This is a genomic window from Arthrobacter sp. E1SS-5 (assembly GCF_057073715.1).
The window spans coordinates 1,185,528-1,242,446 of the sequence record NZ_CP172703.1 but is presented as its reverse complement, the minus strand read 5'-3'; the positions used below and the strand labels follow the sequence as shown (position 1 = coordinate 1,242,446).

General features: G+C 65.6%; 52 protein-coding genes, 1 tRNA gene and 1 riboswitch (2 of these 54 running past the window's edge). Of the genes, 14 read left to right on the top strand and 39 right to left on the bottom strand.

The window, feature by feature from the left end; translation table 11 throughout:
* The 25 genes from ACIGJD_RS05850 to ACIGJD_RS05730 form a co-directional block, all read right to left on the bottom strand.
* Positions 1-22 carry the 5' portion of a branched-chain amino acid ABC transporter permease gene (locus ACIGJD_RS05850; RefSeq protein WP_483688709.1) on the bottom strand. The gene continues 1,226 nt to the left of window position 1, outside the view, so the window shows 22 of its 1,248 coding nt (coding positions 1-22); the start codon lies at positions 20-22; its stop codon lies beyond the left edge, outside the window.
* Positions 19-1,026, bottom strand: a complete 1,008-nt coding sequence (locus tag ACIGJD_RS05845; RefSeq protein ID WP_142130688.1) for a branched-chain amino acid ABC transporter permease — start codon at positions 1,024-1,026, stop codon at positions 19-21. The genes ACIGJD_RS05850 and ACIGJD_RS05845 overlap by 4 nt, the downstream gene beginning before the upstream one ends.
* A gap of 152 nt (positions 1,027-1,178) precedes the next feature.
* A complete protein-coding gene (locus ACIGJD_RS05840; protein WP_142130689.1) occupies positions 1,179-2,411 on the bottom strand; it encodes a branched-chain amino acid ABC transporter substrate-binding protein in 1,233 nt (410 codons plus the stop codon).
* Between the two features lie 246 nt (positions 2,412-2,657).
* A tRNA-Leu gene (locus ACIGJD_RS05835) sits at positions 2,658-2,731 on the bottom strand.
* A gap of 117 nt (positions 2,732-2,848) precedes the next feature.
* Positions 2,849-4,312 (bottom strand): NAD(P)/FAD-dependent oxidoreductase, encoded by a 1,464-nt coding sequence (locus tag ACIGJD_RS05830; RefSeq protein WP_142130690.1) that lies wholly within the window; start codon positions 4,310-4,312, stop codon positions 2,849-2,851.
* 34 nt (positions 4,313-4,346) lie between these two features.
* Positions 4,347-5,750, bottom strand: a complete 1,404-nt coding sequence (locus tag ACIGJD_RS05825; protein ID WP_483688708.1) for a S8 family serine peptidase — start codon at positions 5,748-5,750, stop codon at positions 4,347-4,349.
* A gap of 4 nt (positions 5,751-5,754) precedes the next feature.
* The gene (locus ACIGJD_RS05820) at positions 5,755-6,702 is read right to left on the bottom strand and encodes a Ppx/GppA phosphatase family protein (RefSeq protein ID WP_483688707.1); all 948 of its coding nucleotides are present in this window, start codon (positions 6,700-6,702) and stop codon (positions 5,755-5,757) included.
* Positions 6,699-7,370: a DUF501 domain-containing protein gene (locus tag ACIGJD_RS05815; protein ID WP_483688706.1), complete on the bottom strand. Its 672-nt coding sequence runs from the start codon at positions 7,368-7,370 to the stop codon at positions 6,699-6,701. The genes ACIGJD_RS05820 and ACIGJD_RS05815 overlap by 4 nt, the downstream gene beginning before the upstream one ends.
* A 28-nt stretch (positions 7,371-7,398) precedes the next feature.
* Positions 7,399-8,085: an FtsB family cell division protein gene (locus ACIGJD_RS05810; RefSeq protein ID WP_483688705.1), complete on the bottom strand. Its 687-nt coding sequence runs from the start codon at positions 8,083-8,085 to the stop codon at positions 7,399-7,401.
* Positions 8,086-8,221: 136 nt separating this feature from the next.
* Complete coding sequence (gene eno, locus ACIGJD_RS05805; RefSeq protein WP_142130695.1) at positions 8,222-9,502, bottom strand: phosphopyruvate hydratase; 1,281 nt, start codon at positions 9,500-9,502, stop codon at positions 8,222-8,224.
* 118 nt (positions 9,503-9,620) lie between these two features.
* On the bottom strand, positions 9,621-10,211 hold the full coding sequence (locus ACIGJD_RS05800) for a MazG nucleotide pyrophosphohydrolase domain-containing protein (protein WP_483688704.1): 591 nt from the start codon (positions 10,209-10,211) through the stop codon (positions 9,621-9,623).
* A 61-nt stretch (positions 10,212-10,272) separates the two neighbouring features.
* Positions 10,273-11,409: an adenosine deaminase gene (locus ACIGJD_RS05795; protein WP_142130696.1), complete on the bottom strand. Its 1,137-nt coding sequence runs from the start codon at positions 11,407-11,409 to the stop codon at positions 10,273-10,275.
* A gap of 53 nt (positions 11,410-11,462) precedes the next feature.
* Positions 11,463-12,188, bottom strand: coding sequence for a DedA family protein (locus ACIGJD_RS05790; RefSeq protein ID WP_483688703.1), 726 nt, complete (start codon positions 12,186-12,188; stop codon positions 11,463-11,465).
* Positions 12,189-12,322: 134 nt separating this feature from the next.
* A complete protein-coding gene (locus tag ACIGJD_RS05785; RefSeq protein WP_483688702.1) occupies positions 12,323-12,952 on the bottom strand; it encodes a DedA family protein in 630 nt (209 codons plus the stop codon).
* A gap of 6 nt (positions 12,953-12,958) precedes the next feature.
* Positions 12,959-14,290 (bottom strand): thymidine phosphorylase, encoded by a 1,332-nt coding sequence (locus tag ACIGJD_RS05780; protein WP_483688701.1) that lies wholly within the window; start codon positions 14,288-14,290, stop codon positions 12,959-12,961.
* Positions 14,287-14,712, bottom strand: a complete 426-nt coding sequence (locus ACIGJD_RS05775; protein ID WP_483688700.1) for a cytidine deaminase — start codon at positions 14,710-14,712, stop codon at positions 14,287-14,289. The genes ACIGJD_RS05780 and ACIGJD_RS05775 overlap by 4 nt, the downstream gene beginning before the upstream one ends.
* A 5-nt stretch (positions 14,713-14,717) precedes the next feature.
* Positions 14,718-16,043 carry an ABC transporter permease gene (locus ACIGJD_RS05770; protein ID WP_483688699.1) on the bottom strand — a complete coding sequence of 442 codons (1,326 nt, stop codon included), beginning with the start codon at positions 16,041-16,043 and terminating at the stop codon, positions 14,718-14,720.
* Positions 16,040-17,422 (bottom strand): ABC transporter permease, encoded by a 1,383-nt coding sequence (locus ACIGJD_RS05765; RefSeq protein ID WP_483688698.1) that lies wholly within the window; start codon positions 17,420-17,422, stop codon positions 16,040-16,042. Before ACIGJD_RS05765 ends, ACIGJD_RS05770 begins: the two co-directional genes overlap by 4 nt.
* Positions 17,415-18,986 carry an ABC transporter ATP-binding protein gene (locus ACIGJD_RS05760; RefSeq protein WP_483688697.1) on the bottom strand — a complete coding sequence of 524 codons (1,572 nt, stop codon included), beginning with the start codon at positions 18,984-18,986 and terminating at the stop codon, positions 17,415-17,417. The genes ACIGJD_RS05765 and ACIGJD_RS05760 overlap by 8 nt, the downstream gene beginning before the upstream one ends.
* 180 nt (positions 18,987-19,166) lie before the next feature.
* Complete coding sequence (locus ACIGJD_RS05755) at positions 19,167-20,276, bottom strand: BMP family lipoprotein (protein WP_483688696.1); 1,110 nt, start codon at positions 20,274-20,276, stop codon at positions 19,167-19,169.
* Between the two features lie 256 nt (positions 20,277-20,532).
* A complete protein-coding gene (locus ACIGJD_RS05750) occupies positions 20,533-21,549 on the bottom strand; it encodes an NADP-dependent oxidoreductase (protein WP_483688695.1) in 1,017 nt (338 codons plus the stop codon).
* The gene (locus tag ACIGJD_RS05745) at positions 21,546-21,977 is read right to left on the bottom strand and encodes an organic hydroperoxide resistance protein (RefSeq protein ID WP_142130706.1); all 432 of its coding nucleotides are present in this window, start codon (positions 21,975-21,977) and stop codon (positions 21,546-21,548) included. Before ACIGJD_RS05745 ends, ACIGJD_RS05750 begins: the two co-directional genes overlap by 4 nt.
* 58 nt (positions 21,978-22,035) lie before the next feature.
* Positions 22,036-22,470 carry a MarR family winged helix-turn-helix transcriptional regulator gene (locus tag ACIGJD_RS05740; protein WP_483688694.1) on the bottom strand — a complete coding sequence of 145 codons (435 nt, stop codon included), beginning with the start codon at positions 22,468-22,470 and terminating at the stop codon, positions 22,036-22,038.
* 132 nt (positions 22,471-22,602) lie between these two features.
* Positions 22,603-23,820 (bottom strand): amidohydrolase, encoded by a 1,218-nt coding sequence (locus tag ACIGJD_RS05735; RefSeq protein WP_483688693.1) that lies wholly within the window; start codon positions 23,818-23,820, stop codon positions 22,603-22,605.
* A 100-nt stretch (positions 23,821-23,920) separates the two neighbouring features.
* Positions 23,921-25,054: a mannose-1-phosphate guanylyltransferase gene (locus tag ACIGJD_RS05730; RefSeq protein ID WP_483688692.1), complete on the bottom strand. Its 1,134-nt coding sequence runs from the start codon at positions 25,052-25,054 to the stop codon at positions 23,921-23,923.
* A gap of 332 nt (positions 25,055-25,386) precedes the next feature.
* On the opposite strand from ACIGJD_RS05730, the gene sdhC reads away from it, so the two are divergent.
* From sdhC to ACIGJD_RS05705, 5 genes are all read left to right on the top strand, one after another.
* Positions 25,387-25,722, top strand: a complete 336-nt coding sequence (gene sdhC, locus ACIGJD_RS05725) for a succinate dehydrogenase, cytochrome b556 subunit (RefSeq protein WP_026265921.1) — start codon at positions 25,387-25,389, stop codon at positions 25,720-25,722.
* Positions 25,723-25,725: 3 nt separating this feature from the next.
* Entirely contained in the window at positions 25,726-26,187 is a 462-nt protein-coding gene (locus ACIGJD_RS05720; RefSeq protein ID WP_142130710.1) for a succinate dehydrogenase hydrophobic membrane anchor subunit, read from the top strand.
* Between the two features lie 108 nt (positions 26,188-26,295).
* The gene (sdhA, locus tag ACIGJD_RS05715) at positions 26,296-28,095 is read left to right on the top strand and encodes a succinate dehydrogenase flavoprotein subunit (protein ID WP_483688691.1); all 1,800 of its coding nucleotides are present in this window, start codon (positions 26,296-26,298) and stop codon (positions 28,093-28,095) included.
* Position 28,096: 1 nt separating this feature from the next.
* Entirely contained in the window at positions 28,097-28,879 is a 783-nt protein-coding gene (locus tag ACIGJD_RS05710) for a succinate dehydrogenase iron-sulfur subunit (RefSeq protein WP_142130712.1), read from the top strand.
* 91 nt (positions 28,880-28,970) lie between these two features.
* The gene (locus tag ACIGJD_RS05705; protein WP_483688690.1) at positions 28,971-29,744 is read left to right on the top strand and encodes an alpha/beta hydrolase; all 774 of its coding nucleotides are present in this window, start codon (positions 28,971-28,973) and stop codon (positions 29,742-29,744) included.
* A gap of 26 nt (positions 29,745-29,770) precedes the next feature.
* On the opposite strand, the gene ACIGJD_RS05700 is transcribed toward ACIGJD_RS05705, so the two are convergent.
* The gene (locus ACIGJD_RS05700; protein WP_483688689.1) at positions 29,771-31,072 is read right to left on the bottom strand and encodes an ABC transporter substrate-binding protein; all 1,302 of its coding nucleotides are present in this window, start codon (positions 31,070-31,072) and stop codon (positions 29,771-29,773) included.
* A gap of 311 nt (positions 31,073-31,383) precedes the next feature.
* On the opposite strand from ACIGJD_RS05700, the gene ACIGJD_RS05695 reads away from it, so the two are divergent.
* A complete protein-coding gene (locus tag ACIGJD_RS05695; protein WP_483688688.1) occupies positions 31,384-33,672 on the top strand; it encodes a hypothetical protein in 2,289 nt (762 codons plus the stop codon).
* A gap of 42 nt (positions 33,673-33,714) precedes the next feature.
* Here ACIGJD_RS05695 and ACIGJD_RS05690 read toward each other — a convergent pair whose 3' ends face one another.
* From ACIGJD_RS05690 to glyA, 10 genes are all read right to left on the bottom strand, one after another.
* A complete protein-coding gene (locus ACIGJD_RS05690; RefSeq protein ID WP_483689435.1) occupies positions 33,715-34,686 on the bottom strand; it encodes a YihY/virulence factor BrkB family protein in 972 nt (323 codons plus the stop codon).
* 58 nt (positions 34,687-34,744) lie between these two features.
* Positions 34,745-35,446 (bottom strand): 2'-5' RNA ligase family protein, encoded by a 702-nt coding sequence (locus ACIGJD_RS05685; RefSeq protein ID WP_483688687.1) that lies wholly within the window; start codon positions 35,444-35,446, stop codon positions 34,745-34,747.
* A 4-nt stretch (positions 35,447-35,450) separates the two neighbouring features.
* The gene (trpS, locus tag ACIGJD_RS05680; protein ID WP_286402748.1) at positions 35,451-36,494 is read right to left on the bottom strand and encodes a tryptophan--tRNA ligase; all 1,044 of its coding nucleotides are present in this window, start codon (positions 36,492-36,494) and stop codon (positions 35,451-35,453) included.
* Positions 36,495-36,510: 16 nt separating this feature from the next.
* Positions 36,511-37,344 (bottom strand): exodeoxyribonuclease III, encoded by an 834-nt coding sequence (locus ACIGJD_RS05675; RefSeq protein ID WP_483688686.1) that lies wholly within the window; start codon positions 37,342-37,344, stop codon positions 36,511-36,513.
* 10 nt (positions 37,345-37,354) lie between these two features.
* On the bottom strand, positions 37,355-37,918 hold the full coding sequence (locus ACIGJD_RS05670; protein WP_483688685.1) for a hypothetical protein: 564 nt from the start codon (positions 37,916-37,918) through the stop codon (positions 37,355-37,357).
* A gap of 83 nt (positions 37,919-38,001) precedes the next feature.
* Complete coding sequence (locus ACIGJD_RS05665; protein WP_483688684.1) at positions 38,002-38,856, bottom strand: ABC transporter permease; 855 nt, start codon at positions 38,854-38,856, stop codon at positions 38,002-38,004.
* Entirely contained in the window at positions 38,811-39,665 is an 855-nt protein-coding gene (locus ACIGJD_RS05660) for an ABC transporter permease (protein WP_483688683.1), read from the bottom strand. The genes ACIGJD_RS05665 and ACIGJD_RS05660 overlap by 46 nt, the downstream gene beginning before the upstream one ends.
* Complete coding sequence (locus tag ACIGJD_RS05655) at positions 39,658-40,632, bottom strand: ABC transporter ATP-binding protein (protein ID WP_483688682.1); 975 nt, start codon at positions 40,630-40,632, stop codon at positions 39,658-39,660. Before ACIGJD_RS05655 ends, ACIGJD_RS05660 begins: the two co-directional genes overlap by 8 nt.
* Before the next feature lie 144 nt (positions 40,633-40,776).
* Positions 40,777-41,679: a bifunctional methylenetetrahydrofolate dehydrogenase/methenyltetrahydrofolate cyclohydrolase gene (locus ACIGJD_RS05650; protein WP_483688681.1), complete on the bottom strand. Its 903-nt coding sequence runs from the start codon at positions 41,677-41,679 to the stop codon at positions 40,777-40,779.
* A 3-nt stretch (positions 41,680-41,682) separates the two neighbouring features.
* The gene (gene glyA / locus ACIGJD_RS05645; RefSeq protein WP_483688680.1) at positions 41,683-42,981 is read right to left on the bottom strand and encodes a serine hydroxymethyltransferase; all 1,299 of its coding nucleotides are present in this window, start codon (positions 42,979-42,981) and stop codon (positions 41,683-41,685) included.
* 147 nt (positions 42,982-43,128) lie between these two features.
* Positions 43,129-43,214, bottom strand: a riboswitch (ZMP/ZTP riboswitch).
* A gap of 43 nt (positions 43,215-43,257) precedes the next feature.
* Here glyA and purU point away from each other — a divergent pair.
* Together purU and ACIGJD_RS05635 are read left to right on the top strand one after the other, a co-directional pair.
* Positions 43,258-44,118 carry a formyltetrahydrofolate deformylase gene (gene purU / locus ACIGJD_RS05640; protein ID WP_483688679.1) on the top strand — a complete coding sequence of 287 codons (861 nt, stop codon included), beginning with the start codon at positions 43,258-43,260 and terminating at the stop codon, positions 44,116-44,118.
* A 72-nt stretch (positions 44,119-44,190) separates the two neighbouring features.
* Positions 44,191-44,709 (top strand): gamma carbonic anhydrase family protein, encoded by a 519-nt coding sequence (locus ACIGJD_RS05635; RefSeq protein ID WP_483688678.1) that lies wholly within the window; start codon positions 44,191-44,193, stop codon positions 44,707-44,709.
* Here the strand turns inward: ACIGJD_RS05635 and ACIGJD_RS05630 are convergent.
* Positions 44,706-46,442, bottom strand: a complete 1,737-nt coding sequence (locus ACIGJD_RS05630; RefSeq protein ID WP_483688677.1) for a flavin monoamine oxidase family protein — start codon at positions 46,440-46,442, stop codon at positions 44,706-44,708. The genes ACIGJD_RS05635 and ACIGJD_RS05630 overlap by 4 nt on opposite strands.
* Complete coding sequence (locus tag ACIGJD_RS05625) at positions 46,439-47,869, bottom strand: amino acid permease (RefSeq protein ID WP_483689434.1); 1,431 nt, start codon at positions 47,867-47,869, stop codon at positions 46,439-46,441. The genes ACIGJD_RS05630 and ACIGJD_RS05625 overlap by 4 nt, the downstream gene beginning before the upstream one ends.
* 195 nt (positions 47,870-48,064) lie before the next feature.
* Here ACIGJD_RS05625 and alr point away from each other — a divergent pair, with 195 nt between their 5' ends.
* Both alr and ACIGJD_RS05615 read left to right on the top strand, forming a co-directional pair.
* Complete coding sequence (gene alr, locus ACIGJD_RS05620) at positions 48,065-49,300, top strand: alanine racemase (protein WP_483688676.1); 1,236 nt, start codon at positions 48,065-48,067, stop codon at positions 49,298-49,300.
* Positions 49,290-50,897, top strand: coding sequence for a PucR family transcriptional regulator (locus tag ACIGJD_RS05615; protein WP_483689433.1), 1,608 nt, complete (start codon positions 49,290-49,292; stop codon positions 50,895-50,897). Before alr ends, ACIGJD_RS05615 begins: the two co-directional genes overlap by 11 nt.
* Positions 50,898-50,901: 4 nt before the next feature.
* Here the strand turns inward: ACIGJD_RS05615 and ACIGJD_RS05610 are convergent, their stop codons facing one another.
* Positions 50,902-51,756 (bottom strand): nitrilase-related carbon-nitrogen hydrolase, encoded by an 855-nt coding sequence (locus ACIGJD_RS05610; protein WP_483688675.1) that lies wholly within the window; start codon positions 51,754-51,756, stop codon positions 50,902-50,904.
* 239 nt (positions 51,757-51,995) lie between these two features.
* Here ACIGJD_RS05610 and ACIGJD_RS05605 point away from each other — a divergent pair, with 239 nt between their 5' ends.
* From ACIGJD_RS05605 to ACIGJD_RS05590, 4 genes are all read left to right on the top strand, one after another.
* Positions 51,996-53,186, top strand: coding sequence for an ROK family transcriptional regulator (locus ACIGJD_RS05605; RefSeq protein WP_142130729.1), 1,191 nt, complete (start codon positions 51,996-51,998; stop codon positions 53,184-53,186).
* Positions 53,187-53,317: 131 nt separating this feature from the next.
* Positions 53,318-54,877: a multiple monosaccharide ABC transporter ATP-binding protein gene (mmsA, locus tag ACIGJD_RS05600; RefSeq protein ID WP_483688674.1), complete on the top strand. Its 1,560-nt coding sequence runs from the start codon at positions 53,318-53,320 to the stop codon at positions 54,875-54,877.
* 44 nt (positions 54,878-54,921) lie between these two features.
* Complete coding sequence (gene mmsB / locus ACIGJD_RS05595; protein WP_142130731.1) at positions 54,922-56,205, top strand: multiple monosaccharide ABC transporter permease; 1,284 nt, start codon at positions 54,922-54,924, stop codon at positions 56,203-56,205.
* 49 nt (positions 56,206-56,254) lie between these two features.
* Positions 56,255-56,919, top strand: the 5' portion of a protein-coding gene (locus ACIGJD_RS05590) for a substrate-binding domain-containing protein (protein WP_142130732.1). It continues 436 nt past the right edge of the window; 665 of the gene's 1,101 nt are visible here — the first part of the coding sequence; the start codon lies at positions 56,255-56,257; the stop codon falls past the right edge of the window.

Here is a 56,919-nt window from a genome sequence, read left to right as displayed (position 1 = left end):
TGGGGCCATCCGTCATACTCATGCTTTGCTCCTTCCAAGGGAGGTTCCCAGGATGCCTTCGGGCCGCAGCAGCAGCACGAGCACCAGCACCACGAACGCCACGACGTCGGTCCACTGAGAGTTGCCCAGCAGGATCTGGCCGTAGTTGCCGATCAAGCCAAGCAGCAGGCCGCCCAGCAGGGCGCCGCGGACGTTGCCGATGCCGCCGAGCACTGCGGCCGCAAAAGCCTTGATGCCAAGGACGAATCCGCCGCTGTACTGGACACCGGACGGAATCTTCATGACGTAGAACAAGGCGGCGGCTCCTGCGAGCAGGCCTCCGATGACGAAGGTGGTAATAATGATGCGCTCTTTGTTGACGCCCATCAATGTGGCGGTGTCAGGATCCTGCGCCACCGCACGGATGCCGCGGCCGGTGCGCGACTTGCTGATGAACCTGTCGATGCCCACCATCATGATCACCGCGGCAATGATGATCACCAGTTGCTGGGAGTCGATGATCGTGCCGAACACATCGAAGATCGGCGTGGGACGGAACATGGTCAAGGCAAGCTCAGGGCTGGGACCGCGCCACAGGTAGATCAGGTACTGGATGGTGAAGGAAGCGCCGATGGCAGTAATCAGGAAGACCAGGCGCGGCGCGTTCCGCTTGCGGAGCGGCTTATAGGCGATGCGTTCCAGCAGGAAGGCTGTTACTGCGGAGGCAAGCATGGCCAAAACCAGTGCCAGCAACAGGTTGAGGATGATGGCCCAGATATCCAGCCGGGGAACGGAAGGACCAAAGCCAAGGCTGCTAAGCGTGAAGAAGACTGCGTAGCAGCCAACGATGAACACTTCCGAGTGGGCGAAGTTGATCAGGTTGAGGACGCCGTAGACCAGGGTGTAACCCAGCGCTACGAGCGCGTAGATGGCTCCGAAGGTGAGGCCGTCAAAGGTGGCACTCCAGAAGTTCTCGGCCAGGGACGGTATGTCGAAGGTGATCCAGTCGTTTTCCGTCGGGAGTAGTGGGACAAGAGTGGAAAGCATGGGAACGTCCTGATCCAGTTGCACGCGGCCTTGTGGGCCCGGCCGTGGGACTTGTGTCTAGTGACCTGGGTTGGTCGTGGAATGCTGCCAAGCGAAGAAAAGGCTGTGGGGGCCGCATCTGCTGGCCCCCACAGCCGATTCCTGCTGGACTGCTACTCCCCGATGGGACCGACGGGGACGATCTTGCCGTTCTCCACCTTGTAGCCGTAGACGGTCGGGGCCTGGAGTTCACCCTTGGCGTCCCACTTGTAGTGCTTGCTCAGGCCGTCCTTGTCGTAGGCCTTGACCCAGGCCAGCAGGTCCGCGCGGCTTTGCTTGCCTGCGTCAATGCCGGACAGGAGGACAGTAGCGGCGTCGTAGCCTTCGATCGAGTACGTTCCGGGTTCTGCGCCCTTGGAGACGTCCTTGTAGGCCGTGGCGAAGTCGGTAATGAGCTCGCCGGGGATGCATGGGCAGGTGAAGTAGGCGTTGTTCGAGGCGTCGCCTGCCTGCTTGATGAACTGGTCGTCCTTGACGCCATCCGGTGCCACGAAGGTTCCGGTGAAGCCCTTGCCTACCAGCTGCTGGTCGAACGGTGCACCCTCGGCGTAGTAGCCGGCGTAGAACACGGCATCAGCCTTGGCGTTCATGATCTTGGAGATGACTGCCGAGAAGTCCTTCTGCCCGGTGGTCACCTTTTCCGTTCCGGCCAGCGCGCTGCCCAGGCCGGCGGAGGTGGAGGTGCCCAAACCGATGCCGTAGTCGGAGTCGTCCTGGACCAGGTAGACCTTCTTGGCGCCCAGCTTGCCGGTGAGGAACTTGGCCGCTGCCGGGCCCTGGACGGCGTCATTGCCGAGGCCCCGGAAGAAGGTGGTCCAGCCGTTCTCGGTAAGCGTGGGGTTGGTGGCCGAGGGCGTGATGTGGACCAGGCCCTTCTGCTCGAAGATGTTGCCCGTGGCCTTGGATTCACCCGAGAAGGGCAGGCCAACCACACCGACAATGTCCTGCTCGCTCACCAGCTGGGTGACAGGGCCGGTGGCCTTGTTGGGGTCACCTTCGGTGTCGAACTTCTTGAACTGGACCTGGCAGCCTGGGTTGGCTTTGTTGTGCTGGTCGATGGCCAGCTGGATGCCGTTGAAGATGTTGACGCCGAGCTGGGCGTTGGGACCGGTCTGCGCGCCTGCGTAGGCCAACGTGGTGGTTGCGGGGCAGGTGGCCTTGCCGTCACCGGCCGGTTTGACGGCACCGGAGGGGACATCCACTTTCGAAATGGCGGGGATATTCACCTTGCTGGACGAACCGGAGCTTTCGGTGGTGCCGGGGCCCGCCTGGTTGGCACAGGCCGACAGCAGCATGCTGAATGTGGCTGCTGCTGCCAACGAGGTGAGGACTTTCTTTCGGTACATTTGTCTGCCTTCCGAAACAGGGCCATGCGATGCGCGAACGGATCAATGGAGCGCCGAGGCGCCCAAAATTGGACCAGGTATTCCTGATTTAGGTTCAAGCTAATGCATAGACAGCAGCGAAGCTAAGTGACTGAGGTCACAGCCTTATAACAGTCGTTGCCTATGCGGAATTAAACGCAGGAAGCCGCCTGCAATTGCAGGCGGCTTCCTGATGGCCGGCGCTGATCGTGGCGGGCCTGGCAGTTGTACCCCAGGTGGGACTCGAACCCACAACACGCGGATTTTAAGTCCGCTGCCTCTGCCAATTGGGCTACTGGGGCGCCGGGTCAATGGTACGGCAACCTGCCACGGGTGCCTTGGCAGGAAACGCCGACGGCGGCCGGCCCCGGGAAGGGACGGCCGCCGTCGTACGCGTGAAGCGTGGTGGAACAGACGCGCTACTTCGCGTTGGCCGCCACGGTCTCCTTGGGAGCTGCGGCAGCGGTTGAACCGGAACCGGCAGGCACGGCTGCCGGAGCAGCTGCAGGCTTCGGGGCCGGGGTTGCTGCCGAGACAAAGGCGCCGCGGGGGTTGTCCAGGTCCATCAGCTGGGTGGTGTCGCGGCCGGCGAAGAAGCCGATGATCCAGTTGAGGATGACGCGGAACTTGCGCTCAAACGTGGGCATGGCCATGCCGTGGTAGCCGCGGTGGGCCAGCCAGGCCGGTGCTCCCTTGAGACCGATGCGGCCCAGGAGGTTGATGTTGGCGACGCCCTTCCACTCGCCGAAGCCGGCCACGGCACCAAGGTTCTTGTGCTTGTAGTCGGTCAGCGGCTTGTCCCAGCGCGAAGCCCACAGGTTCTTGGCGAGGCGCTTGGCCTGGCGCAGGGCGTGCTGGGCGTTGGGAACGCAGGTGCCGTCCGGCAGGCCCTTGCCGGTGAGGTCCGGAACAGCGGCGATGTCGCCGGCTGCCCAGGCGTTCTCCACGATGCCTTCGTCGCCGGAGATGCGCAGGTCCGGCAGGACGCGGACGCGGCCCCGGGGCTCGAGCGGGAAATCGGTGGAGCGGACCATGGGGTTGGCCTGCACGCCGGCGGTCCATACCAGGGTGTCCGCCTCGAATTCCTGGGCGGGGGTCTTGTCCGGAAGGTTGATGAGCTTGAGGGTGCCCTCGGCGCTGTCCAGGGAGGTGTTGAGGAGGACCTCGATGCCGCGGCTGCGCAGGTGTTCCACCACCCAGTCGGCCTGCTGTGCGGTGACCTCGGGCATGATGCGGCCCATGGCCTCGACCAGGACGAAGCGCACTTCCTCCTGCTTGATGCGCGGGTTGTTGCGCACTGCGGCGCGGGCGAGGTCTTCCATCTCGGTGATGCACTCGATGCCGGCGAAGCCGCCGCCGACCACCACGAAGGTGAGGGCGCGGGCGCGTGCGGCAGGGTCCGTCATGGTGGAGGCAACCTCGATGCGCTCGAGCAGCTTGTTGCGCAGCGCAACGGCTTCCTCGATGGTCTTCAGGCCAATGCCCTTGTCCGCCAGGCCCTTGATGGGGAACGTGCGGGTGATGGCGCCGGCCGCGAGCACGACGTCGAAGTAGGGAACCTCAAAGTTTTCGCCGCCGTCGGCGGGAGCCACCACAGCTTTGCGGTTGACGTGGTCGATCGAGGTGACGCGCCCCTGGATCAGTTCCGTCTGCTTGAGGTGCTGGCGGTGGGATACCACCGCGTGGCGGGCTTCAATGTTGCCGCCGGCAACCTCCGGAAGGAAGGGCTGGTAGGTCATGTAGGGCAGGGGATCAACGACGGTGACGATGCCACCGGCATTCGCGATCTTCTTCTGCAGTTTCAGTGCTACGTACAGGCCGACGTACCCGCCGCCGACGACGAGTACCCTGGGACGGTCCTGGAGCTGTGGGGTGGTTGCCATAGTTTAAGGATAGCGCAGTTTGTGAAAATCTTCACTAACTTCGGCGATGGTCTGTAACGTTGGAATTTTTGGCTGGATGCACCTTGTCCAGCACCCCTGTGTCGGGTTCTTCTGCGGTAAGGGCAGGGTTGCGGGCGGCCCTGCGAAGCTGGACGGCGGCTGCCGCGATGATCACAACAAACAGGACGGCAAAGCCGATCACGACGGCGGCGCCAATGGCACTGTCCCGGGGGGACGGCGCCTTGGCAGCGGGAACGGTTGCCTCGGGCAGCGTGGGTGCGGCGCTGGGCACCTGGGTGGCGGTTGGCAGTGGGGTTGCGGGAGCAGCGTTTCCCCGCCTGTGGACGCGGATCCACTCGGCGATGGTGCCCAGCGGGTTGACCGACACCTGCGGAACATCGGCCTTGAGTGCTGCCTCGGCGTTGAGGATGCCGTAGCCGTACAGCGGGTCCTTGCCCGGGGCTCCTGCGTCCTTGGCCGTGGTGATGATCCTGTTAATGACCTGTTCAGCACTCATATCCGGCCACTTGGACCGGATCAGGGCGGCCACGCCGGCGACGATTGGGGTGGAGCCGGAGGTTCCGGCCCACTCCGCGTAGCCGCCACCGGGCAGGCCGCCCAGGAGGTTCTCGGCGGGCGCGGCCACACCGATGCTGATCCCCTGCGACGAAGCGTCAACGCTGGCAACGTTCTTCCGGTCCAGACCGGCGACGGTCAGGACGCCCGGGATGGTGGCGGGGGCGCCCACCTGGGTGTTGCCGCCCACCCGGTTGCCGGCCGCGGCAACGATGACCACGTCCTTCTGTTCCGCGTACAGGAAGGCGGCGTCCCAGCTTTGCGGCCACTGCGGGGTGGTGCTGCCCAGCGAAATGTTGATCACCTTGGCGCCGTTGTCCACGGCCCACCGGACGGCCTCGGGAATCTGGTCCTGGTCGCTCTTGCCCGAGGGGTTGGGCGAGCCCAGCCAGGTGGAGACCGAAAGGAGCTGTGCTTCCGGCGCCACACCCATGATGCCGTCGGGCGGTGTACCCGGCGGTCCCGGGCTGGGGCTTGGGCTGGCCGGCTGGTGGCCCCGGCCGGCAAGCATCGTGGCCACCAGGGTGCCGTGTTCGGGCTTGGAGCCCACGCTCTTTTGGCCGTCGGGCTGGCCTGAGCCGGATGCATCGTAACCGCCAACGACGGCGCCTTTAAGGTCCGGGTGCTGGGCATCGATGCCGCTGTCGATGACGGCTACCTTGACGCCTGCGCCCTTTGACACTTCCCAGGCCTTGGTGATGCCGGAATCTGCCAGCCAGTACTCCTTGTCGCGCCACTCATCGGCCCGGGCGGAGGGTGCAGTGAAGAGACCGGCGCAAAGGCAGCACGCAGCCAGGAGGACGGACATCAGGGCCGCCGCCGCCCGCGGCAAAAAGCGGAGGGAAGCTGTTGTGGAATACATGGGCCTACCCGATGCTCAGTGCGATGCCGTCGAGGATGTCGTGCTCGCTGGCCGTGGCTGCGGTAATCCTCCCGCCGGTCAGCTCCCCCATCCGTTCCAGGATCCGGCGCCACACCAGTCCCCCGGCGCCGATGACATCGACCCGCCCTGGGTGCATGTACGGCAGGGCCGAGCGTTCGTCCCGGGTCATGGTCAAGAGGTCAGTGGCGGCGGCGCGGACCTCAGCGACAGGCAGTTCCGCGCCGTGGATGGCGTCCGGCGAATATTCCGGCAGGCGCAGCGCGTGGGCGGTGATAGTGGTGACGGACCCGGCAACACCGACGACGGCGGTGGCGCGTTCCAGCGGCACGTCGCTTCCGGCGCGGGCCATGGCGGCGTCAACGTCGGCTTCCGCGGCCGCAATCTGCGCAGGGGTGGGTGGATCGTCGTGAAGGTGCCGTTCGGTGAGGCGGACGCAGCCAATATCCACGGACTTTGCCGCGGTTACGCCGTCAACTGTGCCGAGGACGAACTCGGTACTTCCCCCGCCGAGATCCACCACCAGCACCTGGTGGCCGTCCAGGATGGGCAGGACGCTGCTGGCCCCGGCAAAAGACAGCGCCGCCTCCTCGTCCCCGGAGATGACTTCCGGTTCCACGCCCAGCAGGTCCCGGATCCCGTCCACGAAGACGTCCCGGTTGCGTGCGTCGCGGCTGGCAGAGGTAGCGACGAAGCGGATCCGCTCTGCGCCGTGTTCCTTGATCAGGCGCGCATAGTCGGCGGTTGCGGCGAAGGTCCGTTCCAGTGCCTCGGGTGCCAGCTCGCCGCTGGCGTCCACGCCCTGGCCCAGCCGGACCACGCGCATCTCGCGGACCACGTCGGTGAGGCCTGCGCTGCCGTTGCCGCGGTGGATGTCCGCGATCAGGAGCCGGATGGAGTTGGTGCCGCAGTCAATGGCGGCTACGCGGGTCATTCGGCGGCCCCTGCAGTGCCGGCGGACTTCCGCACGGGCGCAGGGCGGCCAACGATTTCCGGCAGGCCCTGGGGTCCGTGGCGGCTGAGGTCCCGGGACGGTGCCTCGCCCGTGGTGTCCCAGGCGCCGTCGCAGTAGCACTTGTCCGCCGTCCACCACTCGCTGATCATTCCGATCGCCTGGTCGCCGAGGGGGTTGACGCCGGTGCCCGCTGCCAGGGAGTGGCCCACCAGGACGTGCAGACACTTGACGCGGGTGGGCATCCCGCCGGCGGAGACGCCGTCGATCTCGGGAACCGGGCCGATGCCCGAACGGTGTCCGATGGCTTCGCGGGCGGCAAGGTATTCCTCATGGGCTGCCCGGTAGGCAGCAGCCAGGCCATCGTCAGAGGCCAGCTGTTCGTTCATGGTGTTCATGACCCCTGCCGCCTCAAGCCTGGAAACCGCGGACGTAATCACCGGGTGCGTCAGATAGAAGGTGGTGGGGAACGGAGTGCCGTTGCTGAGGCGGGGTGCGGTGGCCGCCACCAGGGGGTTGCCGCAGATGCAGCGTGCCGGAATTTCCACGACGTCGCGGACGGGACGTCCCAGCTGCCTGCTCAGTACTTCAAGGTCGTGTGCTGTCGGTTGGCGGGATTCGTCCCGGGCGGCTGCCGTGTTGTGTTCCACTGTCGCGGGCCGTCCTTCCTTGTGCGGTTCAGTCTGTGGCCGCGCGCCGGATGGACTCCCACAGGGAATCCACCCACGGCAGATCGGCGGGGTCTTGTGCTGCTGCGCCGGTGGGGCTACTGCTTTCTCCGGCCGGCTCATCGCTGCCAAAAACCCAGTAGCCGGTTTCGCCCGGCATAACCATGTTAATGCGGTCGCGGGCCTGCTGCTTGACGTAGTTGGGGTCCTGCCAGCGCGAAACCTGCTGGCGGAGGGCGTCGCCTTCGGCCTGGCGGGCTGCGATATCGGCGTGCAGCGCGTCGATTTCGGCCTTCTTGTCGAAGAAGATCTTCACCGTGGGTGCGAGCATGATGGTGATGGCAATCATCACCACGGCCAGCGCGAGCATGCGCCCGGAGAACGCCTTGGCGGGGACGGGGTGCTGCTGCCCGTCTTCGCTGGCCCGGGTGTCCTTGCTGTCCGTGGAACTGCTGCCCTTGCGTGCGGCGGCGGGCTTGGATTTGGCGGAATCCCCCGCCCTTCCGGCGCCGGACTGGCCGGAAGCTCCTTGCCCATGGTTACCCTTTGGCCGTGCCGTGTCCGTGGCGGCCGTTCCCTTGGCCGGCCGGAAATCCGCCCGTATGACGTCGGCACCGCCGGAGGGACCGTCGTCGGCCGTTTCCTTGGCTGGACGGGTGGGGGCGACCTTGGGAACTTTGGGGCGGCGGGTAGCCATGACACTCCTGAAACGCAGCCTGCCGGGGCCGCCACTATCTGTGCTGGACAACACTTCTGGGACAACTGCTGCTGGAAACAACAGCGGTGGCTATGGTCTTTCAACCATAGCCACCGCGGAAGGGTTTGGGCGGTTACTAGCCCTTGAAACGCGGGAAGGCGCTGCGTCCGGCGTAGCGTGCGGCGTCGTCCAGTTCCTCTTCGATGCGCAGCAGCTGGTTGTACTTGGCAACGCGCTCGGAGCGGGCAGGGGCGCCGGTCTTGATCTGGCCGGCGTTGGTGGCCACCGCAATGTCGGCGATGGTGGTGTCCTCGGTTTCGCCGGAGCGGTGCGAGGTGATGGTGGTGTAACCGGCGCGCTGTGCGAGGCTGACCGCATCCAGGGTCTCGGTCAGCGAGCCGATCTGGTTGACCTTGACCAGCAGGGAGTTGGCGGTCTTGGTGTCGATGCCGCGCTGCAGGATGGCGGGGTTGGTGACGAACAGGTCGTCGCCCACCAGCTGGACCTTGTCGCCGATGGTGTCGGTGAGGGTCTTCCAGCCTTCCCAGTCGTTCTCGTCCAGCGGGTCCTCGATGGAGACCAGCGGGTAGGCGTCCACGAGCTCGGCGTAGTAGGCGCTCATCTCGGTGGCGGACAGGGCCTTGCCTTCGAACTGGTAGGCACCGTCCTTGTAGAACTCGGAGGAGGCGACATCCAGGGCCAGGGCGATGTCCTTGCCCGGGGTGTAGCCGGCGTTCTTGATGGCTTCCTGGATCAGGTCCAGGGCGGCGCGGTTGGACGGCAGGTTGGGGGCGAAGCCGCCCTCGTCGCCGAGGCCGGTGGAGAGGCCCTTCTCCTTCAGGACGGACTTGAGGTTGTGGTAGACCTCCACGCCCCAGCGCAGGCCCTCGGAGAAGGTTTCGGCGCCGATGGGGGCGATCATGAATTCCTGGATGTCGACGTCGGAGTCGGCGTGGGAGCCACCGTTGAGGATGTTCATCAGCGGCACGGGCAGGACGTGCGCGTTGGGGCCGCCCAGGTACTTGTAGAGCGGCAGGTCAGCGGAGGCTGCGGCTGCGTTGGCGACTGCCAGGGAGACGCCCAGGATGGCGTTCGCGCCCAGCTTGCCCTTGTTGGGGGTGCCGTCCAGGTCCAGCATGGCCTGGTCGATGCTGCGCTGGTCCGTGGCGTCGAAGCCGGTCAGGGCGGGGGCAATCTGGTCGATCACAGCGTCGACGGCCTTCTGCACGCCCTTGCCCAGGTAGCGGCCCTTGTCGCCGTCGCGCAGTTCGACAGCCTCGTGCTCACCGGTGGAGGCACCGGAGGGAACCGCCGCGCGGCCGATCTGGCCGTCGGACAGCAGGACTTCAACTTCTACGGTGGGGTTGCCGCGGGAATCGAGGATCTCGCGGGCGTGGATGGCATCGATAAGCGCCATGAATTTGCTCCTTATGGGCGATTAACGGGGGGAATCAGGCAGAAAACTCGACGTACTCGTCACCGACTAGCGTAGTCGAGAGTGCTCCGGGTTACTCAAACCGGTCACGGGCCGGACGTCATGATGGCGCGTGGTCACTTTGGTCCCCCTGGCCACGCTGGTAGCGGCGGACGGCGGCCCGCAGGGCACGTTCGGCGTCCATGCCGTTGTCCCGGGCGGAGCGCACGACGGCGAGCAGCAGGGTTCCGAGCTCGTCCTCGCTTTCGGGGATTGGCGCCCCCGCCGGCAGCTCCAGGCCGGCACGGGCAGCGCGGTCCAGCGACTTTTGCGCTTTGGCAAGCGCAGGGAGGGCCTCCGGAATTCCTTCGAAGGCTCCGCGGCGCTCGGGGCGTTCGGCCCGCTTGACCGCATCCCACTTCTGCTCGATCTCCGCCACGGTGGCGGGAAAGCTGTCCTGCAGGGACCCGTCCGGCCTGAAGACGTGCGGGTTGCGGCGGACCATCTTGGCACCCAGGCCGCGCGCCACGTCGTCGAACGTGAACGCGCCGCGCTCCTCTGCCAAACGGGCGTGGAGCACTACCTGGAGCAGGACGTCACCCAGCTCGCCCTGAAGCTCGGCGTCCGGGTGGCCCTCCTCGATGGTTTCGGCCACCTCATAGGCCTCCTCAAGGAGGTACTCCACCAGCGATGCGTGGGTCAGTGCGCCCATCCAGGGACAGTGCTGGCGCAACTGCGCCAGCACTGTGACCAGGCGTTCAATGGGTGTTTGGTCAGCCAAGGTTGGCGTAGGCGTCGTTGATGTATTCCACCAGCGCTTCCTTTTCCTCCAGCGGCAGGAAGGACGCCTCGGCGGCGTTGAGGGTGAGCTCGAGCAGGTCGTCGAGGTCGTAGTCGAAGGTTTCCACCAGCAGGTTGAACTCGTCCGTCAGGGTGACACCGCTCATCAGGCGGTTGTCGGTGTTGATGGTGACGTTGAAGCCCAGCTGGTAGAGCATGTCCAGCGGGTGGCTTTCGATCCCTTCGCCGAATTCAGCGATCGCGCCGGTCTGGAGGTTGGAGGAGGGGCAGATTTCCAGGGCGATGCCGCGGTCACGGACCCAGCTGGAGAGATCGCCAAGGGTGACCAGGCCAACGGTGTCCCCCGCTTCCTCGTCGTCGTCGAACTCCACCATGATGTCCTCGGCGATGCGGACGCCGTGGCCCAGCCGCAGGGCGCGGCCGTCCACCAGGGCCGACTGGATGCTCTCCAGCCCGGCTGCTTCACCGGCGTGCACGGTGGCGGGGAAATTGTGCTGGGCAAGGTACGTGAAAGCGTCCTTGAAGCGGCTGGGCAGGAAGCCGTCCTCGGCGCCGGCGATGTCAAAGCCCACGGCGCCCTTGTTGCGGTGGCGGATGGCCAGTTCGGCGATCTCCTGGCCGCGGTCGGCGTGGCGCATGGCGGTGATCAGCTGGCCCACCTGGATCTCGCGGCCGGTCTCGGACACGGCCTCGACACCGGCCTCCAGTCCTTCCTGCACAGCTTCGACGACTTCATCCAGGCTGAGCCCCTTCTGGAGGTGCTGCTCAGGTGCCCACCTGACTTCGCCGTACACCACGCCGTCGTCTGCGAGGTCCTCCACGAATTCCTTCGCCACCCGGAACAGGCCGTCATAGGTCTGCATGACGGCTACCGTGTGGTCGAACGTCTCCAGGTAGCGGACCAGTGAGCCGGAGTCTGCTGATTCGCGGAACCACTGCCCCAGTGCCACCGGATCCGTTGAAGGCAGCGTGTGGCCAACGGCTTCTGCCAGCTCGATGATGGTGGCCGGGCGGAGTCCTCCGTCCAAGTGGTCGTGCAGGGAAACCTTGGGCAGGCTCTTCAGGTCAAAATCGATGGCAGGGGCGGCGTCAACAATGGGCTCAGTCACGTTCCCACCTTAGGGTGGGGCGGAGTTCAAAGCCAGCCGTCCAAAGCCGGCTGCTACTTGGCGGCGGGGCCCGCCTCTGCCGACGGCACCACGAAGGCCTGCGTGCCGGGCCGGCCCTCGTGGCCGGAGCCGGAGGATCCTTCGCTCCAGCCGTCCGCGTCCGGCGTATCGTCACGTCCCAGCCGTTTGTGCCACCAGCGCAGCAGGTGGTCGATGACGACGCCCAGGACGATGGCGAACACGACTGCGATGCCCGCGCTGAGCAGCGGGTTGTGGTGAAGCCACGGGAAGGAGCTGGCCAGCAGGCCGATGCCGAGGGAGTAGCCCACCCAGGTAAGGCAGGCGAAGGCGTCGAACACAAAGAACCTGCGGTGCGAGAAACCTGTGCTGCCGGCGACGTAGTTGACGGCCACCCGGCCCCAGGGGATGTAGCGGGCAGTGAAGATCAGCACAGCCCCGCGCTTTTCAAGCTCATAGCGGGCCCATGCGAAAACTTTCCGGACCTTGGGCTTGCGCATCCACCCCCACCGGTCCAGGCCGATCCTGCGGCCGAGCATGTAGGCCATGTTGTCCCCGGCGATGGCGCCGACCAGCGCCGTGACACCCAGGATCCAGAGGTTGGGTTCGCCGCTGTGCCGGGAGAACGCAGCAAGAGCGACGATGAGGGTCTCGCTGGGGACCACCATGGCGAAGCCGTCCACGAAGAAGAACACCAGCAGGACGGGGTAGATCCACCACTGGCCCGCTGCATGGAGCACGGCCTCATTAATAAACTCCACGCGGTGTTGCTCCTGTATGAAAAATGACACAGCCAATGTGCCGCAGCCAAAGCGGAAATCGTTCCTAAGTGTCCCACGCGCCGGGGCCTGTCCGCTACGCCCCAATGCCCGGAATTACCCCTTAAACGCGCCGGTCAGGCCCCGGGTTCCCGGATCCGTTCCACCACGTTGGGTTTGCCGCGGAATTTGTTGATCACCAGGTCCACCACAATGCCCAGCGCCACGGCGCAGACGATGGCGATTGCGGCACCCAGGAGGTGGTTGTCCTCAAACCACTGGCCGAAGAACAGTCCGATCGCCACCGAGTAGGTGGCCCACAGGCTGGCGGAAAGGACGGTCAGCCCCACGAACCGCAGATGGGGATAGTGGGTGACCCCGGCGGTGAGGTTGACGGCAACCCTGCCGATCGGGACGAAGCGCGCCACCAGGATCAGCGACGCCGGCCGCTTCCGCAGCTCACGGCCTGCCCAACGGAAAGCGGCCTGCATGCGCGGGCCGCGCATCCACGCCCATCGTGTGGTGCCCACACGGCGTCCCAGGAGGTAGGCGACGTTGTCCCCGGAGAAGGCCCCGGCTGCAGCCACCACGGCCAGGAGCAGCGGGTTGGGAACCTCTGCGGTGGCCGCTACCGCCGCGAGGCCCACCACCACGGACTCGCTGGGGACTGGCGGAAAAAAGCCGTCAATGATGCAGCAGGCCAGCACGAGGACCAGCACCCATGGCTGTCCTGCGGCGGCGAGGATGAAGTCATTGATGGCCTGCATGGGTCCCTACGCTATGCGGTCGATGATGAGCTGCTGGGCAGGCCGTGAACCTTCCGGAGCGATAACCACGGCGTGTTCCAGTGCCTCGCGTGCACGGGCGAACCGCTCCGGAGTATCGGTGAGCAGCGTCATCAGCGGCTCCCCTGCGCGGACTGTGGCACCCGGCTTGGCGTGCATGCGCACTCCCGCCCCGGCCTGCACCGGGTCCTCCTTCCGTGCGCGGCCGGCACCCAGGCGCCACGCGGCTACGCCAACGGCGAGCGCGTCCAGTTCCACCAGCACCCCATCGGCAGGGGCATACACAACTTCGGATTCCCTGGCCACCGGCAGGGATGCCCGCGGGTCGCCGCCCTGGGCCGAGATCATCCGGTTCCAGACGTCCATGGCCCTGCCGTCCTTCAGGGCGGTTGCGGGATCGGCGTCGTGCACTCCCGCTGCGGAGAGCATTTCTTCGGCGAGCCGCACTGTCAGCTCCACCACGTCATCAGGACCGCCGCCGGCCAGGACCTCCAGCGATTCCTCCACTTCGATGGCGTTGCCGGCAGTGAGGCCAAGCGGGGTGTCCATGTTGGTCAGCAGCGCAACGGTGTTGACTCCGGCGTCCTTGCCGAGAGCCACCATGGTTTCGGCGAGTTCGCGGGCCTTTGCTTCGTCCTTCATGAACGCGCCGCTGCCCACCTTGACGTCCAGGACCAGCGAACCGGTGCCCTCGGCGATCTTCTTGCTCATGATCGATGACGCGATCAGCGGGATGGCCTCCACCGTGCCGGTGACATCCCGCAGCGCGTACAGCTTCTTGTCCGCGGGGGCCAGGCCCGCACCGGCGGCACAAATCACCGCGCCCACATCCTGGAGCTGGGCAAGGATCTCATCGTTGCTGAGGTTGGCCCGCCAGCCGGGGATCGATTCCAACTTGTCCAGAGTGCCCCCGGTGTGGCCCAGGCCCCGTCCGGACAGCTGCGGCACTGCGACGCCGAACACCGCCACCAGCGGGGCCAGCGGCAGGGTGATCTTGTCCCCCACCCCACCCGTGGAGTGCTTGTCCGTGGTGTACTTCAGGCCGCCGTCGGGACGCCGGAGGCTGGAGAAATCCATCCGCTCACCGGAGGCGATCATGGCCGCCGTCCAGCGGGCAATTTCGGCCCGGTCCATGCCGTTGAGCAGGATGGCCATGTTCAGGGCCGCCATCTGCTCGTCAGCAATGGCCCCGCGGGTGTAGGCGTCGATGGTCCAGTCGATCTGCTCGGGGCTCAGCGTCCCCTTGTCCCGCTTGGTGCGGATGATGTCGACGGCGTCGAACGCTTCGGCGGTGCTGTTCGGTGTTCGGTTCTCGGTCACCGGGTCTCCTCCAGGTGTTCTGGACCAAAAGCGTCGGGCAGCACCTGGTCCATGGTTTTGATGCCTTGGGTAGTCATAAGCTGCATGTCCGGGGCACGGAATTCGTACAGCAGCTGGCGGCACCGGCCACAGGGCATAAGGACGTTTCCCTCCCCGTCCACGCAATAGAACGCCCGCAGCAGGCCGCCGCCGGTCATCTGCAGGTTCCCCACCAGGGCACATTCGGCGCAGAGGGTGAGCCCGTAGCTGGCGTTCTCCACGTTGCAGCCACTGACGATCCTGCCGTCCCCGGTGAGCGCCGCAGCGCCTACCGGGAACTTCGAGTACGGGGCGTAGGCATTCTTCATGGCGGCGACTGCCGCTGCCTCCAGGGCTGCCCAGTCCACAGCCTGTGCGTTGTTGTCCAGCTGTGCATTTTCCATAGCGGTCATCCCTTGACGTAGGGGATGCCGCTGGCGGCCGGTCCCCTGGATTTGCCCACCAGGCCGGCGACTGCGAGCACGGTGACCAGGTAGGGCAGCATGGCCATGAACTGGCTGGGCACGGGCGTGCCGATGATGGTGACGATGCTCTGCAGGTTATCGGCGAATCCGAACAGGAGGGCGGCGAAGAAGGCACCCACCGGGTTCCAGCGTCCGAAGATCAGGGCGGCCAAGGCAATGAAGCCGCGGCCTCCGGAAATTTCCTTGGTGAAGCTGTCGATGGCGACAAGGGTGAAGAACGAGCCGCCGATGCCGGCGACGGCACCGCCAAGGGTGACGTTCCAGAACCGGGTGGCGTTGACGTTGATGCCCAGGGTGTCCGCCGCCTGCGGGTGCTCCCCCACAGCGCGGACACGCAGGCCCCACCTGGTCTTGAACAGTCCCACCCAGACCACCGCGACGGCGACGTACATGAGGTATCCCACCAACGACTGCCGGAACAGGATTGGCCCGATGATCGGGATGCTGGAGAGGACCGGAATGTCGATGACGTCCAGGCCGGGCGGCGAGTTGAACTGGGCCTTGTTGGCCTGCATGACGGTGCTGAAGAGGAAGCCGGTCACGCCGGAGACCAGCACGTTCAGGACGACGCCGACAATGATCTGGTTAACCAGGTACTTGATGCTGAACAGCGCCAGGACCATGGACACCACCGCGCCGGCTATGGCGGCCGCCAGCAGCCCGACCAAAGCACTCTTGGTCATGCTGGCAACGATGGCCGCGGTGAAGGCCCCGCCCAGGAGTTGCCCTTCAATGGCGATGTTCACCACTCCAACGCGCTCGCACAGGACACCGGAGAGCGAACCGAACACGAGTGGGACGGCCAGCGTGACCGACCCGGCGATGAGGCCAGCCAACGAGATCGCGGGAGTGCGGGCGCCGCCCACCACCCAGATAAGGAACGCGGCCACAAAGATCACGATGAACGTGACGGGCAGCCATCCGGGAACAGGCTGGTTCCTCGTCTTCAAATAGAGTGCGTAACCAGCCAAGGCAACGAGGAGTACCGACAGCGTGATGCCGCCGGCAAAGGCGCTGATTTCCAGCGCCGGGAGCTGGAAGAAGTCACCCTCGGTGGAGATGCCGAAGCTTGCCGTCTGCTGGGGAGCCAGGAGTCCGAAAAACACCAGGGAGATCAACGCGAACACGGTGAGCAGGACGGGGGTCTTCCAGCTGACCGGTTTGCCCGCAGGCGCCGCGGAGCGGGTGTCCGCCGTGGAGCCACCGGGCTGGGGGTTGCCTGGCCTGGACGATGAAACTGCTGTGCTCATGCGGCACCTCCGGTTGTGGCTGCCTGCCCGGACTTGGCTGCGCGCGCGGGCTTCCTGCGCCGGGGATTCAGGCCGAAAACGGCCCGGACCAGCGGCGGTGCGGCGATGAAAAGGACAATTAGGGACTGGACCACCAGGACGATGTCGATGGGGGTGCCGGTCTGGATCTGCATCTGGACCGCCCCGGCGCGGAAGGCTCCGAACAGCAGGCCGGCAGCGAAGGTGCCCCACGGCGTCGAACGCCCCAGCAGGGCAACCGTGATGGCGTCAAACCCGTACGTGGCGGCCACGCCGTCGGTCAGCACCTTTTCGGTGCCGGCAACCTGCGCCACGCCGGACATGCCGGCCAAGCCGCCCGCGATGGCCATGACCAGGATGGTGGAGCGGGAGACGTTGATGCCGGCGGTCTGCGCAGCCTTGGGGTTGGCACCCACTGCCCGAAACTCGAAGCCCAGCGTGGACCGGTTCAGGAGCCACCAAACCAGGACGGTGGCGGCGATGGCCAGGAGGAAGCCCAGGTGCAGCCGGTACTGGCTGCCCAGGATCTGCGGGTACACAGCACTGGGATCCAGGATGGGTGAAATGGGGTTGGACTCCCCCGGACGCTGGAATGCCGGGGTGTTCAGCAGGTAGCGCAGGAAGTAGAGCGCAATGTAATTGAACATGATGGTCAGGATGACTTCATGGGCTCCGGTCCGGGCTTTCAGCAGGCCCACCAGTCCCGCCCAGAGGGCGCCACCGACGATTCCGGCCACGAGCACCAGCAGCAGGTGCAGGCCGAACGGCAGGTGCAGTGCGAAGCCCACCCAGGCCGCCAGGATGCCTGCCACGATGATCTGGCCCTGTGCACCGATGTTGAACAGGCCCGCCCGGAAGGCCAGCGCGACGCCCAGGCCGGCAGTGATCAGCGGCGTGGCGATGGTGAGGGTTTCCATGAAGGGGGCAAACTGCGCGGCCACGCCGTTGCCCCGGGGGTTGAACACCGATCCCTGGAACAGTGCGATGTAGGAGCGGGTGGCGGCGTTCCATACCGCAGTGAGCATGTCCGTGGGCCTGGCGAAGAAGTAGCCGGACGTGGTGGCCACTTGCTTGTCCGTGATTGCGATGAGCAGGCCGCCGATGATCAGCGCCAGCAGCACCGCCAGGACCGACACCATGCCGCTGCCGGTAAAGATCCGGCGCAGCACGGTCTCGGAGCCACCCGGCAATTGTCCGCTTTGGGCCGTGGCCGGAACCGCCGAGGGCTGCATGGCCCCGCCGGCAGTGTCCACCGCCACCACCGCGGCTGTTTCTTCGACGGCCGGAGCCGCGGCATCCCGCGTGGTGTCAGCACCCTGCTGGTTCTCTTGGGCATGCTTGGGGGAAGGCTGGTCAGGCATGGTCGGCTCCCTCGGCGTTGGAGGTGGGGGCCGGCGTACCGGCCTGCGGGGTGTGTGCGTGCTCTTCCGGCGGTATGCCTGCCATCATGAGGCCCAGGATGTCCCGGCTGGTCCCGGAGGGAACCGTGCCCACCAGCCTGCCCTTGTAGAGCACCGCGATGCGGTCAGCCAGTTCCATGACTTCGTCCAGCTCGGTGGAAATGATCATCACGGGGGTTCCCTGGTCACGCTCGGCAACGATCCGCCGGTGCAGGAACTCGATGGAGCCAACGTCCACGCCGCGGGTGGGCTGGGAGGCGATGAACAGGCGCAAGGGGCGGGACAGTTCCCGGGCCATCACGAGCTTTTGCTGGTTGCCGCCGGAAAGTGTTCCCGCGGCGGATGCGGCGGAGGGTGCGCGCACGTCGAATTCCCCGATGCGTGCCTTGGCGTTTTCCATGATTTTCGCCGGGCTCATGCTGATCCCCTTGGCGAACGGCGGCTTGTCATAAAGGTCCAGGATCAGGTTCTCGGCCACGGAGAAGGTGCCCACCAGCCCGTCCACGGTGCGGTCTTCGGGAACAAAGCCAACCCCCGCGTCCAGGACTTCCTTGACGGACCGGCCCACCAGTTCCTTGCCGTCCAGGACGATGGAGCCGGTAACGCGGTCCTGCAGGCCCAGGATGGCTTCGGTGAGTTCGGTCTGCCCGTTGCCCTGCACCCCGGCGATGGCCAGGATCTCACCGCGCTTGATGTGGAAGCTGAGGTGGTCCACCACGTGCTGGCCGTTGGGCGCCACGACGGTAAGGTCGCTGACTTCGAATGTGGTTTCCTTGGGCTGGGCAGGGGCTTTGTCCAGGTTCAGGCTGACGGCCCGGCCCACCATCATTGAGGCGAGTTCGGTGGTGGAAGCGGCAGGATCCGCGGTGCCTACCACCTTGCCACGCCGGATCACGGTGATGGTGTCCGAAACTTCCTTGACCTCGCGCAGCTTGTGCGAGATGAACACGATGGAGGTGCCGCGCGACTTGAGCTGGCGCATGATGTCCAGGAGTTCGTCGGTCTCCTGTGGCGTCAGTACGGCCGTGGGTTCGTCGAGGATGAGGACCTTGGCGTTGCGCACCAGGGCCTTGATGATTTCGACCCTTTGCTGCACGCCCACCGGCAGGTCCTCCACCAGGGCGTCCGGGTCCACGTCGAAGCCGTATTGGTCTGAAATTTCCTTGATGCGCTGCCTGGTTTGGTCCAGGTTGAGGAAGCCTGCGGCTTTGGTGGGCTCGGCACCGAGTGCAACGTTTTCCGCCACGGTGAACACCGGCACCAGCATGAAGTGCTGGTGCACCATGCCGATGCCCGCGGCCATGGCGTCGCCCGGGCCGCGGAAGCTGACGGGCTTGTCATCGACGAGGATTTCGCCCTCGGTGGGCTCGTAGAGCCCGTAGAGCACGTTCATCAGGGTGGACTTGCCCGCCCCGTTTTCTCCAAGGAGGCAGTGGATCTGTCCCGGCTCAACCACCACGTCGATGTGGTCGTTGGCCAGCAGCGTGCCAAAGCGTTTAGTGATCCCTCGAAGCTCAAGTTTCAAAACTCTGACCAATCTCGAAGCGCCCGGTGATCAGACCGGGCGGGATATGTGGCTGCAGCACCAGCCTAGTGGCTGCAGTCCCGGGAGGAGCCGGCCGTGCGCGGTAAACGTTCGGCCAGCAAAAAGCGCCACCGCCCGGCCAGTGGGTGACGGGCCGGCGGCGGCGCTTCCTGTAATGGATCAGGCCTTGGGGCTTGCTGCGGACTCAACCTTCAGCTTGCCGTCCACAATGTCCTTCTTGATCTTCTCGAGGTCGGACTTCAGTTCCGCGGGGACCTGGGAATCGAGGTCGTGGAAGGGTGCCAACTGCACGCCGTCGTTGGCAAGGGTGCCTACGTACGGAGTGTTGTTGAACTTGCCGTCCTTGTCCTCGGTAACCACGGTTTCCACGGCCTCGCCCATCTGCTTCATGACGGAGGAGAGCATGATGCCCTTGTAGTCCGGTGCGGTGAGGTAGCCGTCGGAGTCAACCCAGATGAGCTTGACGTCCTTGCCGGCAGCCTTGGCCTCGTTGAGCGCGGCTCCCGCACCCTTGCCAACCGGACCGGCCACGGGCATAACGATGTCCGCGCCCTGGTCCAGGAAGTTCTTGGTCAGCTGCTTGCCAACGTCCTGCTTTTCGAAGTCGCCCGTGAAGCTGCCGTCCTGGGAGTCCTTGTTCCAGCCGAGCAGCTTGACGTTCTTGCCCTTTTGCTGGTTGTAGTACTTCACGCCGTCGGCGTAGCCGTCCATGAAAATGGTCACGGTGGGGATCTTGATTCCGCCGAAGGTGGCCACGGTGCCGGTCTTGGTGGTTCCTGCTGCCAGGTAGCCGGCCAGGAATGCGGCCTGTGCGGTGTCGTAGATGATGGGCTTGACGTTGCTGATGGGCTGGTCGTAGCCGAAGTCGATAATGGCGAAGTGCTTGTCCGGGTTGGCGGTGGCCTGGGCCTTGGTGGCGTCACCGAGCAGGAAGCCCACGGTGATGGTCAGGTTGCAGCCGGCCGTGACCATGGCGCGCAGGTTTGGCTCGAAGTCGTTGTTGGTCTTGGACTCGATCTGGTTGACCTTGATGCCAAGGTCCTTCTCGGTCTTCTTCAGGCCCTCGTAGGAGGACTGGTTGAAGGACTGGTCGTCGAACCCACCGGAGTCGGACACGATGCAGCCGGTGTAGTCGCTGGCCCCTGCTGACGGGGTGCTTCCGGCCTCGGGGGCGGCACCGCAGGCGGTGAGCACAAGCGCGGACGCACCGAGGGTGGCCACGCCTGCCATTGAACCGCGCTTGAAGACGGCACGGAGTGTTTTCTTCAATTTTCCTCCAGGGGATGATGCGAGTGGCGCTACGGGCTGGAATTCAATGAGGGTGACGTTTCGGCGCTGAAATTTTGGTTTCACTGAAGGCACGCAGCATGCGCCGGAGCGCAGTGATGGCACCTACTTTAGTGGCCTGCGACACGTCCCAATAGCACGCCGGGAGTCCATCCGGAGGATTGTTTACAAGTTGTTACCAAGCAGTAGGGGCACCGCTGAATGTGGTGCCCCTACTGCTTGTGCGTCGGCCTGGCGGCTACAGTCGGACGAGCATTTTCCCGGTGTTTGCCCCATCCAGGAGGTCCATGAAGGCCTGCGGCGCGTTCTCCAGCCCGTCCACGATCGTCTCGTCGTAGCGCACGGTCCCGTCGGCCAGCCAACCGGCCATTTTCTCCGCGAACTCGGCGGCGTGCTGGCGCTGCCCGCCTACCAGGAAACCGCGCAGGGTGAGTTGCTTGCCGATTGCCTGCATCAGGTTGTGCGGCGCAGGGGTGGGTTCGGTGGAGTTGTACTGTGCGATGGCACCGCACATGGCCACACGGCCGCCCACATTGAGGACCGCCAGGGCGGCCTCCAGGTGCTCACCGCCCACATTGTCGAAGTAGACGTCGATGCCCGCCGGGCCTGCCGCCTTCTCCAGCTGCTCCACGACGGGACCGTCGTGGTAGTCGAAGGCGGCGTCGAAGCCGAGCTCCAGGAGGCGTGCCACCTTGGCGGGCGAGCCTGCGGAGCCGATGACCCGTGAGGCGCCCATGGCTTTGGCGATCTGCCCCACCAGGGAGCCCACCGCGCCCGCTGCGCCCGAGACGAAGACGGCGTCACCGGGCTTGAACTCCGCAACCTTCAACAGCCCGGTGTACGCCGTGAGCCCGGTCATGCCCAGGGCACCAAGGAAAGCGGAAGCGGGCGCCAGGTCGGTGCGTGCCGGGGTGGCAGCGCTGCCGTCCACCACGGCGTACTCGCGCCAACCAAGGGAATGGACGACGACGTCGCCCTCCTTGTGTGCCGACGAACGGGACGCGACCACCTCGCCCACCGCGCCGCCGTCGAGCGCTTTGCCCACGGCGAAGGGGGCGGAGTAGGACTTGACGTCATTCATGCGGCCGCGCATGTAGGGGTCCACGGACATGAAGAGGTTGCGCACCAGGATCTGGCCGTCTTCAAGCGCGGGCAGCGCGGACTCTGCCAGTTCGAAGTTGTCGCCGGTGGGACGCCCCACAGGACGGGAGGCGAGCCGGATTTCACGGGTGGTGGTTGCCAGGGCTGTGCTCATGCTGCGTACTCCAGAATCTTGAGGTCGACGTTGATGTTGCCGCGGGTGGCATTCGAATAGGGGCATACCTGATGTGCCTTGGCCACCAGGTCCTCTGCGGTGGCGAGATCCAGGGCGGGGAGGGCGATTTCCAGCTCGGCGGCCAGCCCAAAGCCTGCGCCGCCGTCCAACTGCCCCAGGTGGATCTTCGCTGCCACTGCAGAATCCGTCAGGTCCGCGCCGGCCTTGCGGCCCACCAGGCGAAGGGCTGAGTGGAAGCAGGCGGCGTATCCAGCGGCGAAGAGCTGTTCGGGGTTGGTGCCCTGGCCGTTGCCGCCCAGTTCGACGGGGCTGGCCAGGTCCACTGCCAGCCTGCCGTCGTTGCTGCGCGCGGTACCGTCGCGCCCTTCGCCGGAGGCAAGCGCCTCGGCGGTGTAGAGAGTCTTCACGAAAGATGTCCGTCCTGTTGTGGGATGGTGCAGGGTTTAGCGCCGGGGGTTACAGCGACTAAAGCGATTGATGCAGTGCGGCCGTGAGCTTGCCCAGGGTGGCCCTCAGTTGTTCGAGTTCGTCCAGGGAAAGCCCGGCGGCGTCAGCCAGCCGCTGCGGGATGGCACTGGCCGGGCCGCTCAGGCTTCGCCCGGCCGGAGTCAGGTGGATGGCGACGCGGCGCTCATCCTCGCCGGACCGCCGGCGCTCCACGAGCCCGAGTACTTCCAGGCGCTTGAGGAGCGGGGACAGGGTGCCTGAGTCCAGTCCGAGTTCCCCGCCGAGTTCCTTCACGCCGCGCGGCTCGCTTTCCCACAGCACCAGCATCACCAGGTACTGCGGGTAGGTAAGCCCCAGTTCGTCGAGGATGGGCCGGTAGACCGCCGTGGCGGCCCGGGAGGCTGAGTACAACGCAAAACAGACTTGCCGGTCCAGGCGGGGCGCTTCGGTCATGAATCAACCGTAGCGCACAACTAAATTGTGCACAACTTACCTGAGGCAAGGCAGCCAAGCTTAGGCCGCCGTCGTGCTGTCCCGACGACGGGCCGCGCCTTTTGGTGGCGGGCCCACCCACGGATGGCGGAGCTACGGGATGGAGGGCTGCTCGAGGTCCCGGATGGTCCGCAGGGCCGCGGCGGTGAGCACCCGGATGCCCAGGCCCAGGGAGCGCTCGTCCAGGATGTAGTCGCCCCGGTGGAGGTCGTAGTCCTCGCCGCCGGGTGTCTTGGTGCCCAGGCGCATCATTGCTCCGGGAAGCTCGGCCAGGAACCAGGCAAAGTCCTCGCCGCCCATGGACTGCGGGGTGAGCACCACTGCGCTTTCGCCGATTTCAGCGCGGGCAGCGGCCTCGATCAGTGCCGTCTCGTGTTCGGAGTTCACCACCGGCGGCACTCCCCTGGTGTGCTCCAGGTGCACATCCACGCCGTAAGGCGCGGCCACTTGGTGGACCACCTCGTCAAGGAGCTCGCCGGCGGCGTGCCAGGCTTCCCGGTCCAGGCAGCGCATGGTGCCTGCCATGTAGCCGGAGCCGGGAATGGCGTTGGGCGCGGAGCCTGCGGTGATCTGCCCCCACACCACGGACACGCCACTTCGGACGTCCACGCGGCGGGACAGAACGGCCGGCACATTGACCGCAATCTGGGCCAGGGCGAACACCAGGTCCTCGGTGAGGTGCGGCCGAGAGGTGTGGCCGCCCCGGCCGGAGAGTTCGATCCGGATGGTGTCGGAGGCGGACGTGATGGCGCCGATCCGGGTTCCCACCTTGCCCACCTCGATCCGGGGGTCGCAGTGCAATGCCAGAATCCGCGGAACGCCCTCCAGGACACCCTGCTCGATGCACGAGTGCGCGCCGCCGGGCATGGTCTCTTCCGCGGGCTGGAAGATGATCCGGACGGTGGCGCCGAGGGGCGACTCCTGGTGCATGCGGTTCAGGACCAGGGCGATGCCCAGCATGGTGGTGGTGTGCACGTCGTGGCCGCAGGCGTGCGTGACGCCATGGTTCTTCGACGCGAACGGCAGGCCCGTTTCCTCGATGATCGGCAGGGCATCGATGTCGCCCCGCAGCGCGGTGGCGATGGGGCCTTCACCCACGTCAACCGTCAGCCCGGTGCCTTCCAAGCGGCGGGGGCTCAGGCCGGCGGCTTCCAGCCGCTCGGCAAGCTTGTCGGTGGTGCGGAACTCCTTAAAGGACAGTTCCGGGTGCGCATGGAGGTCCCGGCGGAATTCGATCAGTTCCGGCAGGAGCGGTTCGAGCCACGGAGCCACCAGGGCGGTGGGCTCGGCTTCAGTCGTGTAATTGCGCACTGCTTCACTCTAGCGACGGTACGGGCATAAGCACCCATTCACTGACGCCGCATTACATCCGGAACCTGCCGGCACCCGAAGGGGCCGGCAGGTTCCAAGGTCAGAGGACGTCCGTGTCCCCGCTTGCCTTGAGGGCATCCACGGCGGCCTTTACGCGCTGCGAGTTGGCCATGGTGGTCACCAGCAGGGCATCGGGGGTATCGACGATGACAACGTCCTGGATGCCGATCAGGGCGATGACGCGCTTGGTGTCGGTGACCACCACGCCGCTTGAGTTCTCGGTGAAAACGCGGGCACCTTCGCCAAGGACAGTGACGTCGTCCACTTCCTTGGCGCTGTTCAGCCGGCCCACGGAGGCGAAGTCGCCGACGTCGTCCCAGCGGAAGGTTCCGGGCACGACGGCGACGTCCCCGGCTTCGGCGGCGGGCTCGGCCACTGCGTAGTCGATGGCGATCTTCGGCAGGGTGGGCCAGATGCGCGCGGTGACCTCGTCACGCTGCGGGGTGTCCCAGGCACGGGCGATTTCCTGCAGGCCCTGGAACAGCTCCGGCTGGTTGGCTTCGAGGTGCTTGAGCATCAAGGACACGGGCGCCACGAACATGCCGGCGTTCCATACGTAGTCACCGCTGTCCACGTACTGCTGGGCCACCACTTCGTCCGGCTTCTCGACGAACTCCACCACGTCGTGGGCACTGGGAGCGCCTTCGATGTTCAGCGCCTTGCCGGAACGGATGTAGCCGAAACCCGTGGACGGGTGGGTGGGCTTGATGCCGATGGTCACGATCTTGCCGGCGGCGGCCGTGTGGATCGCCTCGCGGACGGCCTGCTGGAACAGGTGGTCCGGGCTGATCACCTGGTCGGCAGCGAACGAACCCATGATGGTGTCGGGATCGCGTTCATGCAGGATTGCCGCAGCGAGGCCGATGGCTGCGCCCGAGTCCTTGGGTTCGGACTCAAGGACGAGGTCGGCGTCGTGGACTTCCGGAAGCTGCCGGCACACGGCTTCACGGTGCGCCTGGCCGGTAACCACCAGCATCCGGCTGCCCGCCAGTGGCTGCAGCCGGTCGTAGGTGGCGCGCAGCAAGGTGCTGCCCGATCCGGTGAGATCGTGAAGGAACTTGGGAGCTGCTGCTCGTGACAGGGGCCAGAGGCGGGTCCCCACTCCGCCTGCCGGAATCACCGCAATGAAGCGGTCAATGGGTGATGCCGGGCTTGTCACTTTGTCTGTACTCATCACGGCTACTTTAGCCGAAGGGCCGCATCCGGCTCCTGTGGCTGCGCAATGGTCCCGCATTTTGCGGCACTCCCCCGCCCGCTGGCTCCGAAAAAGCCCGCCGCCATGTGGCGTTGGTCTCATTTCCCCCGAAAATCCGCACCAGCACTGGGCACCAATAAACGCCTAAATTGAATAAGCTGTTAGCGGAGCCTAGATTTAGGCCTGAGCTACGAGTGCTCTCGCAGCAGGCGTTCCCCCCGCATGGATCTCATGCCAGCGCCGCTGTGTTGCAGGGAGGTTTATCAGTGCCGACAAAACCAGCTGGCACCTTGTACCGCGGCCGTGAAGGCATGTGGTCCTGGGTAGGACACCGCATTACCGGTGTAGTGATCTTTTTCTTCTTGTTGGTCCACGTCCTGGACACCTCCTTGGTGCGTGTGTCACCGGAGGCCTACACCGCCGTGATCGGCGCCTACAAGAACCCCCTGATGGCGCTGGGCGAGACCGGCCTCGTTGCCGCCATCGTCTTCCACGCCTTCAACGGCCTGCGCATCATTGCGGTCGACTTCTGGAAGAAGGGCGCCAAGTACCAGCGGCAGATGCTGTGGGCAGTATTGGCCCTCTGGGTCGTGACCATGGTTGCCTTCTCCATCCGCCACCTGTCCCTCGCCCTCGGAGGTCACTAAGCCATGACTGCAACCATCGAGAGCCCCCGCAGCGGGCGGATCGCCCCCCAGTACCGCCGCAGCGGCGGGTCCAAGGGCAACTTCGAGATGATCGCCTGGCTGTTCATGCGCCTTTCCGGCGTGGTGCTGGTGGTCCTCATCTTCGGCCACCTGTTCGTGAACCTCATGGTGGGCGAAGGCATCCACGCCATCGACTTCGGCTTCGTTGCCGGCAAGTGGGCGGACCCGTTCTGGCAGTTCTGGGACCTGGCCATGCTATGGCTGGCCATGCTGCACGGCACCAACGGCGTGCGGACCATCATCAACGACTACGCCGAGAAGACCTCCACCCGCCGCTGGCTGAAGACCGTGCTTTACGCGGCAGCCGTGGTCATCATTCTCCTGGGCACCCTGGTGATCTTCACCTTCAACCCGTGCCCCGTGGTGAACGGCGTTGCCCTTCCGGGCGGTTTCTGCCCTGCCTAGCACTGGCACAACCCCGGGCCCGCGGGCTTTCCCGCGGGCCCTGTTTTGCGGAGCAGGCAAAGCCGCCCCGTTGTTTCATAGCGAATTTTGAGAGAAAGAGCGTCTGGTATGCAGGTCCATAAGTACGACGTCGTCATCGTCGGTGCCGGTGGCGCTGGCATGCGCGCCGCGATCGAATCCGGTCAGCGCGCCCGCACAGCAGTACTGACCAAGCTCTACCCCACCCGCTCGCACACGGGTGCGGCACAGGGTGGCATGTGTGCTGCCCTTGCCAACGTCGAGGAAGACAACTGGGAATGGCACACGTTCGACACCGTCAAGGGCGGCGACTACCTGGTTGACCAGGACGCAGCCGAGGTCATGGCCAAGGAAGCCATCGACGCCGTGCTGGACCTGGAAAAGATGGGCCTGCCCTTCAACCGCACGCCCGAGGGCCGGATCGACCAGCGGCGTTTCGGCGGCCACACCCGCGACCACGGCAAGGCACCGGTCCGCCGAGCATGCTACGCCGCGGACCGCACCGGCCACATGATCCTGCAGACCCTGTACCAAAACTGCGTCAAGCACAACGTTGAGTTCTACAACGAGTACTACGTCCTGGACCTGCTGACCGTTGAAGAGGACGCTGTCCGCGCAGACGGCACGCCCTACAAGCAGAAGCGTGTTGCCGGCGTCGTCTCCTACGACCTCGCGTCCGGTGAACTGCACGTCTTCCAGGCCAAGTCCGTGGTGTTCGCCTCCGGCGGTGCGGGCAAGGTCTTCAAGACCACCTCCAACGCCCACACCCTGACCGGTGACGGCATGGGCATCGCCTTCCGCCGCGGCATCCCGCTGGAGGACATGGAGTTCTTCCAGTTCCACCCGACAGGCCTTGCGGGCCTGGGCATCCTCCTGTCCGAGGCCGCCCGCGGTGAAGGTGCCATCCTCCGCAATTCGGAGGGTGAGCGCTTCATGGAGCGCTACGCCCCCACCATCAAGGACCTGGCGCCGCGTGACATCGTGGCCCGCTCCATGGCCAACGAGGTGCGCGAAGGCCGCGGCTGCGGCCCGAACAAGGATTACGTCCTCCTGGACCTGACGCACCTGGAGCCGGCGCACATCGATGCGAAGCTTCCGGACATCACCGAGTTCGCCCGCACCTACCTGGGCGTGGAACCGTACACGGAGCCGGTGCCGGTGTTCCCCACCGCGCACTATGCCATGGGCGGCATCCCCACGAACATCGAGACCGAGGTCCTGCAGGACAACGACACCGTGATCCCCGGCCTGTACGCCGCGGGTGAAGTGGCGTGCGTGTCCGTCCACGGCTCCAACCGCCTGGGCACCAACTCGCTGCTGGACATCAACGTGTTCGGCAAGCGCGCCGGCATCGCCGCAGCCGAGTACGCCAAGACCGCACAGTTCGTGGAACTGCCGGAGAACCCGCTGGCCTACACCACCGAACTGCTGGACGTTGCCCGCAACGGCACCGGCGACGAAAAGGTGGCGCAGATCCGCAAGGAACTGCAGGACACCATGGACGCCAACATGCAGGTGTTCCGCACCGCGGACACCCTGAACCAGGTGCTGCGCGACATCGCCTCCTTCGAGGAGCGGTACAAGCGCATCAACGTCCAGGACAAGGGCAAGCGCTTCAACCTGGACCTGCTCGAGGCCGTTGAGCTCGGCTTCCTGCTGGAACTGGCCAAGGTGATGACCGTGGCCGCCCTGCACCGCGAGGAATCCCGCGGCGGACACTTCCGCGAGGACTTCCCCGAGCGTGACGACGAGAAATTCATGAAGCACTCCATGGCGTACAAGGATGACCACGCGCCGGCTGACGGATCGGCGGAATCAATCGCCGGCATCCGCCTCGCCACCAAGCCGGTTGTCTTTACCCGCTACGAGCCGATGGTGAGGAAGTACTAAGATGACCGCTGAAATCGCTGAGCCAGCCTCAAAGGTTGAACTTCCTGCCGGCGTTGGCGGAGGCGGGGAAATCCCCACGTTCGATGTCCACATGCGCGTGCGCCGGTACAACCCGGAGGTTTCCGAGGAAGCTACCTGGGATGACTTCCACCTGACCATGTACGGCACGGACCGTGTCCTGGATGCCCTCCACAAGGTGAAGTGGGAGATGGACGGCACCCTGTCCTTCCGCCGCTCCTGCGCCCACGGCGTGTGCGGCTCTGACGCCATGCGCATCAACGGCCGCAACCGCCTCGCCTGCAAGACGCTGCTGAAGGACTTGGACACGTCCAAGCCCATCACGGTGGAGCCCATCAAGGGCCTGCCGGTGGAGAAGGACCTGATCGTGGACATGGAACCTTTCTTCCAGTCGTACCGCGAAGTCATGCCCTTCCTGATCAACAAGGGCCACGAGCCCACCCGGGAACGCCTGCAGTCCGCCGAGGACCGTGAGCGCTTTGACGACACCACCAAGTGCATCCTGTGCGCCGCGTGCACGTCCTCCTGCCCGGTGTTCTGGACCGACGGCCAGTACTTCGGCCCCGCCGCGATCGTCAACGCGCACCGCTTCATTTTCGATTCCCGTGATGATGCCGGCGACATGCGCCTGGAGATCCTCAACGACAAGGAAGGCGTGTGGCGCTGCCGCACCACCTTCAACTGCTCCGAGGCGTGCCCCCGCGGCATCCAGGTCACCCAGGCCATCGCGGAGGTCAAGCAGGCAATCCTGGCCCGCCGGATCTAGGTTCGTTCACCAACAGCTATAACGGCCGACGGCGTCGCTCACCACGTGTGGTGGCGGCGCCGTCGTCGTATCCGCACAGAAAGGGTCCCCTTTGTCCCGCTCCGAAAAAGTCACCTTCGCCGGATCCACAGGCGAGCTGCTGTCCGGCATCATCGACGTCCCGGAAGGTCCCGTCAAGGGCTGGGGCGTCTTCTCGCACGGGTTCACCCTGGGCAAGGACAGCCCCTCTGCGGCCCGGATGTGCAAGGCGTTGGCGGACAGCGGCATCGGGATGCTGCGCTTCGACAACCTGGGCTTGGGCGGCTCCGCAGGCGAATGGTCCGAAGGTTCATTCAGCCACAAGGTGGCCGACACGGTGAAGGCAGCAGAGTTCATGCGCAGCGAGGGGAAGGAGATTTCCCTCCTGGTGGGGCACTCCTTTGGCGGCGCAGCAGTCCTTGCTGCCGCACGGGAGATTCCGGAGCTCGACGCCGTTGCCACCGTGGGCGCGCCCTTCTCCCCCAAGCACGTGGCCCACGTCTTCGACACGGCACTGGACAGGATCCTGAGCGAGGGCAGCGCCGAGGTGGATCTGGGCGGCAAGCGGGTGGAGATCCGCAGGCACTTCGTGGAGGATCTGGAAAATGCCGACCTGACCGACTGCATCAAGCAGCTTCACAAGCCCCTGATGGTGCTGCACTCCCCCACCGACAACACCGTGGGGATCGAGAACGCCAGCACCATCTTCCAGACCGCCCGGCACCCGCGGAACTTTGTCTCCCTCGAGGGCAGCGACCACCTGCTGACGGGGAAGGGCCAGGCCGCCCGTGCCGCGCGCATCATCGCGGCCTGGGCCGACCAGTACCTCGACGCCGCGTCAGCCTGACGCCCTGCCCGCGGCGCCACGGGCAGCTACTTGCCGATCGCTGCCTTGCTCTCACTGAGCCACTGTTCGGCGGCTTTTTCCGGCGTTAGCCGCTTGAACAGGACGTCGGTGTTGATCCGGGCGGTAATCTCCGAAACGGCGGTGGAACCGGTGGGGCCGATGTACGTTGGCGCAAAGTCCATCTTTCCGATCTGGTTGATGTACTCCGCTTCCACCTTGCCCTGCGGTGTCAGCAGGTCCTGGATAGCGGCGCGCATCTCGGAGTTGCCGGGAATGCCCCGGTCGCTCTGGATGATCTTGGCCGCGGCCTGGTTGTTGACCAGGAAGTTCACGAGCTTGGCGGCGGCATCGGTGTGCTTGCTGCGGGCGGAGATGGTGTAGAACTGCGAGGACTGGAGCCAGATTCCCGGGGTGGGTTTTTCGCCGGGAAGCTTCAGGAGTTTCAGGTCTGCGCCGGAGGCCTTGCTGAGGGCGGTCAGTGAGTTGCTCCAGGTGAGCATCATCCCTGCCTTGCCCATGCCCATCAGGGTTTGCTCAGTGCTGACATTGAGCTTTTCCACCGTCTCCGACGCGCTTGGAGCCGCACCGGATTCGCTGAGCTTCAGCGAATAGTCAAAGTAGTCCTGCACCGTCTGCTTGCTTAATCCCAGCTGCCCGTCCTGGGTGTAGAGCGATTCTCCGCGCTGTCGGGCGAAGGCATCCAAAGAGTCATGGGTGAGGACGGTCGCCGTTCCGTAGGTCCCCTTGGGACTCTTGGCCGTGATGTCGCCGGCGATCCTGGCGAAGTCATCCCAGCTCCATGTGCTGTCATCCGGCATGGGGACGCCCGCTGCCTTGAAGACCGCGGGATTCACGACGATCGCCAAGGCGTTGGCCCCCGTGGAGACTCCGTACTGCTTGCCCTTAACCTGGCCGTTCTCCAGGGCGCCCTGGTCGATCTTGGACAAGTCCAGGGAGCCCTGCACCTTGGTCAGGTCCAGCAGCGCGCCCCTGTTGGCGTACTCCGCGGGGTAGGCACCGCCCATGGTGATGACGTCCGGGGCGTCGTTGGCCGCCATCTGCGTGGCGAGCTTGTCGAAGTAACCGCCGATGTCGCCGTATTCCGGCTTGACCTTGATGTTGGGATTGGCAGCCTCGAATTCCGCAATGGCCTTGTTGGTCAGGTCGGCCCGGCCGGCATTGCCCCACCAGGAGAACCGGATTTCCACTGGCCCGTCCTCGGCTTTATTAGACGATGGGCTGGAACAGCCGGCGGTTACGGCCAAAAGGGCCGCGGCCGTCAGCACGGCAAGGGATTTACGGACTTTTCCGGCGGTGGGGCGCGTCATTGCACAGGCTTCTTCCGTGATGAGGGGGAATTGAGGTGACTGGGAAAGCGGTTTCGTGAAACGTATCAACGACGAATGAAGCCCGTCAATAGGTTCCGGGCCGGCCCGGCCCTCCGTTAGTGCCCGAAATTTTTCGGGGCGGGAGGCTGCGCCAAGGTCCTTGACACTCCCTTGGAAGCAGCCAAGGATAGTAGGGCCAGAAAGCGCTTTCTAGCGCCTGGCGCTTCCCTTCCCGAAAGGGAGGACCGCGTCGGCTCAGGAAGAGCCGCGGCAATTGCTCCACACCGAAACCCGTCAGGAGGGCGTGCACCGTGCACAGCCACATCAGCACCGTACGGCCGCAGTCCCGCACTGTGGCGCCCGTGGAGTCAAGACCAATTGACAGGAAGGCTTTGGTCCAGCGCCACAACGTCCGGCAGCGGGAGCTTGATCCGCGCAGCCCTGTATCCGTAGGCAACGGCGAGTTCGCCTTCACCATGGACCTCACCGGGCTGCAGTCGCTGCCGGCAGAGTATCCGGTAGGGCCGCGCGAGGAGGGACTTCCGCCCGGAACCCTCCTGGGGACGCAGTCCAACTGGGGCTGGCACTCTACGCCGGGCGGCGACCGTTACTCCCTGGCAGGGTCCACCGTCCTCTACGATTCACCACGCGGACCGGTCCCGTACGTGGACATGGTGGGAGACATCGTGAACGATCGCGAAACGGGCACCTCCGCGGCGGAAACGTGGCTGCGGGCCAACCCGCACCGCCTGGACCTGGGACGCATCGGCTTCCAGCTGCTGCAGGACGGGACCAGCCGGCCGATCAACCCCGGGGAACTCTCCGGCACCAGCCAGACCCTGGATCTCTGGACAGGCACTGTCACCAGCACCTTCACCATTGCGGGCCACCAAGCCGCGGTCACAACAGCCTGCCATCCTCACCGCGACGAACTCGGCATCCGCGTGGAGTCACCTGCGCTCGGCGACGGCCTGGTCATCGCCCTCGATTTCCCGTACGGCTCCGAGTCGTGGCACAGCGCCGCGGACTGGGGCCGGCCGGACGCCCACACCACGACACTCAACAGACCCCAGCCTGCAGGGCTTCATCCGGGAGCCATGAGCTGGACGGTGGACCGCGCACTGGACAACGCGCGGTACCAGGTAGTGGTCAGCGGGCAGGGCCTGGTGGTGGAGCAGTCAGGACCGCACCAAGTACGCATACGCCGGGATGTCACCCCCCGCCAGGACGTCATCGACCTGTCCATCGAATTTATCTCCGCCGGAGACGGGGACTGCATCCCCCGGGCCGGCGCAGGCCTTTCCCGCCTGGCAGGCAAGCCGGGCGCGGGCACCCCAAGGAGTGCCGCCGTCGAGCCCTCCCCTGACGCCCCTACGCTTGCCGGCAAAAACCAGCCCGGCAGCAGCGTTGCAGCCGCCTCAATGGAGCACTGGCCCAGGTTCTGGCAGTCCGGCGGCGCTATTGAGCTGGACGCCACGCCGGATCACCGGGCCAGGGAGTTGGAGCGCCGGATTGTCCTTTCGCAGTACCTGACCGCCGTCAACTGCTCCGGATCGCTGCCACCGCAGGAAACGGGCCTGGTGTGCAACTCGTGGCGGGGCCGGTTCCACCTGGAGATGCACTGGTGGCATGCCGCCCATTTTGCGCACTGGAACCGTACGGAGCTCCTCCTCCCTTCCCTGCGCTGGTACTCCACGGTGCTGGAGACGTCACGTGAGACGGCACGGACGCAGGGTTTCGACGGCGCCCGCTGGCCCAAGCAGGTAGGTCCGGACGGAAGGGAGAGCCCCAGCCCGATCGGGACCTTCCTGATCTGGCAGCAGCCGCATCCCATCCATCTGGCGGAACTGGCATACCGGGCCAACCCGGACCCGGAGGTGCTGGACGAGTTCGCGGACCTCGTGTTCGAATCCGCCGCGTTCATGGCCAGCTTCGCCCACCGCACGCCGCGGGGCTTCGAGCTTGGCCCGCCGCTGATCCCCGCACAGGAGAGCTACGGATCCATGCGGGCGAAGGTCAAGAACCCGACCTTCGAACTTGCCTACTGGCAGTGGGGCCTGCGGACGGCGGCCGCCTGGCGGGAACGGCTGGGCCTTGAGCCGGTTGAGTCCTGGTTGGAGGTGGCTGACGGGCTGGTGCGTCCGCGCGTAGTGGACGGCGTCTATGCGGCCATGGACGTGGAACCCTTCACCATCAGGACGGACCATCCCTCCATGCTTTGCGCCCTCGGCGTCCTGCCGCTGACGGACCTGATTGATGAAGACATCATGCGGGCCACGCTCAAGGATGTCCTGGCCGGCTGGGACTGGGGCACCACCTGGGGCTGGGACTACCCGGTGATGGCGATGACGGCCGCGCGGTTGGGTGACCCGGAGGCCGCAGTGGACGCGCTGCTGCAGGATGCCGGCAAGAACGCCGTCCTGCCGAACGGGCATAACCGCCAAACCGACTCCTTGCCGTTGTACCTGCCAGGCAACGGCGGTCTGCTTGCTGCTGCCGCGCTGATGGCCGCCGGCTGGGACCACGGGCCGGACGCGCACGCACCGGGATTCCCGTCCGGCTGGACCGTAAAGTGGGAAGGGCTGGTACCCGCGCCCTGATAGCCCCGGGCCGGCCAACCCGGCACCACTGCCAAGGCAGTGTCAGGTCTGCGGTGTGGCGCGCTTTGCACCGAGGATGGTCTTGCGGGGTGTGCCGCCGGAGTCCAGGTCCGCCTCGCGGACGGCGGCCCAGCCCGCCGAAACGAGGTAGACCTGGCTGACCAGGTTGAACCAGATCAGAAGCCCGATGATGACGGCAAACGAGGCCAGGAGGGGGTTTCGGCTGGCACCGCCCAGCAGCTCGGTGCTGAAGATCTGCAGGATGGTGGTGCCCAGGGCGGCGAGGATGGTGCTTTCGAGCAAAGCCCGGCGCGACAGCTTCAGGCCCGCAGCCAGCCGGAACATGATCAGCGCCGTGACCCAGTTAAGGACCAGCGGCACAACGATCTTTACGGACGTGGTGAGTGGGCCGGCCAAGGCGTCAGTGAGGTGCAGGAAGTTGGAAACCCACCCGGCCGCAGTGCCGAACACCAGCGAAGCGGCCGCGCTGATCACCAGGGACACGCCCAGTAGCAGGAGGATTCCGGCGTCGCGCAGCTTCAGCAGAATGGGATTGACCATCAGCGGCGGCAGCTGCAGCACACCGCGGAGCCCGTCGCGCAGGCCGTTAATCCAGCCCAGCGAGGTGACCACGGTGACAACGGCACTGATCACCGCGGTCCAGCCAAGTCCGCTGGGATCCAGCAGGTCCTTGGGGTCCACAAGGCCCTGTCCGCCATTGATTTTAAGGAGGCCTGGGGCGCTTCTGGCCACACTGCTGATGATGGTGTCCAGCAGTGCGGGTTGGCCGCTCAACACCAGGCCGGCAATGGAAAATCCGGTGGCCAGCAGGCCTGTAATGGAGAAGAACATGTTAAATCCGATGCCGGCGCTCATCAGCGGCCCGTAGTGGAGGCTGTAATGCCGGAAGGCGCGCATGGGCCGGAAGACGTTCAGGCGCGCGGTAAACCACTGCCCCAATGCCATCAGTGCTGCGAACTTCCCTCCGGACCTGCGCGTCCGGTTCCACTCCATCCGCTTTTCGATCACCGCCAGCTTCAGCCGGTCGAGCTCGGTAGGCAGCGGCTGCTGGTTATCCAGCTTCGGTTGGGGCGTCCGCGGCAGCATCCGGAAGGCCGGTGCCGCCGTGGTTGTCAGTTTCGGTCCCAAAGTCCAGCTCTTCCCGTAGCTGCCAGATGCCGTCGGCATCATGCTCATAGAGTCCCATGCTAACCACGGGGAAGGTGGCCCTGTAGTTCTTCAGCACCGTTTCGGCCTCATCCAGGCTTTCCGGGGCGACGTCGTGGGCGATGGTGACGTGGGGATGATAGGCAAAAGGCAGCTCACGGTGGAGCGGGCCCTGCTGGAGCTTGCGGTGCAGGTCAACGCAGTGATCGAACCCGTCCTCAACGTTGATGAAGACCACGGGCGAAACGGGCCGGAACGTCCCGGTCCCGGCGATGGTGACCATGAAGGGGCTCTGGCACCGGGCGACTTCACGGACATGCCGGCGGGTGGCTTCCCAGTCCTGCGTGGGGGTAGTGGTGACCAGGGTGATGTGGGCCGGCACCACGCCGGCCATGGGGTCGCCGAAGGACGCGCGCCAGCGCTGCAGTTCCTCCGCTATCTCGGCAGGGAACCCCAGGATGACTCCGACGCTGATTTCTTCACTCCGCGCATCATGCTCTGCAGCTGCATTCCTGCGGGATTGGTCTCCGAACCGGTCGGCCAGGGTCTGCTCCACCTGGCTGGCGGAGCAGGCACCTCCCCTGGCGGTGACGTTTCTCGAAGACATGGCGCTAGCGAACTCCTGCGAGGCTGAGGGACGGGAGGAAGCCCATGCGCTGGTAAACCTGGCCGAGCGTGACCGAGGCGATCTCCCGGGCCCGTTCCGCGCCCAGGGCCAGCAGCCGGTCGAGCTCTGCCGGATCGGCCATCAGCTCGTTGGTCCGGTTGCGGAGCGGGGTGATGAAGTCCACCACCACCTCGGCGAGGTCCACTTTGAGGTGGCCGTACATCTTTCCCTGGTACTCGGCTTCGAGGTCCGCCACGGACTTGCCCGTCAGGGAGGAGTAGATGGTCAGCAGGTTGGACACACCGGGCTTCTCCTCTGGATCGAAGCGGATGTCCGTTCCGGCGTCGGTCACGGCCGACTTGATGCGCTTGGCCGCGATCTTGGGATCCTCCAGCAGCTGGATGGCGCCGTTGGGGGACTCCCCCGTCTTGGACATCTTTGCGCTGGGATTCTGCAGATCGTAGATCTTGGCGCTTTCCTTGACGATCGTGGCCTCGGGAACCGTAAAGGTGTGGCCAAACCGGGTGTTGAACCGCTGCGCCAGGTTGCGGGTCAGTTCAAGGTGCTGCCGCTGGTCCTCACCCACCGGCACCAGATCGCTCTGGTACAGCAGGATGTCCGCTGCCATCAGCGTGGGGTAGGCGAAAAGGCCAAGGGTGGCGGAGTCTGCGCCGGACTTCTGGGTTTTGTCCTTGAACTGCGTCATTCGGGAGGCTTCGCCGAAGCCGGTGATGCAGTTCAGTGCCCAGGCAAGCTGTGCGTGCTCGGGGACGTGGGACTGGACGAAGAAGATGCTCTTGTCCGGGTCGATTCCGGCGGCAATGTACTGGGCCGCCACGATGCGGGTGCGCTTTGCCAGTTCGGCGGGGTCGAAGTCCACCGTGATGGCGTGCAGGTCCGGGATGAAGAAGACGGCGTCGTACTCCGCCTGCATGTCCACCCAGTTGCGCACGGCTCCGATGTAATTGCCCAGGTGAAGGGAATCGGCGGTGGGCTTGGCGCCGGAAAGAATGCGCTTCTTGGCGGTGGAGGAAGTCTGGGTGGTCATGGAAAAACTTTCGGGCTTAGAGCTGGTAGTCCACTACCAGCGGGGCGTGGTCGGAGAAGCGGGTGTCCCAGGTGGCTGCACGGTCCACAACTGCCGAAATGGCGGACGCGGCCAGTTCGGGGGTGGCCATGTGGTAGTCGATGCGCCAGCCGGTGTCATTGTCGAACGCCTTGCCGCGCCAGGACCACCACGTGTACGGCCCGTCGACGTCGCCGGCCAGGTTTCGGTGGACGTCATGCCAGCCGATCTCCTCGCCAAAGAAGCGGTCGAAGTAGGCGCGTTCCTCCGGCAGGTGCCCGGCCTTCTTGAGGTTCCCCTTGGAGTTGCGGATGTCCCGGGGCGTGTGGGCAACGTTGAGGTCCCCCACCACCAGGGCGTGGTCGCTGTGCTTGGTCAGCTCCGGAAGCCGGATATGCATGGCGTCCAGGAAGCGGTACTTGTCGTCCTGCTTGGGAGTCCCCACTTCACCTGAGTGCACGTAGGCGCTGGCCACGGTGAGCTGGACGGGGTTTCCCGCAGCATCAGGGACGCGGAAATCGGCTTCCACCCAACGTCCGGCGGTGGCGAAGTAGTCATCGCCGATGCCGTTCCTGGTGTCCAGCGGTTCCTGGCGGGAGGCAATAGCGACGCCGGCACGGCCTTTCGCTTCAGCCTCGGCGTGCAGGATATGCCAGCCATCCCCCAGCAGCTCCCGGACGATGGCGTCAGGGGCGCGCACTTCCTGCAGGCAAAGGATGTCCACTTCGCGCGGCTCCAGCCACGCCGCCATGCCGTTTTTGTAGGCAGCCCGGAGGCCGTTGACGTTCACGGATGCGATGCGAAGGTGGTCCTTGTTCAATGCCGAGCTCACCCGCTCCACTCTAGTCGATGATGGTTCCGGTCACCGGCTCCCCGCTGCCGCCGGAGGACTTGATCATGTCCCGGGCGTTGGTGGCTGTGATCTCAATGGTCTCGAGGGCGCGGTTGATGGTGTCCTGGTTGGCGGCGGCGCCCTTGGCGCGCTCCTCCTCCACCACGCGGATCTGTACCTGGACGATCTTGAACGAATGGTCCAGCTTGAGGTCGCGCACCTCATCAGCCTCGGTGCGTTCGTAGATCACCTGCGTCCCGCCCTGGTCCGCGGACACGTGCGCCGGACCCCGTCCGGCTGCCGTCTGGAAGGCGCTTTGGGCCTCGGACAGCTTCGCGCCGGCCTTCTTGGCGGCCCGCTGGATGCTGAAGACCACGAACGCGGCCAGCGCCAGCCAGAAGGCGGCGATGATGGCTACAACCCAGCCCACGACGTCGTTCTGGTTTGCCGCGAAAATGACCGCCACGATGAAGGCCGTCACCAGGACCATCAGCCCCGGTCCGCTGATCCGGAACATCGAAAAACCGCCCCGGGCGGGTTTGGAGGATGACGAGGAGCTGCCCAAAGTTCGCATGCAGCTATTGTCTCAAACGGCGGACTGTGCTTCCGCCGCCTTCCACCCCCGGCGAACAACCTTGGCCGCGCAGACTTCCCTGGCTACTTCAGGAACAGGCTCCGCAGGCGCAGGGTGGTCAGCAGCATCCCGACGGCGGTCATCACCAGGTAGTAGCCAACGTGCAGGGGCGTGGCGGCGGTAAAGCTTCCCACGCTGATCTGCCGCAGCAGCTCCACCCCGTGCCACAGCGGCATGGCCTGGATGAACCACTGGATGGGCTGCGGGTACACGCTCAACGGGTAGAAAGTGGCGCTGAACAGGAACATGGGCAGCAGGATGAAGTTGATCCAGTCCATCTGCTGGAAGGTCTTCAGGAAGCTGGTGATGCCCATTCCCAGGCTTGCGAACCCAAGGGCAATGAGCACCGATGCCGGGATCATCAGCAGCGCCCACGGCGTGGTGATCAGCCCCATCACACCCATGACCGCTGTGAACCCGGTGGCGTAGAGCATCCCCCGCAGCAGGGCCAGGAAGATCTCCCCCAGCGCGACATCCAGCGGACCCAGCGATGTGTAGAGCATCCCCTGGTAGAGCTTGGCGAAGTTCATCTTGAAGAAGACATTCCACGTGGAGTCGTACACCGCCCCGTTCATGGCCGAGACAGCCAGCAGTGCAGGCGCGATGTAGGCGGCGTAGCTGATGTGCGTGCCGTCGGGCCCCTGGACGTCGCCAACGATCGCGCCGAGGCCCACGCCCATGGAGATGAGGAACAGGACGGGCTCGAAGAACCCGGATACCATCACCAGCCAGTTGGTGCTCCGCGTGGCCATAAGCCCCCGGGAAATCACGGCCCTGGCGTTACGGGAGTACAGCGGCCCGAACGTTCGGCGGCGGGCCTGCGCAGGGGCGCTCACTGGCCCAGCCTTAGGGCGAAGCGGCGCCGCGTAAGCACCCATCCCAGGGCAGCCAGCCCCGCCAGCACGGCGGCATGGACAACCGTGAGGAGCAGCGGCTCCCGGTAGCCGAAGCTGAACACCCGGCCCAGTTCCGTGCCGTGCCAAATGGGTGAGATCCACCCGATCCAGCGGAGGGCCAGTGGCAGGTTGTCCAGCGGGAAGAACGTGCCGGAAAACAGGAACAGCGGCATCACGATGAACCTCATTACCAGCGCGAACTGGCCCTTGTCCTCGGTGATGGAGGCTGAGTAGGCCATCAGCGGCAGCCCAAAGGCCAGCCCCGTCAGGGTGGCCACCAGGATGCCCGCCCAGCCCCAGCCGGACGGGGAGGCGCCGAACAGTGCCACGGCGGCGAAGTAGATGGCTGACTGCAGCAGCAGGCGCAGCGTCACGGCAATGATCTGGCCGGCGGCAATCTGCTGCGGTGCCAGCGGCGAGGCGTGGGGGCCAAAGTAGATGCGCCGCCACTTGAAGCCGTCCATGATGGGAAATGTGAACTCATTGGCCGCGGTCATCACGGCGGCGGACACCAGCAGTGCAGGGGCGATGTAGGCCAGGTAGGAGACGCCGCCGAAGGCCGCGTTTTCAGTGTCCACCAGGGTGGCCAGGCCCACGCCCATGGCAAACAGGTATGCCACCGGCTGGCCCACGCTGTACATCACGATGGACCAGGTGTACCCCTTCATGACGCGGAGCACCTGCTCGGCGTAGTAGAACGCACCCCAGCGCCGCGCCTTGGCGGCCGAGACCTCCGGTGAATGTGCCCGCAGCCGGGGACTTAGGCCAACCCCGTCCAGTGATTCAGTCAACGAGGCTCCGCCCGGTGAGCCGAAGGAACACGTCCTCCAGTGAGGACCTGCGCACCAGGGACGTCAGCGGCCTCAGGCCGCGGGCCGATACCTGCTCAAGGGCCGACTCGCCGTCGTGCGCGTACATCAGCACCCGGTCCGGCAGCACCTCAAGGCGTTCCCCGATGCCCTCCAGCTGCGCGCCGATGCTGGCGTTGCGTTCCGAACCGAACCGCAGCTCCACCACTTCGCGGGTGGAGTGCTCACGGATCAGCTGCGCGGGCGAGCCCTCGGCCATGATGCGCCCCTTGTCCACCACGATCAGCCGGTCGCAGAGCTGCTCGGCCTCGTCCATGTAGTGCGTGGTGAGGATCAGGGTGACCCCCTGCTCCTTCAGCCGGAACAGCCGGTCCCAGAGGATGTGGCGGGCCTGCGGGTCCAGCCCGGTGGTGGGCTCGTCCAGCAGCAGGATCCGCGGTTCGTTGATGAGCGACCGGGCAATGGTGAGGCGGCGCTTCATGCCGCCGGAGAGCGCGTCCACCCTGGACTTTGCCTTGTCCGTCAGCTGGGCGAACTCCAGCAGTTCGTCCGCCTTGGGCTTGAGGTAGCTCATGGGCAGGCCGAAGTAGCGGCCGTAGACCAGGAGGTTGTCGCGGACGCGCAGTTCCTCGTCCAGGTTGTCCTGCTGCGGCACCACGCCCAGGTGCGCGCGCACCTCCGGGCCGTGTGTGTCCGGGTCCAGTCCCATGATGCTGAGCTGCCCCGCTGAGCGCCGGGTGACGCCACCGATCATCTTCATGGTGGTGGACTTGCCCGCGCCGTTGGGTCCCAGCAGCCCGAAGGACTCCCCCGCAGGCACGGCCAATGAGATGCCGTCGACGGCGGCGACATCGCCATAGGTTTTGGTCAGGTTTTCTGCGGAGATGACGGTGCCGGAAGGCGGGCCCGTGGTCAGGGTGCCGGCAGGCGTCAGGGCGTGGTTGTGCACCTGTGCAGACTAGTGGAGGCGGGGCGCATGTGGAAGGACGCTTGCAGTTTCGTTATTAAACGTCCGACGGCGGCACGGCGCCTTTCGTGGGAAAGGCGCGGTGCCGCCGTCGTACTTCTTCCTGGCGGGACTACTGCACGGTGCCTATTGGCCGATGCCTGCCGCGCGTTCCGCGGCCTCCACCACGTTGGTCATCAGCAGGGCCACGGTCATGGGGCCCACGCCCCCGGGGTTCGGGGAAATCCAGCCGGCCACCTCGGCGGCAGCCGGATCAATGTCGCCATAGACGCGGCTCTTGCCCGTCTCCGGGTCGGTCTCGCGGGTGACGCCGACGTCCAGCAGGGCGGCCCCGGGCTTCACGTCCGAGGCCTTGACGATGTGCTTCACACCCGCGGCGCCCACAATCACGTCCGCCTGCTTCAGCAGTTCGGAGAGGTTGGTGGTGCCGGTGTGGGTCAGGGTGACGGTGGCATTGACGTCCCGCCGCGTGAGCAGCAGGCCAATTGAGCGGCCGATGGTCACGCCGCGACCCACCACCACCACATGTTTGCCGGCAAGGCTGTACCCGTTGCGCTCCAGGAGCTCGATGACACCGCGGGGCGTGCACGGCAACGGCGTGGTGATCTTGTTGTTGACGTTCAGCACCAGCCGGCCCAGGTTGGTGGGGTGCAGGCCGTCCGCGTCCTTGGCGGGGTCGATCCGCTCCAGGATGGCGTCGGTGTCCAGGTGCTTGGGCAGCGGCAACTGCACAATGTACCCGTGGCAGGCGGGATCCGCATTGAGTTCATCAATGAGGGCCTCCACCTGTTCCTGGGTGGCGTCGGCCGGCAGCTCGCGCTGGATGGAGTTCATCCCGATCTGCACTGACTGCTTGTGCTTCATGGAGACGTACAGCTGCGAGGCGGGGTCGGCGCCCACCAGCACAGTGGCGATGCCGGGAGTGACGCCTTTGGCCTTGAGTGCGGCCACGCGTTCGGTCAGCTCGGCCTTGATGGCAGCGGCGGTGGCCTTGCCGTCAAGGATCTGTGCGGTTGTTGTTTCAGTCATGGGTTACCACTGCTCGTGCTGCGGGTAGAGCGGGAAGTCAGCTGCCAGCTTGTCCACGCGTGCCTGCAGTGCCTCGACGTCGGCGCTGGTGCCTGCCTTGAGCGCGGTGGCGATGATCTCGGCAACCTCGGTGAACTCGGTGGCGCCGAAGCCGCGGGTGGCCAGGGCCGGGGTACCGATGCGCAGGCCGGAGGTGACCATCGGCGGGCGGGGGTCGAACGGCACGGCGTTGCGGTTGACGGTGATGCCCACGGAGTGCAGGAGGTCCTCGGCCTGCTGGCCGTCAAGCTGCGAGTTGCGCAGGTCCACAAGCACCAGGTGGACATCCGTGCCGCCGGTGAGGACGGAGACGCCTGCCTGGGCGACGTCGGCCTGGTTCAGGCGGTCGGCGATGATCCTGGCGCCTTCCAGGACGCGCTCCTGGCGCTCCTTGAATTCCTGGGTGCCGGCGATCTTGAAGGCCACGGCCTTGGCGGCGATGACGTGCATCAGCGGGCCGCCCTGCTGGCCGGGGAAGACGTTGGAGTTCAGCTTCTTGCCGTACTGTTCCTTGGCCAGGATCACACCGGAGCGGGGACCGGCCAGGGTCTTGTGCACGGTGGAGGTGACGACGTCGGAGTGCGGCACCGGGCTGGGGTGCAGGCCTGCAGCAACAAGGCCGGCAAAGTGTGCCATGTCGGTCCAGAGCAGCGCGCCCACTTCATCGGCGATGGAGCGGAAGGCGGCGAAGTCCAGGTGGCGCGGGTAGGCGGACCAGCCGGCGATGATCACCTGGGGCTTTTCCTTGATGGCCTGTTCACGGAGCTTGTCCATGTCCACGCGGAAGGTGTCTTCCTCGACCTGGTAGGCGGCAACTTCGTAGAGCTTGCCGGAGAAGTTCAGCTTCATGCCGTGGGTGAGGTGGCCGCCGTGGGCCAGGGACAGGCCCAGGATCTTGTCGCCAGGGGTGATCATGGCGGAGAGGGCGGCAGCGTTGGCCTGCGCCCCGGAGTGTGGCTGGACGTTGGCGAACTCGGCGCCGAACAGTGCCTTGACCCGGTCGATGGCCAGCTGCTCTGCAACGTCGACATATTCGCAGCCGCCGTAGTAGCGGCGGCCCGGGTAGCCCTCGGCGTACTTGTTGGTGAGGACGGAGCCCTGCGCCTCCATCACGGCGCGGGGCGCGAAGTTCTCGGAAGCGATCATTTCCAGGGTGCCGCGCTGGCGGCCAAGCTCCTGCTCGAGGACTTTGGCGATTTCGGGGTCGAGCTCAGCCAGCGGCTGGTTGCTGACGGCTGTGGTTGAGGTGGCTGTAGTAGTCACGAAGAACTCCTGGCTAGGGATACGGGCACTGCTTAGGTCAGGCTACCGGCTGGCGCGCTTCCGCACCGTGTTGATGACAGGGCGTGAAAGCTCGGCATGGCGCTGCAGTGCTGACGCGGGTGCAGCCCCAAATTCCGGCAAAACATGACCCTCGGCCCAGGCGTACGATCCGTGGTCTTCGTGATTGCCGCTCCCTGGTGGTTAGCCACCCAACGCCAGTTGCGACCGTTCCAGCCTACCAAAACCGCCGCCCGCGGCGCGGGTAGGCTATTACGCGTGAATGAACAGCTGCTGAACCAAGCGTATGTAGTAACCCTGTCCTGCCCCGACCGCCCCGGAATTGTCCACGCCGTGGCCGGAGCACTCCTGGTGGCGGGGTGCAACATCATGGATTCGCAGCAGTACGGCAGCCCATCCACCGGAAACTTCTTCATGCGGGTGGAGGTGACCACGGCCGCCCGCAAGTCGGAGCTGCGCGCCGCGCTGGAGCCGGTGGCGGAGGCCTTCTCGATGCAGTGGAGCCTGGATACCGTGGGCGACAAAGTGCGCACCCTGGTGATGTGCAGCACCTCAGCCCACTGCCTGAATGACCTGCTTTTCCAGCAGCGTTCGGGCACGCTTCCCATTGAAATCCCGGCGATCGTCTCCAACCACCAGGACCTGGCCGGCCTGGCCGAGTTTTACGGCATCCCGTTCCACTACATTCCGGTGACCAAGGACACCAAGGTGCAGGCGGAGGACAAGCTGCGCGCCCTCATCGCAGAACACGACATTCAACTGACCGTCCTGGCCCGCTACATGCAGATTTTGTCCGATGAACTCTGCACCGACCTCACCGGCAAGGCCATCAACATCCACCACTCGTTCCTGCCCTCCTTCAAGGGCGCCAAGCCGTACCACCAGGCCCACGCGCGCGGCGTGAAGCTGATCGGCGCCACGGCCCACTACGTCACCGCCGCCCTTGACGAGGGCCCGATCATCGAGCAGGAAGTCATCCGGGTGGACCACGCCCGCACCGCCGAGCAGTTTGTCCAGATGGGCCGCGACGTGGAGGGCCGCACGCTGGTCCAGGCCGTGCAGTGGCACGCCGAGCACCGGGTGCTGCTGGACGGCAACCGGACGGTGGTCTTCAACTAGGCTTTCCACCGGCGGCGGCAGTCGTAAAGGACACGGAAGCCCCAGCCGGCAGGGGTGGCTTAGGGTGAAGCCATGGCTCCTCTCTACCCTTTCGCCGGCAATTCCCCGGCCGTCCATGAATCAGCGTTCGTGGCCCCGTCGGCTTCCATCATCGGCAATGCCACCCTGGGCCCGGATTCCAGCGCCTTCTACGGCGTCTCCGTCCGGGCCGACACCGCCCGCATCGTGGTGGGCGCCGGCAGCAACCTGCAGGACAACGTGGTGCTGCACGCCGACCCCGGCTTCCCCTGCACGGTGGGCGAACGCGTCAGTGTGGGGCACGCCGCCGTCGTGCATGGCTGCACGGTGGAGGACGACTGCCTGATCGGAATGGGTGCCACCGTCCTGAACGGCGCAGTGATCGGCGCCGGCTCGCTGGTGGCGGCCGGCGCCGTGGTGCTCGAAGGAACGGTGGTCCCGCCCCGCTCACTGGTGGCGGGCGTACCCGCCAAGGTGCGCCGCGAACTCACCGATGAAGAGTTCGACGGCGTCCGCGCCAATGCAACGCGCTACGTGGAGCTCGCGGCGAAACACCGCGAGCTCCATTCCTAATCCAGGCTGATCGGCCCGAACTCGTCCAGCAGGTCCCCCGGTCCCGGGTTGCCCGGCGCGGATGACCCGCCCAGGTGCTTCACCACGCCCCACACCGCGTTCAACCCGGTGGTCACGGCGCCTTCGGCCCAGCCGGCGGTGAACGACACGTCGTCGCCGGCCAAGAAGATGCCGCGCTGGGATTCCGGCAGCGTGTCCTGCTTGAAGTGGGTGAACAGCCGCTGCTGGTAGCGGTAGTGCCCGGGCAGGTTGGCCTTGAAGGCGCCCATGAAGTTGGGGTCCGCCTCCCAGGAGACGGTGATCGGCTGGCCCACGATGTGCCCGGCAATGTCCACCCCCGGGTAGATCTGCTCCAGCGAGTGCAGCATCAGCTCCACGCGTTCGTCCGCGTCCAGGGCCAGCCACTTCAAAGCGTCGTCGTTCCATGTGTAGGACAGCAGGATCACGGCCGGCTGGTCCGGGCCGTTGTCCAGCAGGTAAGTAGCGCGATTGAGCCGGTCCGTGAGGGTCATGGACAGGACCTCGTTGCCGGTTTCGGGATCGATGTCCTTCCAGAACGGCCGGTCCACCATGACGAACGTCTTGGAGGACTGCATGTAGTGCGATTTCTCCATGGCGGTCCACAGCTCAGCCGGGAACAGTGCCTCTTCGGTGTGGATCCGGGTGGACAACAGCCAGGACTGGCAGGTGGTCACCACGGCCGGGTAGCTGGCTTCGCGGCCCCAGCGCTCACGTACCCTCAGGTTCCCGTCCGGGTCCCGGCTGATCTTTCCGACGGCGCCGCGCGGTGATCCGGAGTGGAGCGAGGCAAGGGAGGTGCCGGCGGGCCAGTGCGCCAGGTCCGACGGCGCGTGCTGCCAGAGTGCCTCGGGCAGCCGCTGCGCTCCCCCGCGGATGAAGCGGTGCTGGTCGTCGGCGTCGGTGTAGACCACGCGGAGGATTTCCAGGATGGAGTTGGGGAAGTCGGTGTCCCAGCCGCCGGTGCCGAAGCCCACCTGGCCAAAGGCTTCCCGGTGCGCGAACCCTGCCTTTTTAAAGGACTCGCTGGCCGCGATGAAACCGTAGAAGGTTTGCTCGTCCATCAGCGGGAGCAGTTCGTTCCACAGTTCCTTGATCCGCGCCATGTCCCGCGCCTTGATGGCCTCCTGCATCTCCACGAATTTTGCACCGTCGTTAACCGCCGCCTTCCAGGCGTCGGCCACCTCGCGGAAGAACGGCGGCAGGTCGGCGGGCTTCTCCGCGTAGTGCTTCCTGCCGGCCAGCTCGATCACGGTGCTGGAGGTGGCTTCGGCAAGCGGGTTCGGGAAGTCCTGGGTCTCCAGGCCAAGCAGGTCCACGTAGTGGTAGAACGCCTTGCCCGAGACCGGGAACCGCATGCCGCCCAGGTCCGCCACCACGCCGGGGGCGGCGGGGAAGGCGGCGGTCCGGAGCCGGCCACCGATCTGGTCCGCTTCGTAGACGACGGGCCGCAGGCCAAGCTTCATCAACTCATACGCGGTCACCAGGCCGGAGAGCCCGGCGCCGATGACGGCCACTTCGGTGCCGTACAGCTCCGGCGGGACCGAGCCCAGGCCGTCCGGGTGCGCCAGGTAGTGGTCGTAGCTGAACGGAAAGTCGGGGTTCAGCATGGTGATGGGTGCTGCCTGCCCCGCAGCGCCGCCTCCGGCCGCGCCGGCCGGAGGCGTGGACGTGCTGGAGGGGTCAAAGGCGGGCAGTTCGGTGGCGATGGTCATGAGTGTGCTGCTTTCACAGGTTCCTGGCGCGGGGCCTTGGCGGTCAATTCACGGTAGTCGAGCTCGCTGAGTGCCGCTACCTTCGAGTTCCGGCGTCCATAGCCGAAGTAGATGGCGATGCCCACGAGCATCCAGGCACCGAAGACCAGCCAGGTATCGGCGCCGAGGTTGGCCATGAGGTAGGCGCACATCAGCGTGCCCAGCACGGGGGTCAGGGGGTACAGCGGCACCCGGAAGCTTCGCTTCAGGTCGGGGCGGTGGCGGCGCAGGTAGATGACGGCCACGTTCACCAGCGCGAACGCGAACAGGGTGCCGATGCTGGTGGCGTCGGCCAGGGCACCGAGCGGCACCAGCCCTGCGGTGAGGGCGACGGCGGTGCCCACGATAAGGGTGCCTGCGGCCGGGGTGCCGGTGCGGGGAGAGACGCGTCCGAAGACCTTGGGCACCAGCCCGTCCCGCGACATGGACAGCAGGATGCGGGTCTGCCCATACAGGACGGTGAGCACGATGCTGGCAATGGCCAGGACGGCGCCGACTGAAAAGAGCAGGGCGATCCAGGGCTGGTTGGTGGTCTCCTCCAGGATCTGCACCAGGGCGGCCTCGGTGCCGTCGAACCATCCCCAGGGCCGGGCGCCGATGGCGGCGACGGCCACCAGGACATAGATGCTGGTGACGATCACCATGGACAGCAGGATGGCGCGGGGAAGGTCACGTTTGGGGTTCCTGGCTTCTTCACCGGCGGTGGAGGCTGCGTCAAAACCAATGTAGGAAAAGAAGACCCGTGAGGCCGCGGCTGAGACGCCGGCGGCGCCCATGGGCATCAGCGGCTGGAAGTTTCCGGCGTTGAAGGCGGTAAAGGCAACGGCGCAGAAGAACAGCAGGATGCCCACCTTGATGATGACGATGGCGGTGTTGATCCAGGCGCTTTCGCGTGCACCGCGGACCAGCAGGACCATGGCCAGCACCACGATGGCCACCGCGGGAATGTTCACCACGCCGCCGTCTCCCGGGGGCTGGGACATGGCATCGGGCAGGACCTGACCGAACGCGGCCAGTGCCTCGTTGACATACTGCCCGGCGCCCACGGCCACTGCCGCCACGGAGACCGCGTACTCAAGGACCAGGCACCAGCCGCAGATCCAGGCAATGCCCTCGCCCATCGTGGCGTAGGAGTAGGAGTAGCTCGATCCGGCCACCGGAACCAGCCCGGCCAATTCGGCGTAGGAGACGGCGGAGAGCAGGGCGGCCAGGCCTGCGATGACGAACGAGATCCAGATGGCCGGGCCGGCCAGCGGCACGGACTCCCCCAGGATCACCAGGATGCCCGTCCCCAAGGTGGCACCGACGCTGATCATGGTCAGCTGGAGGACGCCGAAGCTGCGCACCAGCCCGGTGCCGCCCCCGCCGCTTCCGGCTTCGCTGATCATCTGGCCGATGGGTTTGCGGCGCAGCAGCTGGGCCCGGAGGCCCGGCCGTCCGCCGCTTGGCGCAAAGGTTTTTTCGGTGGTCACAGGCACAGTCACCGTTGACGTCCCTTCAGAGTAGTTTTCGGTTTCCCCTCCCCAAGACTGGCATGTGAGCCAACTCTCAAGGCGGTGCAAAATGACTTATAGTGAACCACCATGAGACTTATTGCACACACCCAGCAGTCCGCTCCGGCGGTGCAGTCCGGGCAGGTCACCGTCGACCTGTCCGCCATTTCAGACAACATCCGAGCCCTGAAAAAACGCAGCAGGGCGCCCTTTTTCATGGCTGTGGTGAAGGGGAACGGCTACGGCCACGGCCTGGTTGAAGTGGCCAGAACAGCGGTCCAGGCCGGCGCAGACTGGCTGGGCACGGCACAGCTCGCCGAAGCCGTCACGCTCCGCAGGGCGGGAGTCACCGCACCCATCCTCTCGTGGCTCTATCTGGCATCCCAGACGAGTGAGGCCATCAATGAGGCGTTGGAAAACGACGTCGATCTGTCCCTCGGCAGCGTCTCCCAACTGGAGGTCCTGGCTGGTGCCGCACGGCGCCTTGGCCGTCCCGGCGTCGTGCATCTTGAACTGGACAGCGGCCTAAGCCGGGGCGGCGCGCGCATGGAGGACTGGGCCGGGCTGGTTGCCCGGGCCCGCCAGGCCGAACTCGACGGCACCCTGCGGGTGCGGGGTATCTGGACCCACCTGGCGTGGGCGGACGTGCCGGCCCATCCCGGAAATGCTTCGGCAGTAGCGGAATTCGAGGACGCGGTCCGGCTGGCGAAAGAGGCCGGGCTCCAGCCTGAGCTCAGGCACGTGTCGAGCTCCGCCAACATTCTTGACCGGCCCGGATTCCATTTCGACATGGTGCGTGCCGGGCTGGCCATGTACGGCCTGGCCCCTGCCGACTACCTGGCTCCCGGCGACTTCGGACTGCGGCCCGCACTCAGCGTGACGGCTCCGCTGGTGATGATCAAGAAGGTTCCGGCCGGTACCGGGATCAGTTACGAGCATCAGGCCATCACCTACGAGCCGCGCTACCTGGGCCTGATTCCCCTCGGTTATGCGGATGGCATCCCCAAGGGCATCAGCGGCCGTCCCGTGGTGAGTGTCGGAGGCCGCCGTGTGCCCGTGATCGGCAAGGTGTGCATGGACCAGTTCATGGTGGACCTGGGGCCGGATCCCGCCGGCATCGAAGTGGGTGATACCGCTGTGCTGTTTGGTGACCCCGCGTCCGGTGCAGCCAGCGCCGACGACTGGGGAGCGGCCATTGGCAGCCACGGGGACGAGATCATCAACAGGATCGCGCCGCGCCTGCCGCGCGCCTATGCGGGGGCGGCTGCCCATGAATGCCCCGACTACCAGGAGCCGGTTCACGCCGGCATCGGCCATGCCGGCTGAGCCCGCCGCAACCGGGCGGCTGAGCTTCGTCACCCTGCAGCAGTTCCTTGACCAGCTGCCGCCGTTGCTGAAGATGCTTCACGACGGCGGCAGCGGCGGCCAGTTGCTGCGGTGGGTGGAGCCCAGCGAGCTGGAGGACCCCACACCCTATCTGCCCGAGGGTGAGTTCCTGCTCACGGCCGGCCTGCCCTTCCTTGGCGACGGCGGCTCGCCTGCCAAGGTGGATGCCTACGTCCGGCGGCTGGTGGAGGCGAAGGTGGCCGCGCTCGGCTTCGGGATCAGGCCCTACTTCGACGCCGTCCCGGACGTGGTGGTGGACGCCTGCCGCAGGCACAACCTCACCTTGTTCGAGGTGCCGGAGTCGCTGCCGTTCGCCGCGATCGGCCTTGAGTTCTCGCAGCTGTTGGAGACCGACAACGCCAGGGTCTTCAGGCAGCTGGCAGAGACCAACCGGCAGCTCATGCGCGCCGTCCTCTCCCCCAAACCCGAGCACGAACTGCTGGCCGCATTGGTCCAGCGGGTACCCGTGTGGGCCGTCATGGTGGGAGCGGACGGCAGGGTGCGGGCCCGCGGCACCAACGCCGGCGGCAGCACCGCCGTCGAACTTTCCCTGTTGGAGCCGATGCTGGAACGGCTGCTGTCCGGCCGAGGCCCCCGGGTGGAAATGGACGGCTTCGACCAGCCGGGCTCGGCGCTGGTGGTGGGGCACCCGCTGCGCAGCACCAGGGACGCCAACCTGGGCGCCCTTATCCTCGGTTCCGACGTTCCGCTCACGCCCGCGCAGAACAACGTGGTCCAGTCCGTCGTCGGGCTGCTCGAGCTGCTGGTCCGGCAGCGCACCAGCGGGTCGCTGGCTCCCAGCCAGCTGGCCACCGCCGTCCTGCTGCACCCCGAAAGCCTCGTCACGGGCGGCACAAAGCATCTGAACGGGCTCAAGGACCTGCTGGCGCAAAGCCTGTCCTCCACGCGCTCCGCGCCCATGCGCGTGGTGCAGGGCATCAAGGTGGAGGCGCCCGACTGGCCGGCTGGCGACAGTCCCGTGCGGGAACTCCTGCAGTGGCGGCGGATGTTCGATACCAAGCTGGTGGAGATTACGGACTACGGGTTCGCCGCAGTGACCCGGCTTAAGGTTGACGATGCCTTGCTTGCGGACGTGGAGAAGCTCGGATGGCGCCTGGTGGTCGGGGAACCCACCGAGCTCACCGCCCTTCCGGCCGCCTACCAGCGCGTCACCTCGCTGCGCAGTCAGGTCCAGAGAAGCGGAAACAGCGTCCGCGCCGACGAGGTGTCCTGGTCTGTCACGGGACTGCTGGGCCGCGAGGCAGGCACCCTGCTGGCCGAAAGGCTGCTGCGGCCGGTCCTGGCGCTGGAACCGGACCGGTGCGGCCCACTGCTGGCCGTCCTCCGCGGGTGGCTCAGCGAAAATGGGAGCTGGGACGGCTCCGCCAAACTGCTGGGGCTGCACCGGAACAGCGTGCGGCGCCAGATCGGCGTCCTTGGTGAGCTGCTGCAGATGGACCTGAACCAGGCGCAGGTGCGGGCCGAGCTGTGGATTGCGCTGCAGTACGCGGACGCCTTGAACGCCGGCGCTGATTGACGGCCTAGGCGCCGTCGGGGTTATCGGTGTCCTTGGCCAGGCGCCCCTCCCACTCCCGGTACAGCTCAGGCCGGCGCTCCCTCAGGTACGGCACCTCTTCCCGAGCTGCGTGCACGGCCTCCGTGCCAACCTGGGCGAACAGCAGTTCCGGACCGCCGCCGCCGGCGGCGAGGAGTGCGCCGTCCGGGCCGGCCACCACGCTCCCGCCCCCGAACGTGTACGCGTCCTCGATTCCGCAATGGTTGGCGTAGGCCACGTTCAGCTGGCTTTCGAGCGCCCGGGCACGGATGAGCACCTGCGGCACGGCGTCGAAGCCGGCGGACAAGGCGGTGGGCACCAGGAGCAGTTCGGCGCCCCGGGCTGCTGCTGCCCTGGCGGCCTCGGGGAATTCAATGTCGTAGCAGATCAGCAGGGCGGTGCGGACGCCCTTGAAGGTGACGACGGCGGGAGGTTCAGCCGCTGCCACGAAGGCCTTGCGTTCCTCGCCGCCAAAGAGGTGCACCTTGGCGTACGTCAGGAGCCCGGTGCCGGTGGCGTCGATGAGCGTAGCCGAAATGTGCCAGTCCGGGCCCTGGGCGGAAGCACCGGCTCCGCTTCCGGCGGCCGAGGGCAGGCTGTAGACGAGCGCAATGCTGTTCCGCCGGGCGATGTCTGCCAGCTGGGCACGGATGGCTGGAAGGGTTGCCGGATCCAGTTCGGACCGCAGCCGGAGCGGTGCGTAGCCCACCGGAAACAACTCCGGTGTGAGCATCAGGTCAGCACCCGCTTTGGCCGCCCGGCGTGCGGCATCATCCAGCGTCCGAAGATTGGCCTCGACGTCCAGGACCGCGGCATTGGCCTGCATGACGGACAGCAGCATCGTTACCACCTTCTGTATGCCTGTCCACGCGGGATGGCTGGGCTGGAGTGTTCTCGCTTTCCAGCCTAGCCAGCCCTGAACGGAGTGGGCCGGGTCGTTTGGACCCGTTCGGCTGGTGTCCGGGACAGAATGCACGGAGCAAGGCGAAGAGGCTTGTCCAGGTGGTTGTCTTCACCGCGGCGCGCGGCTATGCGTTAACTTCTTGACTACAAGAGCAGCAATAGGGCAATGTTCTTAGCATGTCCGCACCCCCGCGCTCAACGAAGAGCAAGCCCAAGAATCCCGGGTCCCAGTCCGCGCTGCGGCAGCTGAACCAGCAGCGGATCATCGAGACCTTGATGGGTGGCCCCTCCACACAGGCGGAGCTCGCCCGGCAAACGGGGCTGTCCACCGCCACCGTCTCGAACATCGTCAAAATCATGCTTGACTCCGGCCTGGCATCCACCGAACCCATCACCAGCTCGGGCCGGCGGGCGCTGAACGTGCGGCTCAACAGCAACGGCGCGGTCGCCGTCGGCATCGACTTCGGCCGCCGCCACCTCAGGGTGGTACTGGCCTCCCTCAGCTACCACGTCATCGCCGAGGAATCGGTGATGCTCCCGCTGGGCCACCAGGCGGATGACGGCATCCAGGCAGCGGTGGCCCTGCTGGAGAAACTGCTGCGCGAAAGTGGCGTGGACCGGTCCTCCGTGGTGGGTGCCGGCGTCGGAATTCCCGGCCCTATCGACCGGCGGACCGGGACGGTGGCGCAGGGGGCCATCCTTCCGGAGTGGGTGGGCATCAACATCCTGCAGCATCTTGAGGAAACCTTGAGAATTCCCGTGTTTGTTGACAATGACGCCAACCTGGGCGCGTGGTCGGAGGTGACTTGGGGGCAGCATTCCGGGGTCAGCAACCTGCTGTTCCTGAAGATCGGATCGGGCATCGGCGCCGGCCTGATCCTCAACGGCGCACCCTATTACGGCAACGTGGGAATCACCGGCGAAATCGGCCATGCCACCATCCATGAGCAGGGCCTGGTGTGCCGCTGCGGCAACCGCGGCTGCCTGGAAACCATCGCTTCCACCACTACCATGATCGAACTCCTCAGCCGCGGTGACGACCCTCCACTGACGCCGGCGGACATTGTCCGCAAGGCCCTGAACCGGGACTCCGCCACCCTCCGCGTGGTGGACGATGCGGGCCTTGCAGTGGGCCGGGCGCTGGGTAACGTGGCCAATCTGATCAATCCCGAGGTCATTGTTGTGGGCGGGCCTCTGGCCGGGCTGGGGGACCTCCTGCTCGACCCCATCCGGAGGGGCCTGATCCGCCATGCAGTGCCCGTGATCGGCGAAACCACCACCCTCACCATGTCCTCGCTGGGTGACCGGGCGGAGGCCCTTGGGGCAGCAGCTCTGGTCTTCCAGCATGCCGGGATCAGGAAGTCCTAGACCGTTTCGTTATCCGGCAATTGCGTTAAAGACTTGACGACAATAGCTGTGATCCAGTTTACTTTTGGTTCAGACGGCCCTGCGCTTTGCCGGCCGGACAAAGAAGTCATTGCATTGGAGGGTTAGGGCTCATGACGTCCCAGACCACGCACACGGACCCGGTCATCCTTGAGATGCGGTCCATCACCAAGGAATTCCCCGGCGTTAAAGCCTTGTCGAACGTGAACCTCAGCGTAAAGGCAGGCGAGGTCCACGCCATCTGCGGCGAAAACGGGGCCGGCAAGTCCACCCTCATGAAGGTCCTTTCCGGTGTGTACCCCTACGGGAGCTACGACGGCGACATCGTCTACCAGGGGCAAGTCCAGCAGTTCCGGGACATCCGTGCCAGCGAGCACGCCGGCATCGTGATCATCCACCAGGAACTGGCGCTGATTCCCGAGCTGTCCATCATGGAAAACATCTTCCTGGGCAACGAACCCACCAAGCGGGGCGTCATCAACTGGGCCGAGGCCCGCCTGCGGTCGCTGGACCTCCTGGCACGCGTCGGCCTGCGGGAAGACCCCGACACCCCCATCAAGGAAATCGGCGTCGGCAAGCAGCAGCTGGTGGAAATTGCCAAGGCGTTGAACAAGTCCGTGAAGATCCTCATCCTCGACGAGCCCACGGCCGCGCTGAACGAATCTGATTCCCAGCACCTGCTGGACCTCATCCTTGGGCTCAAGGCAAAGGGCATCACCTCGATCATCATTTCGCACAAGCTCAACGAAATTGAGCAGATCGCCGATTCCATCACCATCATCCGTGACGGCAAGTCGATCGAGACGCTGAATGTGAAAAAGGACGGCGTAGACGAGGACCGCATCATTAAGGGCATGGTGGGCCGCACGCTGGAATCCCGCTTCCCGGACCACACCCCCAAGATCGGGGAAGTCTTCTTCGAGGTCAAGAACTGGACAGTTGGCCACCCCGCCGTCCAGGACCGGCTGGTCTGCAAAAACTCCAGCTTCTACGTCCGCCGCGGGGAGATCGTGGGCTTCGCAGGCCTCATGGGTGCCGGCCGCACCGAGCTGGCCCGTTCCGTCTTCGGCCGCTCCTACGGACGCTTCATCGACGGCCACATTTATAAGGACGGCAAGGAGATCGTCCTCAAGAATGTCCGCCAGGCCATCGACGCCGGGCTGGGATACGTCACCGAGGACCGCAAGTCGCTGGGCCTGAACCTCCTTGATGACATCAAGACCACCACCGTGTCAGCCGCCCTAAAGAAGATCAGCCACAACTCGGTAGTGGACCCCAACCAGGAATTCACCGTGGCCGAGCAGTACCGCAAGTCGCTGCGCACCAAGACGCCGTCCGTCGAGGAAGGCGTGGCCAAGCTGTCCGGCGGCAACCAGCAGAAGGTGGTTTTGGCCAAGTGGATGTTCACCGACCCGGACCTGCTGATCCTCGACGAACCCACCCGCGGCATTGACGTCGGAGCCAAGTACGAGATCTACGGGATCATCCAGCAGCTGGCCAACCAGGGCAAGGGAGTCATCGTGATCTCCTCCGAACTGCCCGAACTCCTGGGCCTGTCCGACCGCATCTACACCATCTTCGAAGGCGCCATCACCGGTGTCCTGACCAAAGAAGAGGCCAGCCAGGAAAGCCTGATGAAGCTGATGACCTCCGCCACCCGAAAAGCCGCCTGACCCTCTGGCCCATCCAGAACCTTCCGGACACAAGGACTGACACCATGAACGCCCTCAAAAAGCTGTTTGGCGGAAACACCCGCCAATTCGGCATGATCTTCGCCCTCGTGGCCCTGATCATCTTCTTCCAGTTCGCCACCGAAGGCCGGACCCTGACCCCCGGCAACGTCATCAACCTCTTCAACGGCAACTCCTACATCCTGATCCTGGCCATCGGCATGGTCCTGGTGATCATCGCAGGCCACATCGACCTCTCCGTCGGTTCGGTCGCGGCATTCGTCGGGGTCACCGTAGCCCTGGCCATCCGCGACTGGGGCATCCCCTGGTGGGCCGGCATCCTGCTGGGCCTGGTCCTCGGCGCCATCATCGGCGCCTGGCAAGGCTGGTGGACGGCGTATGTCGGCATCCCCGCCTTCATCGTCACCCTGGCCGGCATGCTCCTCTTCCGCGGCTTCAACCAGTTCGTGGGCAAGTCCAACACCATCCCCGTACCAAATGACTTCCAGTTCATCGGCTCCGGCTACCTCCCCGAGGTGGGACCGAACACCGGCTACAACAACCTGACCCTGCTGCTGGGCATCGCCGTCGTAGCCTTCGTCGTGGTGGGCGAACTGCGCTCCCGGGCCCGCGCCAAGGCTTTGGGCGCCGAAGTTCCCGAGATGTGGGTGACCGTGCTGAAGCTGGTCCTGGTCTGCGCTGCCATCCTCTACGCCACGTACCTGTTTGCCACCGGCCGGCCCGGCACCTCCTTCCCCATCCCCGGCCTCATCCTGGCCGTCCTGGTGCTCATCTACGGCTTCATCTCCTCCCGCACCATCCTGGGACGGCACGTCTACGCCGTCGGTGGCAACCGCCACGCGGCCGAACTCTCCGGTGTCCAGTCCAAGAAGGTCAACTTCCTGGTCATGATGAACATGTCCATCCTGGCCGGCCTGGCCGGCATGATCTTCGTGGGCCGCTCCACCGCATCGGGCCCGTTCGACGGCGTCGGCTGGGAACTGGACGCCATCGCGGCAGTCTTCATCGGCGGCGCCGCAGTCACCGGCGGTGTTGGCACCGTGGTCGGCTCCATCATCGGTGGCCTGGTCATGGCAGTGCTCAACAACGGCCTGCAGCTCCTTGGCGTTGGCGCCGACCTCACCCAGATCATCAAGGGCCTGGTGCTCCTGATCGCCGTCGCCTTCGACGTCTACAACAAGTCCCAGGGCAAACGCTCCATCATCGGCATGCTCACCCGGAACATGAACCGCCCCACTTCCGGGCCCAGCAACCCCATTCAGCCCGACGAAACCACCTCCACCAAGGAAGCGATCGCCAGGGAAGCCTGAAGTTTGCAGCCTGAATACCGTTCCATCACACAAAGAAAGAGAACCAACAATGCGAATGTTTGGTAAAGCAGGAAAGGCCGCAGCGGTTGCTGCCATCGCAGCACTGGCGCTGACGGGCTGTGGCCGCAATGACAGCGGCTCATCGGGCGGAGCCAGCGGAGGCGCTGGCGGATTCGACCAGAGCTCATCCATCGGCGTTGCCCTTCCGCAGAAGACCAGTGAAAACTGGGTCCTGGCCGAGAAGCTGTTCAACGACGGCCTCAACGGCGCCGGGTTCAAGGCTGACGTCCAGTTCGCCAACGGCGGCGTTTCGGAGCAGCAGAACCAGATCAGCGCCATGGTCACCAAGGGTGCCAAGGTCATCATCGTGGGCGCCATCGACGGCTCCCAGCTGGGCACCCAGCTCAAGCAGGCCAAGGACGCCGGCGCCACTGTCATCGCCTACGACCGCCTCCTGCTGAACACCGACAACGTGGACTACTACGTGGCCTACGACAACTTCAAGGTTGGTGTGCTCCAGGGCCAGGCGCTCCTGGACGGAATGAAGGCCAAGAAGCCGAACGGCCCGTACAACATCGAACTGTTTGCCGGTTCCCCTGACGATGCCAACGCCAAGGTGTTCTTCAACGGCGCCATGAGCGTCCTGAAACCCAAGATCGACGACGGCACCCTCAAGGTTGTCTCCGGACAGACCAGCTTCGAGCAGGCAGTGAC

What these genes read in the sequence shown, in the direction of transcription:
- ACIGJD_RS05845 (WP_142130688.1), bottom strand. Translation starts at nt 1,026, where the DNA reads ATGCTTTCCACTCTTGTCCCACTACTCCCGACGGAAAACGACTGGATC.
- ACIGJD_RS05840 (WP_142130689.1), bottom strand. Translation starts at nt 2,411, where the DNA reads ATGTACCGAAAGAAAGTCCTCACCTCGTTGGCAGCAGCAGCCACATTC.
- ACIGJD_RS05830 (WP_142130690.1), bottom strand. Translation starts at nt 4,312, where the DNA reads ATGGCAACCACCCCACAGCTCCAGGACCGTCCCAGGGTACTCGTCGTC.
- ACIGJD_RS05825 (WP_483688708.1), bottom strand. Translation starts at nt 5,750, where the DNA reads ATGTATTCCACAACAGCTTCCCTCCGCTTTTTGCCGCGGGCGGCGGCG.
- ACIGJD_RS05820 (WP_483688707.1), bottom strand. Translation starts at nt 6,702, where the DNA reads ATGACCCGCGTAGCCGCCATTGACTGCGGCACCAACTCCATCCGGCTC.
- ACIGJD_RS05810 (WP_483688705.1), bottom strand. Translation starts at nt 8,085, where the DNA reads ATGGCTACCCGCCGCCCCAAAGTTCCCAAGGTCGCCCCCACCCGTCCA.
- eno (WP_142130695.1), bottom strand. Translation starts at nt 9,502, where the DNA reads ATGGCGCTTATCGATGCCATCCACGCCCGCGAGATCCTCGATTCCCGC.
- ACIGJD_RS05800 (WP_483688704.1), bottom strand. Translation starts at nt 10,211, where the DNA reads ATGGGCGCACTGACCCACGCATCGCTGGTGGAGTACCTCCTTGAGGAG.
- ACIGJD_RS05785 (WP_483688702.1), bottom strand. Translation starts at nt 12,952, where the DNA reads ATGCAGGCCATCAATGACTTCATCCTCGCCGCCGCAGGACAGCCATGG.
- ACIGJD_RS05775 (WP_483688700.1), bottom strand. Translation starts at nt 14,712, where the DNA reads ATGGAAAATGCACAGCTGGACAACAACGCACAGGCTGTGGACTGGGCA.
- ACIGJD_RS05770 (WP_483688699.1), bottom strand. Translation starts at nt 16,043, where the DNA reads ATGAGCACAGCAGTTTCATCGTCCAGGCCAGGCAACCCCCAGCCCGGT.
- ACIGJD_RS05765 (WP_483688698.1), bottom strand. Translation starts at nt 17,422, where the DNA reads ATGCCTGACCAGCCTTCCCCCAAGCATGCCCAAGAGAACCAGCAGGGT.
- ACIGJD_RS05750 (WP_483688695.1), bottom strand. Translation starts at nt 21,549, where the DNA reads ATGAGCACAGCCCTGGCAACCACCACCCGTGAAATCCGGCTCGCCTCC.
- ACIGJD_RS05740 (WP_483688694.1), bottom strand. Translation starts at nt 22,470, where the DNA reads ATGACCGAAGCGCCCCGCCTGGACCGGCAAGTCTGTTTTGCGTTGTAC.
- ACIGJD_RS05730 (WP_483688692.1), bottom strand. Translation starts at nt 25,054, where the DNA reads ATGAGTACAGACAAAGTGACAAGCCCGGCATCACCCATTGACCGCTTC.
- sdhC (WP_026265921.1), top strand. Translation starts at nt 25,387, where the DNA reads ATGTGGTCCTGGGTAGGACACCGCATTACCGGTGTAGTGATCTTTTTC.
- ACIGJD_RS05720 (WP_142130710.1), top strand. Translation starts at nt 25,726, where the DNA reads ATGACTGCAACCATCGAGAGCCCCCGCAGCGGGCGGATCGCCCCCCAG.
- sdhA (WP_483688691.1), top strand. Translation starts at nt 26,296, where the DNA reads ATGCAGGTCCATAAGTACGACGTCGTCATCGTCGGTGCCGGTGGCGCT.
- ACIGJD_RS05710 (WP_142130712.1), top strand. Translation starts at nt 28,097, where the DNA reads ATGACCGCTGAAATCGCTGAGCCAGCCTCAAAGGTTGAACTTCCTGCC.
- ACIGJD_RS05700 (WP_483688689.1), bottom strand. Translation starts at nt 31,072, where the DNA reads ATGACGCGCCCCACCGCCGGAAAAGTCCGTAAATCCCTTGCCGTGCTG.
- ACIGJD_RS05690 (WP_483689435.1), bottom strand. Translation starts at nt 34,686, where the DNA reads ATGGAGTGGAACCGGACGCGCAGGTCCGGAGGGAAGTTCGCAGCACTG.
- ACIGJD_RS05685 (WP_483688687.1), bottom strand. Translation starts at nt 35,446, where the DNA reads ATGTCTTCGAGAAACGTCACCGCCAGGGGAGGTGCCTGCTCCGCCAGC.
- trpS (WP_286402748.1), bottom strand. Translation starts at nt 36,494, where the DNA reads ATGACCACCCAGACTTCCTCCACCGCCAAGAAGCGCATTCTTTCCGGC.
- ACIGJD_RS05670 (WP_483688685.1), bottom strand. Translation starts at nt 37,918, where the DNA reads ATGCGAACTTTGGGCAGCTCCTCGTCATCCTCCAAACCCGCCCGGGGC.
- ACIGJD_RS05665 (WP_483688684.1), bottom strand. Translation starts at nt 38,856, where the DNA reads ATGGGTGCTTACGCGGCGCCGCTTCGCCCTAAGGCTGGGCCAGTGAGC.
- ACIGJD_RS05650 (WP_483688681.1), bottom strand. Translation starts at nt 41,679, where the DNA reads ATGACTGAAACAACAACCGCACAGATCCTTGACGGCAAGGCCACCGCC.
- ACIGJD_RS05635 (WP_483688678.1), top strand. Translation starts at nt 44,191, where the DNA reads ATGGCTCCTCTCTACCCTTTCGCCGGCAATTCCCCGGCCGTCCATGAA.
- ACIGJD_RS05630 (WP_483688677.1), bottom strand. Translation starts at nt 46,442, where the DNA reads ATGACCATCGCCACCGAACTGCCCGCCTTTGACCCCTCCAGCACGTCC.
- ACIGJD_RS05625 (WP_483689434.1), bottom strand. Translation starts at nt 47,869, where the DNA reads ATGATCAGCGAAGCCGGAAGCGGCGGGGGCGGCACCGGGCTGGTGCGC.
- alr (WP_483688676.1), top strand. Translation starts at nt 48,065, where the DNA reads ATGAGACTTATTGCACACACCCAGCAGTCCGCTCCGGCGGTGCAGTCC.
- ACIGJD_RS05615 (WP_483689433.1), top strand. Translation starts at nt 49,290, where the DNA reads ATGCCGGCTGAGCCCGCCGCAACCGGGCGGCTGAGCTTCGTCACCCTG.
- ACIGJD_RS05610 (WP_483688675.1), bottom strand. Translation starts at nt 51,756, where the DNA reads ATGCTGCTGTCCGTCATGCAGGCCAATGCCGCGGTCCTGGACGTCGAG.
- ACIGJD_RS05605 (WP_142130729.1), top strand. Translation starts at nt 51,996, where the DNA reads ATGTCCGCACCCCCGCGCTCAACGAAGAGCAAGCCCAAGAATCCCGGG.
- mmsA (WP_483688674.1), top strand. Translation starts at nt 53,318, where the DNA reads ATGACGTCCCAGACCACGCACACGGACCCGGTCATCCTTGAGATGCGG.
- mmsB (WP_142130731.1), top strand. Translation starts at nt 54,922, where the DNA reads ATGAACGCCCTCAAAAAGCTGTTTGGCGGAAACACCCGCCAATTCGGC.